Origin of the sequence: Capnocytophaga sp. oral taxon 412 str. F0487 (genome assembly GCF_000271925.1) — a bacterium.
GTDB lineage: Bacteria > Bacteroidota > Bacteroidia > Flavobacteriales > Flavobacteriaceae > Capnocytophaga > Capnocytophaga ochracea.
Window position 1 is genome coordinate 1 of record NZ_AJZR01000060.1, and the last position, 54,105, is coordinate 54,105.

Consider the following 54,105-nt stretch of genomic DNA (forward strand, 5'->3'; position numbering starts at 1 on the left):
GGAACCCTACTAACTGTACTGGTACTCAAACCTTGGTGGTAACAGTAGTGGGAACAGCAACACCTACACCTACTCCGGTAGCGGTAGACGATAGGGTTTCTACAGCGTTGAATACTCCTGTAAATATTGCTGTGTTAGCGAACGATACCCTCAACGGAGCGACTACTCCTAATGTAGTAACTCAACCTGCAAACGGTACAGTAGTTGTAAATGCCGATAATACGGTAGAATACAGACCTCACACAGGCTTTGTAGGAACCGATACTTTTGTGTATGAAATCTGTAACTCGGCAGGCTGTAGCAGTGCTACTGTAACGGTTGATATAATAAATAAGCTCATACCTTACAACGGTATGTCAGTAAATGGCGACGGTAAAAACGACCACTTCCATATTGGTGGTATAGAAAACTATCCGAACAATGTGGTACGTATCTACAACCGTTGGGGCGTGAAAGTATTTGAGGTAAGTGGCTACGACAACGTAACCCGCGTGTTTAGAGGTATCTCTGACGGTCGTGTGACAGTAGAAGCCGCCGATAAACTCCCACAAGGTACTTACTATTATGTGATTGAATACTATGATCAGAATAATAATAAACAATCTGAAGTGGGCTGGTTATATATCAAAAAATAGTACTTTTATAATAAACTAAAAAGGGCTGTCCAGAAACTCTCTGGCAGCTCTTTTTGTTTTTAAGCCTATTTCCTCATTTTCTTTACCCCTATCTCTTCAAACTTCTAACTCTTTTCTTCCTCTGTTCGTATGGTACGCACCGTCTTACCGCCACCACAATTCCCCTTTAAAGAAAGTCCATATTCGTCATTCGTCACTGGTCATTCGTCATTTCTTCTCTTTTCCGTCATATTCCCCCCTAGTGCCTATGGCCTAAGGCCTAGTGCCTTTCCCCTTTCTTTCGCCTCGAAACCCCGTTTTTAACATTTTTAGCGTTATTATATTATATTATGAACCAACTATTTACATACCCTTTCTATACCAATCGTCCAAGATTCGTATAAGCTTCCTATAAGCTCTCTATAAGCTAACCCCACCCTTCTCATAGCCTTTTTTCATCAAATTCCCTCTCGAACCTCTTCCGTTCTTCTCCGTTTCCTTCCGATAGCTCAAATGTATCACTTTTGCGGTATACACTTTGCCAAAGTTAATCGCCCGTCGTGCTACGACTGCCTGTGCGGCTCGCACCTCATTTGCTAATTTTCTACCTCCGTGTGGCTCACACTTCTTATTGCTAATTAAAAAATGTTTCGTACCTTTGTCGCCATAAAAGTATATAACCGATGAAAAAAACATTATTATTAGCCATAGGTCTTACACTTATCTTTCTTTCTTGCAAAAAAGACAACAATGATGAAACTACCCCCGGTGGTGCTTTTCCTAAAACAATAGTAGAGGAAACTATTGGTAGTATAGGCACTGTTAAAACCACTGAAACCTATACGTTAAGTGGTAATAAAATTACTGCTTTTGAAAGAAAAGTAGTCGATAACGGTACCCCCACTACTGATGAAGTCTATACCATCACTTATAACGGCGAGTTGATAACTGCTATCAGTATTAAAAGTAATTCTCAAAGCAACAGAAACTATACCTATAACTTTACTTATAACGGAAATCACTTACAATCTATCATTCGTAGTGATAATGTTCAAAAAATTACTTATGAATATCTTAATAACAAAGTAGTGAGTAAAACAACGGTTGATGGAACTGAAACAAAAAAATATAGTTATACTTATGAAGCTAATAAAATAAAAATGATTGCCACCGATCCTACTCCTGGTTCTAACGACCGTTTCACCTATACTCTCAATCCCGATAGCACAGTAGCTTCCTTTGAGAAAATAGTTTATATAGGCAATATACCTAGAGAAGAAACCAAAGGCACTTGTACTTACCAATACGATAATAAACCGAATATCTATCAGCGAGACCTCTTTAAATATTTAGCTGAAATAGAGTTGATTAGTAATTACAACTACTATGGCGATTATTACAGAGACCCTCTTATAAGAACAGCCACTCACAATGTAATTTCTTATACTAAAAACCTCCATAATAACACCCAAGCTGACTATAAAGATTTAGAGAATGCCACTCGTACTTTTAGCTATCAATGGAATAGCAACAATACACCTAAGTCCGCTGAATATAAGAAAAACAACGCTCATAAAGCTACCTATACCTATACTTATTAGAAAAGCTAATCGCTGATGTTTATAGATTACCTTCTTTCGGCAGTGCTGATGCTTATCACCTTTGCGATAGGCAGTTCGTTGCGCTTCACCGATTTCGAAAACATATTCAAAAAATCAAAGCCCTTGTACTTAGGGCTTTTCCTGCAGATGGTCTTCTTGCCTATCTGTGCTTTTATCATTGCCGAATTTTCTAATTTACCCCCTGCCGAAAAAGTAGGGCTCATCATCGTATCAATATGTCCTGGGGGTACTACCTCCAATTTCATTAGTTATCTCATCAAAGCCGATACCGCTTTGGCAGTAGCCCTTACCGCTATCAATAGCTTGCTCATACTGTTTACCATTCCAGTGTTGTCTAATTGGGCAGTAGCTGTTTTTATGGGTGGTCATACCGAAGTGTCGCTCCCTATATTTAATATGGTCTGGGAAGTAGCCAAAATCATTATAATACCAGCTTTGTTAGGCTTATTCTTCAACCGGTTTTTTCCTAATGTATCCCTTAAAATCCGTTTTCCTTTAAAAGTAACCAATACCATATTGTTGGGAATTGTATTCTTTATCAAGTTTTTCGGTGATGAACAATCAGGAGGAAGTGGTATTTCAGTAGATGAAATATTCCGTCTCTTGCCTGCTACGCTCCTAATGCACCTCAGCGCGATGACACTTAGTTATTTTATAGCTCTGAAATCTTTTAAATTACCGGGCGTACAAGCAACGACTATCAGTATAGAAGTAGGTCTACAAAATACTGCTTTGGCGATATTGGTAGCAGGTACCCTTATGGGCAATACCGATATGACCAAACCCGCCCTTGTGTATGCCATATTCTCCTTTTTTACCACTTTTATCTTTGCCCTTATCACCATCAGAATTAGAAGATAACAACAATTAATAATTGACAATTAACAATTAAAAAAGCGCGATGTTTAAATAGTAAACATCACGCTTTTTTATCTTTTACCTTTTATTCACATACCCAGCTGTAAGCCCTCGCTGGCTTTCCCTTTTATCTTTTACCTTTTACCTTTTACCTTATTAAATCTTGCTTGCCAACAAATAAATCACTGCCATTCGTATGGCTACCCCATTTTCTACTTGTTGTAAAATAATCGATTGGGAGCTATCAGCTACTTCGCTGGTAATTTCTACCCCTCGGTTGATAGGTCCTGGGTGCATAATCACTATTTCTTTGTCGAGGCTATCCAATAGCTCTTTGGTGAGTCCGTATTGTTGTACATATTCACGGGTAGAAGGAAAATAACTGATGTCGAGTCGTTCGTTTTGTATACGCAACATATTAGCCACATCACACCAGTTCAAAGCCTTGCGCAAATTGGTTTCTACCTTCACGTCCAATTTATGAATGTATTTAGGAATAAGTGTTTGAGGCGCACATAGCATCACTTCAGCTCCTTGCTTGTGGAGTGCAAAGATGTTCGAAAGTGCCACGCGCGAGTGTAGTATATCCCCTACTATCACTACTTTTTTACCTGCTACATCTCCCAAGCGTTCGCGTATAGAATATGAGTCTAAAAGAGCTTGTGTAGGGTGTTCGTGAGCTCCATCGCCAGCGTTTACAATTGAGGCTTTCACGTGTTGTGAGAGGAAGACTCCCGCACCTGGGTTCGGGTGACGCATCACTACCATATCCACTTTCATCGAGAGAATATTGTTCACGGTATCTACTAAGGTTTCCCCTTTGGCTACCGATGATTGAGAAGCCGAAAAGTTAATCACATCGGCAGAAAGACGTTTTTCTGCCAATTCAAAGGAAAGACGAGTGCGCGTACTATTCTCGAAGAAGAGATTGGCAATAGTAATATCGCGCAACGAAGGCACTTTTTTAATAGGACGGTTAATAACCTCCTTGAAGTGGTCTGCTGTTTCAAATATCAACTGTATATCCTTTTCGGTAATATACTTAATGCCTAACAGGTGATTAACGCTCAATGCACTCATTTCTTTTTCTTTTTAAGTGGTTGTGCAAAAGTACAAAATAATTGCAAACTACGAGTTACGATTGAAGATTTTTTTAGCTGTTAGCCGTCAGCAGTCAAAATAGAAATTAACTAATTGCCTACTCCGATAATCCCAAATCCTCCATTGCCATTTCCTCGTCGTCGTGAGTATCTTCTGTCTTTTTAGCAACTATTTTCTCCATTCTGCGGTCATTGAGATGATATTTTGCAAATAGGGCGTCTAAATCATCTAAAAAAGATTTAGTAATCGCCACCTTTAGATTACCATTTTCCATATTTAGGTGAATATTTTCATTGTGATGGTGCACAACAAAGTAAATAGACTGTTTTCCTTTGTGCTTTTGTAGTAAATCTTTGTATTTTGCAATCAAATCTTGGTTAATCTCCTCTATATTCACGTGCAAAGTAAGTTTTTTAGAGAGGTTTTCCATCACATCTTGCAACTGCATCATCTGTAGAAACTGTATCCGAGGTTCGCCTCTTTGGTTGGTTTCTCTATTGAGAAATCCTTCCACTACCTTAAATTTGATATACAAAAACGCCCCTGGTACCATATATTTCTGATAGTTCAAATAATCATCTCCAAAGAGTTTAAACTCGTAGGAGCCGTCGTAATCCTCAAGAGTAAAAAAGCCGTAACCTTTTCCGTTCTTAGCCGTACGATGTTGCAGGTCAGCTACCATACCCGCTACAGTGAGTTCACGGTTAATAAAAGGTTGTAAGTCTTGCAATTCCGATAGACTGATATTGCAAAAGTTCTGTAACTCGTGCTTAAAATCGTCGAGCGGGTGCCCTGAGATATAGATACCTACCACCTCCTTCTCACGGCGCAACTGCTCGAGGTTACCCCACGTTTCACATTTAGGCACAGCAGGTTCAGGGATATCTACTTCACTCTCACCACCAAACAGACTCATTTGGGCGGAGTTCTTACTCTCTTGGTATTTAGTACCAAAGCGAATGGCTTTTTCGAGAAAGGGAACGCCGTCAGCTTCAGCGTGGAAGTACTGAGCACGGTGTACATTGGTGAACGAGTCAAAACCTCCTGCCAAAGCTATACTTTCAAAGGCTTTTTTGTTGATACTCTTATAATCTACGCGTTTTGCCAAATCGAAAATAGAAGTATAAGGACGCTCTTGGCGTTGTTCTACAATCGTATCGACAGCAGCTTTTCCTACCCCTTTCACAGCCCCCATACCGAAGCGTATATCACCATTTTTATTTACGGTAAATTTGTACAACGATTCATTTACATCAGGAGGTAACACCTTGATACCCATTCGGTGACACTCTTCTAGGAAGAAGGTAATCGTTTTGATGTCGTTCATATTGTTAGAGAGTACTGCTGCCATATACTCGGCAGGATAATTGGCTTTGAGGTAGGCAGTTTGGTAACCCACCCACGCATAACAGGTGGAGTGCGATTTATTGAACGCATAAGCGGCAAACTTTTCCCAATCTGTCCATATCTTTTCGAGCTTTTGGGTATCGTGCCCGCGTTCACTTGCCTGACTAATAAACTTAGGCTTCATCTTCGCTAGCACAGCTATCTGTTTCTTACCCATCGCTTTACGCAACACGTCGGCTTCACCTTTGGTAAAGCCTGCCAACTTCTGCGATAGCAACATTACCTGTTCTTGATATACAGTAATTCCATACGTTTCTTTGAGGTATTCCTCCATATCGGGGAGGTCGTACTCAATAGGCTCAATACCGTGTTTTCGCTTGATAAAACTAGGAATATACTCCAATGGACCTGGGCGGTAGAGGGCATTCATCGCTATCAGGTCGGCAAAGACGGTAGGTTTCAGCTCTCGCATATACTTTTGCATACCGGTGGACTCGTATTGGAAAATTCCGACCGTCTCACCGCGTTGGAAGAGTTCGTAAGTCTTTTTATCGTCAAGCGGGAAAGCCTCTGCATCCAGCTCTATATTATGAGTTTGTTTGATATTTTCAATAGTATCTTTGATAAGTGTGAGGGTACTGAGCCCCAAGAAGTCCATTTTCAGCAACCCTGCGCTCTCTACTACCGAGTTATCGAACTGAGTCACAAACAAGTCTGAATCTTTGGCTAAAGCTACCGGCACAAAGTTGGTGATATCATCGGGGGTGATAATTACCCCACAAGCGTGGATACCAGTGTTTCGTACTGAACCTTCAATAATATTTGCCTGCTGAATGGTTTGGGTACTGTCCTCCTCCCCTTCTCCTGCCAAAAGGCGTTTCAGCTCGTCTACTTTTGGTAATTCTTCACTGCGCACTTTTTCTTTGAGGGTTTTATCGTCCCAACCAAACATCTTGCCTAAAGACGACACCCCATTAGGTACCAAGCTCGCTAATCTATTCGACTCTTGTAAAGGCACATCTAATACACGAGCCGTATCTTTGATTGCCGATTTGGCAGCCATTTTACCATAAGTGATAATCCTCGCTACCTGACTCTCGCCATATTTATCAATCACATAATTGATTACATCTTGGCGACCCGAGTCCTCGAAGTCGATATCAATATCGGGCATTGACACACGGTCGGGGTTGAGAAAACGCTCAAAGAGGAGGTCGTACTTAATTGGATCCATATTGGTTATATCTAAACAAAACGCCACTGCCGAACCCGCTGCCGACCCACGTCCAGGTCCTACTGATACGTTCATACGTCGCGCTGCTGCGATAAAGTCTTGCACAATAAGGAAGTACCCTGGGTAACCTGTTTTTTCAATAATAGAAAGCTCAAAATCCAAACGCTCACGCACCTCATCGGTAATTTCGGGGTATTTGCGTTTAGCCCCTTCATAAGTGAGATGACGCAAATAGTTGTTTTCTCCTTTTTTGCCTGTAGGGTCGTCTTCTACCTGAAATTCTTCGGGGATATCAAACTTAGGCAAGAGGATATCACGTGCCAATCCGTAAGGTTCTACCTTGTCGATAATTTCTTGAATATTGAGAATTGCTTCAGGAATATCCTTGAAGAGCGCCTTCATTTCGGCTGAGGTTTTGAAATAATACTCGTTGTTAGGCATCCCGAAACGATAACCACGACCGCGCCCAATAGGTGTTTTCTGCTTTTCGCCATCTTTCACACACAACAAAATATCGTGCGCATTGGCATCTTTTTTATGGAGATAAAAGGTATTGTTGGTAGCAATGAGTTTCACCCCGTATTTTTTGGAAAACTCTACAAGGGTTTCGTTTACGCGGTTTTCATCTTCTTGGTTGTGGCGCATCACCTCCAGATAGAAGTCATCGCCAAACTGCTCTTTCCACCACAAGAGTGCCTCTTCAGCTTGCTTGCTACCGATATTCAGTATTTTTGAAGGCACTTCACCATTCATCCCCCCTGAGAGTACCATTAAGTCACTTTTGTACTGCTCTACAATGGCTTTGTCTATACGGGGTACATAGTAAAACCCTTTGGTAGAAGCAATAGAAGCCATTTTGGTAAGATTGTGATAGCCTTGTTTGTTTTTAGCCAAAATCACCACTTGGTAGCCGTTGTCTTGTCGGCTTTTATCTAAGTGATTTTCACAGATATTGAACTCACAACCTATAATAGGCTTGATAAGTATTTCGGTAGGTGTTTCACCCTTTTCTTCTGCCTCCTTGTTTTTAGCTTCTGCCTCTTTGTTATGAGCTTGTACAGCTTGTACAAAGTGGAAGGCAGCCATCATATTGCCACTATCGGTAAATGCCACGGCAGGCATCTTCTCTTTGGCAGTGATTTTTATAAGTTCTTTAATAGATGTAGTAGATTGCAGTATAGAGTGTTGTGTGTGATTGTGCAGGTGGGCAAACACCGCCTCTTCTAATAGTGATGCATCGGCGTGAGATTCGGTAGTTTGTGCACTGCTACTGCTTTTTCTCAAGGCATCGGACGCCTCTTTAAGATTCACGTGTTTAAGTCCGATAAGAGCAATAGGCGAGGTGTGATGTCCTTGAAATTCTTTGATATAGTCGCTACTGAAAGTACCTTCTTGAAAACCTTCACCGCGCCGTATGAGTTCAAAGAAACAACGAGTAGTTGCCTCCACATCGGCAGTGGCGTTGTGCGCCTCGGCAAAGGGAACACCAAAGAGGAAAGAGTGTAACTCGGTGAGGGTAGGCAATTTATAACGACCACCTTTTCCGCCAGCTATCTGGCAGAGGTTAGCAGTTGCTTCGGTACAAGTATCGATTACAGGCATCTCCGTAAGTGGACTCTCGACTCCATAACGGTAAAACTCAGCCCCCATAATATTGATATCAAAGCCGATGTTTTGTCCCACCACGTATTGCGCTTTGCTGAGTGCCTCGTTGAACGCTTTGAACACCTCAGCGATAGGCACTCCTTGTGCTTCTGCTAATTGGGTAGAAATACCGTGTACTTTTTCGGCATCATAAGGCACATCGAAACCATCGGGCTTTATCAAAAAGTCCTGATGCTCAATGAGCTCGCCCCACTCATCGTGCAATTGCCAAGCAATCTGCACGGCGCGAGGCCAGTTGTCACTATCGGTAAGGGGGGCATCCCAACGGCGGGGTAACCCCGTAGTTTCAGTATCAAATATTAAGTACATTTTTTTAAGTAAAGCCAGCGTTAGCTGGATATGTATGTAAGAGTTTTTTTGAGATTTAAAGTGAAAGGGCAAAGATACAAAACAATTCACAATTAGCAATTAACCATTGATAATTTTAACACGACGCCATTTCCAACATCAAGTGCAATTTTTTAAGTTACCTTTTGGTAGAATAAGTCTTTAGTTTTTTTTTTTTAAAAATCTAATACTTTTCTTGGACTTAGATTTACCTTAGCTTCACTCCTCTATAGCTCATTGCCCGTTATATCGTATAAGACTTGTATTAAGCTAACCGTAATATCCAAATCCACCAATCTACTAATAATTTATCTGTGTGACTTACAATGTTTTCTCTTCGCTCAAACCCTTTTTTACTCTACACTATTAAATCTTAATTTTTACTTTAAAAAATACTCTTTGGCACGGTTGTTGTACTATTTACAACCGTAAAAACAAACTTATATTTTTAATTTTTTATACTATGAAAAAGTTTTTAACATTTGTATTTTTAGCATTTTTTGGTGTAATGGCTTATGCCCAAGACGCTGAGATTTCTTTTAAATCTGAAGAAATTGATTACGGTAACATCAAACAAGGTGCAGACGGTGTGCGTGTGTTCGAGTTTACTAACACTGGTAAAGCACCCCTTGTAATTACTAACGTAGCTTCTTCTTGCGGTTGTACCGTTCCTTCTTGGACAAACCAACCCGTAGCACCAGGAGCTAAAGGAAAAATTGAAGTAAAATACGATACTAATCGTGTTGGACCTATCAGCAAAACTATTACTGTTACCTCCAATGCCAAATCAAGCCCTGTAAAAGGCTTACGTATCAGAGGAAATGTTCAATAATCCATAACTATTTATATTTTAATTTACTCCTTAGTCGCCTGCGATTCTTTCCTTTGCAGGCGACTTTTTTGGTGTTAAACTTTTGTAAAAATGCAAATAGTAAGCATATTTTTCTTACCTTTGCACCCTATAAGAAAACTAAATAATTTAACAGATATGAAATTACACACACTCACTTTGTTCGCTGGGCTATTTGTAGCTCAAGTGTCATTCGCTCAAGTAGACGAAATGGGAACTATGACCGATACCACTACTCCGGTAGTTGCTCCCGCTCCTGTTGAAGCTACTCAAGCTCAGTCTCAAGCAGAACTTAAAGCTCAAAAAGAGCAGTTAAAGGCTCAACAAAAATTACAAAAAGAGCAGGAAAAGGCTGTGAAAGCTGAACAAAAAGCTGCTAAGGAGCAAGAAAAAGCCGCTAAAGAACAACAAAAAGCTGCTGCTCGTGCTAAAAAGAACCAAGAGCGCTTGTCCAAAGCTAACTCTGAGGTTTCTAAAATAGAGGCTAAAATTACCAAAGCTAAAACTGATTTAGCTAAGGAACAAAACAAGTATAATTTAAAGAAAGCCAAAGGAGCTCTGTCTCCTCAAGACGATGCTAAGTTCAAAGGAAGAATCCTCAACAAAGAGCAAAAGATTAACAGCTTGAATCTAGATCTTATCAAGGCTAAAGAAAAAGTAAACAAATACCAAATGGCAACTTAGTCATTGTTTTATTTTTTAAATTTACACAAGAAAACCGAGTTACTTTCGTAACTCGGTTTTTATATTTCCTGATGTAACTTACATTAAAACTCTGCGCTCTGTGGCGTGCGTGGGTAAGGTATCACATCACGGATATTAGCCATTCCAGTAGCAAAGAGTACCAAGCGCTCAAAACCTAAACCAAAGCCACTGTGTACTGCTGTACCGAACTTACGGAGGTCTAAGTACCACCAAAGAGTTGCCTCGTCCATATGAAGGTCGGCTATTTTTTGTTTGAGCACATCGTAACGTTCTTCACGTTGCGAGCCTCCTACAATTTCACCTATTCCTGGGAAGAGAATATCCATTGCGCGCACCGTTTTACCGTCTTCATTTAAGCGCATATAGAACGCTTTGATATTTGCTGGATAGTCGTATAGAATTACAGGGCACTCAAAGTGTTTTTCCACCAAATAGCGCTCGTGTTCGCTTTGTAAATCTACACCCCATTCGTTTACGGGGTATTGAAATTTCTTCTTTTTATTGTGATTGCTATTCTTTAAAATATCTATTGCCTCGGTGTAACTCACCCTCTTAAACTGATTGTGAATTACAAATTCAAGTTTTTCGATGAGTGACATTGTGCTACGCTCGTTCTGTGGTTTAGTCTTCTCTTCTTCTAAAAATCTTTTGTTCAAGAACTCAAGGTCGTCACGACGTACTTCCAAGGTGTATTGCAATACGTATTTAATAAAATCTTCCGCCAAATTCATATTGTCGATAAGGTCATAGAACGCCATTTCGGGCTCTATCATCCAGAACTCAGCTAAGTGGCGTGAGGTATTGGAGTTTTCAGCACGGAAGGTAGGTCCAAAGGTGTAAATCTTACCAAGCGCCATCGCAAAAGTCTCACCTTCTAACTGACCTGATACGGTAAGGTTTGTCTCCCTGCCGAAGAAGTCTTTCTTGTAGTCTACTTCGCCGTTTTCATTAAGCGGTGGATTTTTGACATCTAAGGTTGTTACACGAAACATCTCTCCAGCCCCTTCGGCATCACTACCCGTGATAATAGGCGTATTCACGTAGAAAAAGCCATTGTCTTGAAAGTATTTGTGAATAGCAAAAGCTAAAGTAGAACGCACGCGCATCACCGCACTAAAAGTACTAGAGCGCACGCGTAAGTGAGCGTTTTCTCTCAAGAATTCAAGTGAGTGTTTTTTAGGTTGGATAGGGTATTCTTCAGGGTTGCTATCACCTAATATACTGATGTTACTTGCTTGTAACTCTACGTTTTGCCCTTTACCTTGACTCTCCACAAGTCGTCCTTTTACTTCAATAGCTGCTCCCGTGGTAATGCGTTTAAGCAATTCAGGGTCGGTATTTTCAAAATCTACTACTACTTGTAAATTGTCGATTGTAGAACCATCGTTCAGGGCAATAAAGCGGTTGCTGCGGAAGGTGCGCACCCAACCTTTAAGGGTGATTTCTCCTTGTATGTTTTTTCCGTCTTGTAATAATTGTTTGATAGAATACATAACGCTTCTTATTTCTTATCTAATTCTGACGGCAAAAGTAATAACTTTTCAATAAATAACAAAGGAGTTTGGCTAAATCTCTAATTGTTTTTCACTTCTTACACTGTTCTGTTATAAACTTTTCATAGGTTTCCATCGTCTTACTTTCGCCTTAGTTTCGCTCTTCTTTCAAACAGCTCTTAATTATTAAACTCTTCTATTTCCTATAAAAACTTTTCAAGATTCACTTCTCATTTGCTAATTCTCAAATCTGCTAATTACATCTACTCGCGTGGCTTGTGTCTTTTACCTATAAAAAAGTTTTTTTAACTTGCAGTATAAATTCTTTATTGTATATTTGTGGCATTAAAATTGAGTATTTATTGTTTAATAAAGATGGAAGAATTCAAGCAAAATACCCCAAACGACTGGTCGTTTATTCACAATAGGCAATATAACGATAACAACCTAAATAACAATCCCATAGGTCTGGTGGGGTTCATAACGTCTGTAGTGGCAATATTCCTCGTATTGCTCCCTATTGTGAACATTATCATATGGCTCACCGGATTGATATTATCTATTATCGGAATGAGCAAGAAGCCTAAAACATTAGCCGTCGCAGGGCTTATTATTTCAGTAGTAACTTCATTGGTGCTCATAGTCATTATTGCTTGTATCGTGTTCATAGCCACTAATTCCCAATAGGGTTTCTCCCCCTTTTATCTTTTACCCCTACCTTTTACCTAACTAAAATTGGAAGTAAATAAACGGCTGAATATCGGTAGAATAAGCCTGATAGCAAATGAGCACTACTACTAAGGCTATCGCTATTTTCACAGCGTAATGGCTCTCGGCAAACACGTGTTCCACATAGTCTTTCCAATGCTGTGGTAGCCAATGGGTAATATAACCAATCAAGATAACGCCTAATGGAATATTGTTATGCCTAATCACTTCTGTAGCAGTATCCCAACTCATATTGTTCGCCACTTGTGCGAACCATAAGTTTATGCTCTCCATATCATTACCTCGGAAGAATATGCGTGTAAAAGTAATAAAAGCAAAGGTAAAGGCTATTTTCCAAGCGCGAGTAATCCACAGCTTACTTTGCTCGTACGGACTCACCTTGCGCCAATACTTATAAGCTACTACACCCAAACCGTTCAATCCACCCCATATAACAAACTTCCACGAAGCTCCGTGCCACAATCCTCCAATAAGCATCGTGAGCATAATGTTGATATTGGTAGTCAAATAACGCTCAAAAGGTTTGTAATAAAAAGCTACTACCGCACCTGTTATCATCAATCCCCCTGTGATAAAAGTAAAGGCGAGATTGTCAATCGCTACTACCAATATCACTACAAAAAGCAAGGAAAACACAAAAGTTCCTAAGGTGCTATTGCGGTTACCTCCTAACGGAATGTACAAATAGTCCTTCAACCAAGTAGAAAGCGAGATGTGCCAGCGTTTCCAAAAGTCCCCACAGTTCAGAGCCTTATAAGGTGAATTGAAGTTTACAGGCAAATGGAAGCCCATTAATAGCGCTACCCCTATGGCTATATCGGTATAGCCAGAAAAATCACCGTATATTTGGAGCGAGTAACCTATCAGAGCTAATAAGTTAGAAAAGCCCGAGTGCATTTCAGGAGCATCAAATACCTTATCCAAAAAGTGCAACGCAATAAAATCAGCAAATATCATCTTCTTGATAAGTCCTTTAAGAATAAGGAATATCGCCTTATTAAACTCTTCTTTGCTAATCTCTGTTTTTTTGAGAATTTGAGGTACAAACTCTTCTGCACGTACAATAGGACCTGCTACTAACTGAGGGAAGAAACTCACATAAAAACCAAAGTCTAATATCGATTCCAGTGGTGCAACCTTTCTGCGGTAAATATCCACTGTATAGCTAATGGTCTGAAAAGTGTAGAAAGAAATACCTACGGGCAATATAATTTTATCAACTGAAAAGTATCCGTTATAGTCAAACCCATTTGCCCAATAGGCTAAATAGTTAAAGGTTTGGTGATGAGTGTGAAACAGCGCATTGTAAGTATCAGTAAAGAAATAAGCATACTTAAAATAACTAAGTACCAATAAGTTCACACAAACGCTAATAGTAACCCCTATTTTGCGTCTTCGCTCTTCTTGTTGATTATAGATATAATGCCCCAAATAAAAGTCAGTAACAGTACTGAATATCAATAACAATACAAAAAGCCCACTTGCCTTGTAATAGAAGTAAAAGCTGGCAAGCAACAAAAACAAGTTGCGCACGTGCTTACGCTTATAGATGAGCACAAACACCGCATATACTAAAGCAAAGAATATCCAAAAGTCTATCCGTACAAAAGTAAGTGGGTGAGCCGACTCAAAGGTAAAGAAGTTTTTAAAGAAATCTATCATAGCTATTATTGCACTGTGGCAAGGTCGTTAAGTAGGCATTGGTAAAACACTTCCGAAATTAGTTTAGTCCCTTGTGGCGTAAAGTGTACGTAATCCGAAACAGCCATTCCTTTTTTTACCCACGCTGTCATCGAGTTTTCTCCTCCCATTGCTTCAAAGATACTAAAATAAGCAATCCCATTCTTCAAAGCTTCTTCCTTCATCAGTTTGTTCATCTTTGGCACAAAAGGATAGGTGATGAGTTGTCCATTACGCGAAGTTGTCATATCTCCAGGACCTAAAAGCATAAACATTGCATTGGGGTTGGCTCGTTTTACCCATTTGATATTAAATATCAACGCGTTTACATACTCCTGAAGCTGTTGGTCTGTTTTCATATAGGGGATTGTATTTCCTCCGTACTGAAAGATAAATATATCGGGTTTACGGTCAGCACTCATCTGTCTGAAATGCTCGTAATTCATACGTGTAAATATACGTCCTGCTTCCCCTCGCATCGCTACATTATCCATTCGTACCCCTGACGACGCATCAAGAGTAATCCCATAAAAATCGGGGCTTATCTTGCCTTCCAATTCCACTTTTAGCTCCTTAGGAGTAGATGCGAAATTGAGCTTATAATTATGGTATTTACCATCTGAGATAAGAGTATCTATTCTTAAAATATTCCCGTCCTGATATACACGTATCTTCACTTTTGCCATCGCATTGCCATAATGCAACCCAAAGCGCGTGTAGTTTCTTAAACGTGCATACGATTTATCCGAAGGCTTAATCGTAAAGCTGGCTTTTGCTACGGGTAAGGCAGTGGTATCAGCAGTATTGCTCACATAATTAGTAAAACGTGAGAAGGTAGAGAACAAACCATACTTATCGTGCGCTACCGTTTTGCGCTGTTTGCGGTCGAAGAAAGCGTAGCGCGTCCAGTTAGGCGAAGCAATAATATCCACACTGTTCTGGCTGTACACTACTTTTATAGGGATAAAACCCGGTCCTCCGCCAGTATATGCCAATTGCAATCGGTTGCGCACATAGCCGGTAATGCGGTCTCCTTCTATTTGTGAATCACCATAATGCACTATTTGGCAGGTAGGCTGACACAGTTTCTCTTTAAGTCTTCTGATATAATCCGTATGATTCCCCGGGTAATATATTTTTCCTTCTATATTGGTTTCCGAAGTTTGTACCGTGTCCTTAACAATAGTATCCTTTTTTGCTAAATTTTCGGTTTTTTCGTCTACAATGGTTTTAGTATCTTTAATAAGTTCGTCTACTTTATTATTTTCCTCTTCCCCTTTAAAGAGCATTCCCAATATATCAGGGGTCGGATAGCGCAACATCGCGTCACCAAACACTATACCCTCCCGCACCATTCCTTTGGCGGTGGTGTGATAACTGCTGAAAAGGGTCATTGTAAAGAGGGCTACCAGCACCCCCACAATAAAGAGTAAGATTTTTTTAGGTTGCATAACTTAACTCATTAATAATTCCCACTCGGTCATTAAATCCTCCAACTGCTGTTTTTTCTGTTCGTATTCCTTGTAAAAAGCATCGTTCTGTACGCCTTGTCCCATCTGCTCATTCATCGCTTTAAGCGCTTCTTCAAGAGCGGTAATGTTCTTCTCTATCTTGTTGAGCTTATTCTGAATGGCTTTCTGCTGTTTCTGTTCCTCAAACGAGAGTTTTTCTTCTTTCTGCGGTTCTTTTTCTACCTGCACAGGAGTGCTTTTGCTCTGCTGTTCTATCTCTCTAAAATTAACGGCAGCACGTTGTTCGAGGAAGAAATCGATGTCCCCAAGATATTCTTTCAGATGTTTGTTCTTAAACTCGTATACCTTATCGGTAAGCCCTTGCAAGAAATCGCGGTCGTGCGACACAATAATGAGCGTCCCTTCAAATTGCTGTAAGGCTTGTTTGAGTACATTCTTCGATTTAATATCCAAGTGGTTCGTAGGCTCGTCCATCACCATTACGTTAAAGTCCGAAAGGAGCATCTTTGCCAATGCCAAACGGTTGCGCTCCCCTCCCGAAAGCACTTTCACTTTCTTGTCTACCTCATCGCCACGGAAGAGAAAAGCCCCAAGTATGTCGCGTATTTTAGTGCGATTGCTGTCGTTAGCTGCATTAAACATCGTATCAAGCACGGTGAGTTCTCCATCTAAGTAATCGGCTTGGTTCTGAGCAAAATAAGCCAACTGTACATTGTGCCCCAACCTAATAGTTCCTTCATAGGGTATTTCGCCCACTATCATCTTGGCGAGGGTCGTTTTCCCCTGTCCGTTTTGTCCCACAAAAGCTACTTTGCTGCCTCGTTCTATAAGCAAACTCACGTGGCTGAGCACCTCTTTTTCACCATAACTTTTCGATACATCGTCTATTTCCAGCACCACCTTCCCTGGCGTTACCGATACAGGGAAACGCACGTTCATCACCGCATTGTCTTCCTCGTCTACCTCTATGCGCTCTATTTTGTCCAACTTCTTGATAAGCGACTGTGCCATTGAGGCTTTGGTAGCTTTGGCGCGGAATTTTTCGATGAGTTTTTCAGTGTGTTGTATCTTCTTTTCTTGGTTCTTTTGTGAGGCGAGTTGCAGTTCGCGCATCTCTTTTCTCAGTTCCAAAAACTGAGTGTAAGGCTTCGGGTAATCGTATATTTTGCCTACCGAAATCTCAATCGTCCGATTGGTCACATTGTCTAAAAACATTCTGTCGTGCGACACAATTACCACCGCCCCGCTATAAGTAGAGAGGAACTGTTCTAGCCAAATAATCGACTCTATATCCAAGTGGTTCGTAGGCTCGTCCAATAGCAATATATCGTTGTTCTGCAACAGCAGTTTTGCCAATTCTATACGCATACGCCACCCGCCCGAAAAACTATCGGTGAGCTTGTCGAAATCACTCCGCTGAAAGCCCAACCCCAATAGCACTTTCTCGGTTTCACCTTGGTATTGGTATCCCCCTATAAGGTCGAAACGATGCGTATAGTCGCTGAGTTTATCAAGCAAATCGTGGTACGCCTCGCTCTCGTAATCAGTGCGGGTTTCTATCTGGTGATGAATATCGTCCAACTGACGTTCCAAAGCCTTAATCTCAGTAAATGCCTGATAGGCTTCTTCCAAAATGGTACGTCCTTTCACAAAATCAATATCCTGTTTCAGAAATCCGATGCGTACATCTTTATCGGTAGCAATGCCTCCAGTATCGGGTTTAAGTTCGCGTGAAAGCAATTTAAGCATCGTCGATTTCCCCGCTCCGTTCTTGCCAATAAGCCCCACACGGTCGCCCGCATTGAGCATAAAAGCAACGTCCTCAAAGAGGTACTCGCCCTGAAAAGAAACAGATAGGTTGTGAACGTTCAGCATATGATATTCGTTATTTCGGGCGCAAAAGTACAAAACTATAAGTAATTAGCAATAAATAATGCCTAATTATTAGGTAAAATCAGTACAACCCTTCGCAAAAAATCCCCAATCACTAAAATCAAATCTCAAAATTCACAGCATTTTTCACTGCCTTACCTTCACCCATCGCTCATTATCTCTTCATTCATCACTCTGTCTTTCTTCACCTTTCCGTCACCACATTCCCTCTTTCCCCTCGCTACACTTCCCCTTTTCCGTCACCACATTCTCCCTCTCCTTGGGAGAGGGACGGGGTGAGGATTCCCTTTCTTTCGCCTCGAAACCCCGTTTTTAACATTTTTAGCCTTGTTGTATTATACTATGAATCAACTTTTTACATACCCTTTCTATACCAATCGTCCAAGATTCGTATAAGCTTCCTATAAGCTCTCTATAAGCTACCCCCACCCTCCTCATAGCATTTTTTCATCAAAATTCCTCTCAGCTCTCTTCCGAATTCCTCCGTTTCCTTCCGATAGCTCAGAAGTGTTCCTTTTAGAGGTACACACTTTGCCAAAGTTTTTGCCTGTGCGGCTCGCTCCTTTGGCAAAGTTGAATAAACTGACAATCTTTTCGCTGTCATTCCTTGTAGCCTCCATCTCATTTCCTAATTCTCTCATTTGCTAATTTTCTCATTTTCTCATTTCCAAATTTCCAAATTTGTCCATTTGCTAATTACTTCGTACCTTTGCACTTTCATTACCTGTCACCTAATTAAAATGAACACTCTTAAACAATATAACACCGTTATTGAACAATGCCGTACGCTCTTTATCAACAAGATGAAAGACTATGGCTGTGCCTGGCGTATCTTGCGCCTCCCTTCTCTTACTGACCAGATTCTCATCAAAGCACAACGCATTCGAGGGCTACAAGAGAATACCGAGCACAAAATCGATGAAGACGAGACAGCCGAGTTTATAGGCATCATCAACTATGCCCTAATGGCTCTTATTCAAATAGATAAAGGAGTAGCTACCCAGCCCGACCTTAGTCTCGAAGAGGCAACGGCACTATACGACGCCAAAGTTGCCGAAGCACGCTCCCTTATGGAAGCTAAAAACCACGATTATGGAGAGGTGTGGCGCGAAATGCGGGTGAGCTCTCTTACCGACCTTATCCTGCAAAAGCTCTTGCGTGTAAAACAAATTGAAGATAATAAAGGAAAAACATTAGTTAGTGAAGGCATTGATGCTAATTATCAAGATATGATAAACTATGCAGTGTTTGCTCTCATACATTTAAACAATCAACATAACAACTAAATAACAACTTATATGAAATATCTTATCCAGCTTTGTCGCATATTATTAGGCGTTACTTTTATCATCAGTGGAATGATAAAACTCAATGACCCTATGGGCTTTTCATTTAAATTGGAGGACTATTTTGCTCCCGATGTGCTCAATATGCCTTTTTTTGTACCATACACTTTAACTTTTGCCATTTTGGTATGTATTTTCGAAGTAGTTTTGGGGGTAACCTTATTGGTAGGCTATAAAAAGAAGCTTACTTTGTGGCTTTTGCTGGCTATGTTAGTATTCTTCGGCTTCCTTACCTTCTATTCGGCTTATTTTCACAAAGTAACTGATTGTGGTTGTTTTGGTGATGCTATCAAATTTACACCTTGGCAATCGTTTACCAAAGATATGGTACTATTAGTTTTAGCTCTCATCGTCTTTTGGGGGCAAAAATATGTACAACCCATTACCAAAGGCAATTTACCTTTATTAATTACAGTACTCTCTGTGCTTTTCTGCATAAGCTTTGTATATTACGTGTACAATCACTTACCCATAAAAGATTTTCGCCCATATAAGATAGGAACAAATATCCCCAAAGGTATGGAATTACCGCCCAATGCCGTTACTTATTATTGGACTTTCAAAGTAAACGGCAAAGAAAAAGTGATTGTAACTAAAGATGCAAGTTTCCCAAAAGTAGATGGTGAATATGTAAGCTCTACCTCTACTACCGAATTGCCTCCTATACACGATTTCTATATTCAAGATAAAGATAGAGAAACAGACTATTTGCCACAATTTATGGCAGAAGAAAAGCTCTTGATGGTAGTTTCTTATCGCCTCGACCTTGCTAACCAAGAGGCTTTTAAGGCAATCAAAACAGTAACCGATAAAGCTCTTAAAAACGGATATACCGTGATAGGTCTTACCTCGCAAATGGAGAAAGCTCCTTATATTGTAAAGAAATACGAGCTCAATTTCAACTTTTATTATAACGATGCTACTACCCTCAAAACAATGATACGTTCTAATCCTGGACTTATAGTGCTTTCCAAGGGTACTATCATCGATAAAAAGCATTATAACGACAGCGAAAAATTATCAATTGATAAATAACACACCTTTTACTCACATTTCCAGCTATCGCTGGTTTTACCTTTTATCTCTTATCTTTTACCTAAAAACGTGTGGCGTAAAGTAAATACCGATTATCAGAATTATTTGCGATTACAACGTGGTTTATCGCAGAATACTGTTGTGTCTTATGGCTTAGATATTGAGAAACTCATAGGGTATTTGGAAAAATACAATATCACTGAACCCCCCGATACTATTCAAGTAGATACCTTGCGCCAGTTCGTATACGAAGTCTCCAAAGAACTCAACGCACGTTCACAAGCCCGACTCATATCGGCTTTAAAGAGTTTTTTTAAGTTTATGATTTCTGAGAAAGGACGTGAAGACTTCCCTATGAGCCTTATCGACAGCCCTAAAATAGGCGTAAAACTCCCCGATACACTTTCCTTAAAAGAAATAGATGCTATGCTCGCCTCCATAGACCTCAGCACCGATGAGGGGCATCGTAATAAAGCTATTATAGAAACACTTTACGGTTGTGGGTTGCGAGTGTCGGAATTGGTCTCTCTCCGTCTATCCGACTTGTTTTTCGAAGAAGATTTCATTAGAGTAATGGGGAAAGGTAGCAAACAGCGCTTAGTGCCTATTGAAAGCTATACGCAGAAACAAATTAACAATTATATCAATAACCAGCGCAAACAATTAAAGATAGCAAAAGGTCACGAAGATTACGTCTTCCTAAACAGAAGGGGGAAACAACTTACTCGCGCAATGATATTTACTATTGTAAGACAAGTAGCTGAAAACATAGGATTACAGAAGACCATTAGCCCACATACTTTCAGACATTCTTTTGCGACACACCTATTGGAGAACGGTGCGAATCTGCGTGCCATACAGATGATGTTAGGTCACGAGAATATTACTACCACAGAAATATACGTACACGTAGAGAAGTCATATTTGAGGGAAGCTTTGGTGAAATACCACCCACGCCATAAAATGAGCTTTACCCAATAGCCTATTACGTCATCACTCTATTACAAACAGATGAGTGAAGTTTTACCTTATTAGTTTTTTAGCTATAGATCTTCAAAATCAAGGTCTTTGTAAACACCATTACTATTGCTTACGCTTTCTAAGCGTTCATTGTAATAGTTCTTTTTAAAGTCTTTTTGATGACGTTCAGAAATTACTTCCTCTCCTTTTTCATCAAAAACATAGTTAGTCATTTCGTTTAAAATATCTTTAAACATTTCAAAATCCTCTTTATACAGATAGATTTTGTGCTTTTTGTAGTGAAATGAGCCATCATCGTGAGTAAACTTCTTACTTTCGGTAATAGTCAAATAATAATCATTAGCACGCGTTGCTCTCACATCAAAAAAATAGGTGCGTCTGCCTGCTCTTAAAACTTTTGAGAATATCTCCTCATTGTCTAATATTTCTTTTTCTTCCATCGTTATGTACGTATTTTTAAATTATTCTGTCGGCAAAAGTCTTCATTTTTTATAGCAAGTGCAAATATTTATAGTATGAATTTTACTTTATTTCCTTATTTTAGTATAATTTTAAGGTTTCACACTTGAAAAAGACTACTAACCATAATTTTATCAAAAGAATATCGCTTAAAATTTACCAATTAACTTCGCCAACTCCTTCTCCTTCATCTTAGCTTCGCTTTACCTTCGTCTTAGGTTCAAATAAGCCCTTTCTTTCAGCCTAATTAGGCACTACTTCCTTATCCTATTACGACTTCTCTCCCTTCAACTACTATTTCAAAATCTCCCTCTGGACGCTCTTTTACGTATTGTATTTTGCGAATTTTGGTGAGGTAACTATGCTGTGCAATGGCGCGCTTCTCGTCATCGGTGATAACGGATACTATTTCACGCTCAGGATAAGTGAGCAATAATAAGAAATCTAACTGACCATAATCATCAGCAATATGCAAAATACGGGCTTTTTCGGGCAGTGAATGCACGAGCTCGTGATAGTGTTCGCGATGCTGCCTATAATCTTCTTTCACAGCGCGCACTACGTAATTTTCCTTGTATAAATAGTTTAAAAACAGTTTCTTCTTTAGGTAATCCACTCCTTCCAATTGTTTGCGCAAGGCGAGGAATTGCTGGCGGTAGAAAGCACCTATCTGTTTGGCTCGTTCGCGTGGAGTGTTGCCAAAACGCTCATCGTTAGGAGCTATGGGTTCGCCTACTACTACCGTAATAGCACCATCGTAGATAATCACATCACCTTTAGGTTGCACTTCCGAACAACCGTGAATATACACAGGTACAAGAGGCGTTTGGAAATGTTCGGCTATCAGGAAAGCACCTTTGTGAAAACGGTGTATTTGGTTGGTATCGGAGCGTTTGCCCTCTGGAAAAATCATTACTGAAATACCGTTTTTTAAGTTCTTCTCGAATAAGGGCATTCCTTTTTCTATACCTTCAGAAACAGGAAAAAAGCCCATTGACTGTATGTAACGCCCAAATACTACCGAATTATACACCCAATCGTTTACCATATAACTAACGCGATGTGTGAAAAGCCCTATTGCCAAAGTATCAAGCCACGAGGTATGATTGGCAATCACAACTGAAGGAGTTGTAAGCTGTATATGGTGTGGATTCTCTACCTTTTTGCGCACAAAAGGATTGGCATAGAGTACCGAAGAGGTAAGCCAAGTAGCTAAATGCTTGAGCCACATAGTACGTTTAGGAGTAATTTTGGCAAGTAGCCAACCTATATTGGAGAGAATAATAGACGATAATCCGTAATAGGTAATTAGCAGTATGGATTGCACTAAAAGACGCAAACTCACCGGAGAACGCCCTCTATCTGGACGACGGAAGATAAAAAACTTAAATATAGTAGGGTAAAACACAAAAGTCATTGCCAAAGCAGTAAAAATACCTATCACTGATACCGATGCAATTGACTTTAAGGCGGGGTGTTTGGCAAAAATAAGCGTACCGATAGCCAAAAAGGTAGTAATAGACGCCAAAAGTACTGACACTTTGTATACGGGAAGTTCATTTTTACCATCAGTATAGTCTTTTTGTAGCGCACAAGTCATAAAAATACTAAAATCTACCGAATGCCCTAATACTAAAGTGCAGACAATCATACTAAATACATTGAACTCTATGCCAAAAAAGTTCATTAAAGCGGAAGTAACTACCCCTGTAACTCCAATAGGGATAAGAGTGAGTAACACCAATTCTACACGCCTAAAAAACAAGAGCAGTATGAGGAAAATAGCAATAGACGAATAGTTTACTAACAGCAATATATCATCTTTGAGTTTGCCTAAGAACGTTTCACTTAGGTTCTTGCGGTCGATAACAACGGTAGGCGTGTGTTTTTCTACTGAATGAATAAAAGGGTCACGCTCAGCAACAGTGAGTTTTACGAGATTGGCAATAGTATAAAAACCCTCTTTTTCGGTAATAAAATCTTCTAACGGAATGGCTGAAAGAGTTTTATAAGCATCAAGGTCTTTTATAACTTCAAAATCACCTGCTATACTTTGGTAGAAAGGAGCGTAAGTTTCTTCTTTAAAACCAACCTCATTTCCTTTTCCTATCAGTTGTTGTTTTAGAAATTGCTGTCTTTCGGCATTCCAAAAATCTTTCCATCGTTGTAAACGCGCTTCTTGTTCTTTTTTAGGCAATACAATCCCCCCGATAGAACTGAATTGCTTGATACTATCGTGTGCTTTATAACTTTGCAACTGCTGATATAGTGTATAATTGCGTTCTAAGGCTTCCTCTAACGAGTTGCCATAAGCAGCAGCGTAAAGTGATTTGTATTCACTATCGGTGATGTTCTCTAATTGATGTTCAGCTGCCTTATAACGTTCGTTGATATAGTTGATATTGGCAATATCGCCATTGAAACGGACATTATGAAAAGTAAAACAACTCACCGCTATCAGCAGTAAGCAAGCCCCTACTACCCACTTGTTGTGATGAAATGGATAAGCACCTATGCGGTCTAAAAAGGTTTTGCGCACCTCGATAGTGCGATTGCCACGGTAGAAATGAGGCACGAGCACCAACGACAATATGGCTGATACCATTATACCCACAAAAGCAAATATTCCTAAATCTTGCATCACCTCCGAATGCACAAAGAGCAAGCAGAGGAATGAAATAGCGGTAGTGATACTACTGAGCAATATAGGCACAGTTACAGCACGGTACAACTCGGCGGTGTTTTTAGCTACCTTGTAATGAGTGAGGATATGTAGCGAATAATCAATTGTAACTCCTAAGAGTACCGCTCCTAAACTGATAGAAATTGCCGAAATACTGCCTTTGAGTACATAAAGTGTTGCCAAAGCTGAGAGCACCCCAAAAGCAGAAGGGATAAAGGCGATAAATGGGATATACACACTGCGGTAGAAGAAGACTAACAGCAAATAAAGCAATGATAGAGAAATGAGTACCGTGGTGAGAATATCGGTTTTGATTTGAGAAGCGTTGCTCACCGAAATAAAAGGAGCTCCAAAGAAATCTACGCGCGCTTTTCCTTTATACTGGGTATTGAGATGGTCTTGCAACTCATCTAAGTCTGCAACAAAAGCAGCATTGTGCTCGCTGTCGTTGCCATCGTACTTAGGGTTGATAAAGAAGAGGATATGTTGCTCGTCGTTAGTAGTGAGGAAACCATTGGCAATCTTAAAATCATTGCCGGTATTGAGTTCTTGGAGTTTGCGTAAACCGCGAAAAGTGAGACCAAAGGGGTCTTTACGGATAAACTGTTGTGCCACCATACCCGCAGGTGTGAGTATCGTTTTGTACTGACTCTCCACCATTGATTTGAGACTATCGGGGGCTAAACGGCGTTCTAAATAAGCGTAATCTTCATCGTTTAGAAAAAGAGGTAAGTGATCGTTTACAAACTGCCAAGTCTCATCGATTTCTTCTTCGTTTATAATCCCCTGAATACTGGTGATATACTTCGTCATAGAAGCATTGAGTGTATCGTGTAAAGTTTCGGCAACTGCCTGCATATCGGTGAGTGTTCCGCCTTGCTCAGCCGTTACTATTACCGAGATTTTATCGGCGAAGTTGAGTTGCTTAAGCACCTTGGAAGTGAGGTTCGTTTTGTCGTTTTGAGGGAGTACTTTGGTAATATCCTCTTCAAACCGCAACTGACTCAAGCCATAAATGGCAATGAGCGCCCAAGCGGTGAAGAATGAGAAGGTAGCGAGTTTATGAGTTCTGATATATTGGTAAATTCTGTTTAACATCTGCGTTTATTTATCGCACAAAAGTATAGAATAATTAGCAAATGGACAAATTTGGAAATTTGGAAATGAGGTGCGAGCCGCACTGGCAGGGGGAATTAGCAAATTTGGAAATGAGAAAATTTGGAAATTAGCAAATGAGATGGAGGCTACAAGAAACGCGCCAGCGAAAAGGATTAACTTTGCCAAAGGTGCGAGCCGCACAGGCAAAAACTTTGGCAAAGTGTATACCTCTAAAAGGAACACTTCTGAGCTATCGGAAGGAAACGGAGAAGAACGGAAGAGGGCTGAGAGGAATTTTGATGAAAAAATGCTATGAGGAGGGTGGGAGTAGCTTATAGAGAGCTTATAGGAAGCTTATACGAATCTTGGACGATTGGTATAGAAAGGGTATATAAATAGTTGATTCATAATATGATACAATAGGACTAAAAATGTTAAAAACGAGGTTTCGAGTCGAAAGAAAAAGAATCCTCTCCCCTGCCCTCTCCCAAGGAGAGGGGGAATGTAGCGACGGAAAAAATGATGAAAACTTCTTTCTATTCAGAAGCTCCATTCTCGCGGGGCACATACCCAGCTGTCGCTGGCTACCTTTAAAGGGGGAATGTGGTGACGGAAAGGCGAAGAAATGAGGAATGACAGGGGACGAATGAAGAGTGATAAATGACAAATGGCAGATTTTTAAATGAACAATGCATAAAGATATAAGGAAGATAACTTGTGAGAGTTATTGGAGGGAGGAGATGTACGGGCAGTTATTGGACGAGGCAGACGGGGCGGAGAAGAAGGACGGGATAGACAGGGTAGACTGGATGGAGTGAGCGGACAAAGTGAATAAGGCAGAGCGATTGGACGTTTCTGACGACTAAAATTAACACCTTATAACTAAAAATTAACTGCTAAATATTGCCTTTTCGTCGATAAAATAAGGCTTTTCGTCGATTATTTTTGCGGACTCCGGCTATATTGCACTACCTTTGTCGCAACTAAATGACAAAAAGTTGCTTAAAAACTAAAAACAATGAAAAGAACTTTGTACATATCTTTTTTGTGTCTCTGTCCTTTGTTAGCAGGGGCTCAAGCAAAACAATGGTCGCTGGCTGACTGTATCAACTATGCGGTACAGAACAATATTTCTGTAAAGAAGACGGAACTGAACCAGCAGACGGCTGAAATCAATTACAGTCAGGCGAAGAGCAACCGCTTGCCTACGGTAAGTGGCTCGGCTTCGGCAAACCAGAATTACGGTTCGGCAATCAATCAGATTTCTAACGAGCGGGTGTCGCGCCGTACGTTCTCCAACAACTTTGGGGTATCGGCATCTATGCCACTCTATCAGGGCAATAAACTGAACCTACAAGTAGACCGCAGTAAGTTATTGCTCGAACAGAATGAACTGTACGTGCAAGAGGCGAAAAATAACATCACTTTGAGTGTGCTTGAAGCCTATCTGCAAGCCCTTTACAGCTATGAGGGCATAGAGGTAGCTAAGAATACGGCACGCTCTTCGGGTGAGGAATTAAAACAAGCACAGGGCAAGTTTGCCAATGGGTCTATTGCTAAACTGAGTTTAGCTGAGATAGAAACGCGTCACGCCAACAACGAGTATGCTATTATCAAAGCAGAAAATGAATACGAAAGTAGGGTACTGACCCTCAAACAACTGTTGGAGCTTCCTCCTAATAGTGATTTCGCCATTGCGCTCGATCTTCCCGCAGATGATGAAACGGCGATTATCCCTAATAAAGATGTGGTATTTGCGGAAGCCAAACAAAAACTTCCCAATCTAAAAATCTATCAATCACAACAAAAGATAGCTGAAAAAGATATCAAGATAGCCAGAGCGGGCTATGCCCCTACTCTATCGCTACAAGCAGGAGTAAATACAGGATATTCAAACCTCAACGATTTGAGCTATCGCACCCAGTTGGATAGCAATTTCGGTCAGACCATAGGAGCATCGCTCAATATTCCTATCTTTTCGCAGTTCAGAAATAAGAACAATGTGAAACTGGCTAAGGTTACCCAACAGCAAGCGGTGCTCGACGAACAACAAGCGGAAAAAGACCTCTATACCAAAATAGAAACCGCTTGGCAGAATGCTACCACTCACCAAGCGCAACAAGTAGCCTCGCGCACGGCTCGTGACAATGCTAAATTAGCATATGATTTGGCAGTAAAAAAGCACGAATTCGGTGGGCTTACCAATACCGAGCTTCTGGTAAGCGAAAACGCTTACCTCAACGCGGAACAAACCTATTTGCAAAATAAGTATATGCAGGCGCTGTATGTACAGTTGCTGAAGTTTTATATGGGAATCCTCCCCCTAACCCCCTCCCAAGGAGGGGGAATGTAGCGATGGTCATCTTTCTGAAAAAATAACTTATAGAATATTATCTAATAACTAACGACTAAATACAATGAAAAAGCACATTAAGAAAATCATCATTATCGTACTATTAGCCGTAGTGGCTTTTGGGGTGTATCACTTCTTTATGAAGGAAAAACCTACTTTTATCGTCCTGCAAACCGATAAGGTAACCGAAGGTGACGTTACTACCGAAGTAACTGCTACTGGTAGCGTACAGCCAGTGGACGAGGTGGAAGTAGGTACCCAAGTATCGGGATTGGTAAGCAAGATTTACGTAGATTACAACAGCCAAGTGAAGAAAGGACAGCTACTGGCGGAACTCGACAAGACGAACCTACAAGAAATGGTTGTAAATGCTACTGCCAATTACCAATCGGCACTCAACGAACTGAATTACTACCGTCAGAATTACGAACGACAACAGAAAATGTACAATGCCCAAGTGATTAGCAAATCGGACTACGAGCAGGCATTGTATCAGTTCAACAACGCAAAAACAAATGTAGCACAACGCCTTACGACCCTCAATCAAGCAAAAACCAATTTGGGGTATGCCAATATCTATTCGCCTATCGATGGGATTATCCTCAGCAAAGAGGTAGAAGAAGGGCAAACGGTAGCCGCCTCGATGAGTGCGCCTACACTTTTCAAGATAGCCAAAGACATCAAGCGTATGCAGGTGGAAGCCGATGTAGACGAAGCCGATATAGGACAAGTGAAAGTAGGGCAACGTGTGAGCTTTACCGTAGATGCTTATCCCCAAGAGGAGTTTTCGGGGAAAGTAACCCAAGTGCGTCTATCACCTACTACCTCATCTAACGTAGTAACCTATACAGTGATAGTAGAGGCAGAAAATCCCGATGAGAAGCTCAAACCAGGGCTTACTGCTACCATCGCTATCTATACCAATGAGCTGAAAGGCGTAACCATAGTGCCTGCGAAAGCGATGAATTTCACCCCAGACATCGACCTACTGATGCAATACTACGCTCAGAAAGGCATTAACGCTCCAATGCCCAAAGTACAGCACGGCAAGGGTAAAAATAAATACGTATGGGTGGTAAACACCGATGGTAGTCTTGCCCAAAAAGCGATAACCATAGGCAGTAATGATGGTATCAACGTGCAAGTGGTAAGCGGACTCAGTGTTGGAGAAAAAGTAGCTACCAACCTGCAAAGCAATCGCCCTCAAGTAGCAGAAGGTGAGAAAAATAACGACGATAGCAGTAGTCCGTTTATGCCTAAACGCCCTCGTCGTGATAACTCAAAAGCCAAATAAATGAAAAAAGCAATCATCGACATACGCGATATGAAACGCGAGTTTAAGATGGGCAACGAAATCGTTCACGCCCTCAAAGGCATTAACCTCACCATTCACGAGGGTGAGTTCGTAACCATTATGGGACCGAGTGGCTCGGGTAAATCAACCTTATTGAACATATTAGGTTGTTTAGACCGTCCGTCGTCAGGCGATTACATTTTGGACGGCATCTCGGTGAAAGATATGAGCAAGAACGAACTCGCAACGGTACGCAACACCAAGATAGGCTTTATCTTTCAGTCGTACAATCTTTTGGCGCGTACCTCAGCTATCGAGAATGTAGAGCTCCCTTTGATGTACAACTCTAAAATCTCGGCTAAAGAACGTCGCGAGCGCGCTATTGAAGCTCTCATCAGCGTAGGTTTGGAAAGCCGATTGAACCACTTGCCCAGTGAACTATCGGGTGGACAACAACAGCGAGTAGCCATTGCGCGTTCCCTTGTAAATCACCCTGTGATACTTCTTGCCGATGAGGCTACAGGTAACCTTGATACTAAAACTTCCTACGAAGTAATGGAGCTTTTCCAACGCCTTAACGACCAAGGTAGCACCATAGGCTTTGTAACCCACGAGAACGATATCGCCCTTTTCAGCAAGCGCACGGTTGTACTCAAAGACGGACATATCATTAGTGATAAGGAAGTAACCAATAGGCTGAATGCAAAGGAAGAATTAGCACAATTACGAAATACGAATGACGCAGACTGAATCTTTTTTAATTAAAAATTTGCAGGTTAAAAAAAATGTACTACTTTTGCAAAAATAACAGATGTTATATTACATATGTTATAACAAAGTTTTATGCCGAAATCAACAATAATAACGCAAGAAGTAATTATAGGAACCGCTTTTGAAATGGTGCGAAAAGAAGGCTTTGCAGTGCTTTCAGCCCGAAATATTGCCAAGCAAATTGGTTGCTCCACTCAGCCCATCTATTGGTGCTATAAAAATATGGATGACCTTAAAGCTGAAATCTGCAAAAAAGCACTGCCCTTCCTGCAAAGTGTAGTGCTCAGTTACTCAAAAACAGGTAATACTCTTTTGGATTTAGGACTGGGGTATGTGCGAATGGCACACACCGAACCCGCCCTATTCAAGGCTTTTTATATGGATAATGTTACCAATGTAAAACTTACTGATATTTTCCCCGAAAGTGAGCGAGTGGTAGAAATAATGAAAAATAGCGAGGAATGCCAAAACCTACCTGATGAAGAGCTGAAGAATGACATTGCTAAAGGTTGGATGTTGGCACACGGTATCGCCTCTTTGGTTGCAGTTGGTATGATTGTTTACGACGAAGATAAAATTTTAGAAATATTAAAATAAACCTGCCTTAATATGAAAACCAATAAAAAAACACTTCGGAATGTAATCTTATTTAGCTCGGTAGCCATCTCTTGCGGATGGATAGGCGTTGGGGTAAACCAGATACTTGGTGAGCCTTCTAATTTAGAGTCACTAGGGTCGTTGATTTTTATTGCTACACCTATTGTGTGTATGATTTTGCTTCGCCTTTTCGGTGGCGATGGTTGGAAAGATTTCCCTTTAAAACCTGGTTTCAAGCAAAACACTCGCTGGTATATCTTTGCTATTGCAGTCTATCCGGTGGTTATTGGTATAACACTGTTTGTTGGCAAGCTATTAGGTTGGGTAGATGTGAGTAAGTTTAGTGTTGCCGCCTATCTCCCTGTTTTTGCAGCTGCTTTCTTACCCGCTTTTATCAAAAATATCTTAGAAGAGACGGCTTTTCGGGGGTATCTCACCGTAAAAATGGAACAACTCGTCAAAAACGAATGGGTGATTTATTTAGTGGTGGCATTCGTCTGTCATATATGGCACCTGCCATACAACCTCATATTCTTAGACGATGCTTACCAGACAACCTTTTTCCCTTATAGCAAAGAATTATTTGTTTTGGTGAGTTTTGTGGTTATTGCTGTTTGGACAATAATGTACACCGAAATTTTATTTCTCTCGCGCTCACTCTTATTGGTAGTTTTGATGCACTCAATGAAAGATGCTCTTAATCCTCTCATTTCAGAAGGATTTACTGTTATTTCACCCGATAAAACACTTTTAGTATCTCCTCTTTTTGGCATCATCCCAACATTTATATACTTGACTATAGGCTTGTATTTAAGAAGAATACGCAAAAGCAAAGAGCACCTTCATTCATAATGAATAGATTGTATAAACCAAAAAAATATTATCAATATGAACAAAAACACTGAAAACCCTGTAAATGCTGCTTCTTGGGATAAGATTTTCCCCAAAAGCGATAAAGTTGAACACAAAAAAGTATCGTTCAAAAACCGCTATGGTATCACCCTTATTGGTGATTTGTATTTCCCGAAAAACAGCGAAGATAAAAAACTTGCTGCCCTTGCTGTTTGCGGTGGATTTGGATCTGTAAAAGAACAAGCTTCAGGATTTTACGCCCAAACAATGGCTGAAAGAGGCTTTGTAACCTTAGCTTTTGACCCCTCCTATACCGGAGAGAGCGGTGGAGAACCTCGTAATGTAGCATCGCCCGACATCAATACCGAGGATTTTTCGGCAGCGGTAGATTGCTTAGGCATTCAACCTTTTGTTGATAGAGAAAAAATAGGAATTATAGGTATTTGTGGTTGGGGTGGCTTTGCACTGAATGCTACGGCTATTGATACGCGTATTAAGGCAGTGGCAACGATGGTAATGTACGATATGTCGCGTGTTTTTAGCAAAGGTTATTTTGATGCCAATACACCCGAAATGCGTTTGGAAATGAAGCGTTCACTCAATGCTATCCGTTGGAAGGATGCCGAGACAGGAACCCCTACACCAGGCTACCCTATGCCCGATGCCCCATCGGATAAAGTGCCTGAATTCTTAAATGATTATATTGAGTTTTACAAAACGCCACGAGGTTTCCACGAGCGTTCAGTTTCTAATCACGTTTGGACAGCCACTACGTTACTTTCATTTATGAATTTTCCGCTACTGTCGTATGCTAATGAAATTGATGTGCCAACTCTTATGATTGCAGGAGAAAATGCCCATTCGCGATATATGAGCGAAGATGCCTATAAATTGATAGGAAGTGAGAAAAAAGAACTATTAATTGTTCCTAATGCACGCCATACCGATTTTTATGACAATCAGGCTGGAGTAATTCCGTTTGATAAGTTGGAGGTGTTTTTTAGTGACCATCTTCAATAAAATAAAACTATTTTTAATATGAAACAGTTACTTATTTTACTCTTTCTCCTTACGACCAATGCCTTTGCGCAAGGTCCTTTTGGAGATTATGCCGTGGTGAAGGACAAAGACGGCTATGTAAACATTCGTGCTAAAGAAAGCGTAAAAAGCAAAATTGTAGGTACTTTGCCTAATAATACACTCATATACAATTTTTTAAATAATGAAGATATTCCTAATCCTTCTAATTGGGTATATGAAAAGAATGGTTACATACATAAAAGTCGTCTTAAAAAAGTAGAAGAATTTCCTTCTATTGGCAAAGGTAAAGAGCAAGGTAATAGTATCACCATTGCTGGTAAAGGCATTAGCGTAACCCTTACTAGACAGCCATTTGATAAAACTAAACACAAGATTACCAAGAAAAAACATAAAGAGTATAGTGAGTATATCATTGACGGGAAACGGGTACAAGGACTAGATAATGATGAGTTCCTACCTAAAGACCATTACAAGAGTATTACTGTAACTATCAACGGCAAAAACGTACCTATCCCTAAAAGTGCTTATGATGATTTGTATGAGATTGGCATTTGGGACACTAACAATTTTGCGTATTACGATGAGGAAGACGATGTACTTTATATCATTGCACACAATGGTGATGGGTATCTTGCTTACGAAGTGTGCTGGCAAATAGTAAAAGGCGAGTACAAAACCCGTATCATAGGAGATCCATTCTAGTCTTACAGAATTTGCTAATCTGCTAATTTTCTAATTCACTAATTAATATTATGAATATACAAAACCTTTTTAAAATAGCGTGGCGTGCCCTTTTGCTCAACAAAACAAGGGCGATGCTTACAATGTTGGGTATCATCATTGGGGTGGGCTCAGTGATAACAATGCTTGCCATTGGCGAGGGTTCTAAAAAGAGTATCAAAGAGAATATCTCTAAAATGGGCACCAATATGCTCAATATCCGTCCGGGTGCGGGTATGATGGGCGGAGTGCGTATGAGTATGAGCGATATGCAATCACTCAAAATGACGGATTACGAAGCCCTCAAAAAAGAAGGTACCCTACTGAAATATGTATCGCCGGTAGTAAGTGGCAATGGACAAAGTATAGCAGGAGGCAACAACTGGCCTACCTCTATCTACGGAGTGAATACCGAATATTTGCCCATACGCGAATGGAGTGTGGCTGAGGGGAGTATGTTTGGTGAAGATGAGATTACTAATTTTGCCAAAGTAGCCGTGATAGGGCAAACGGTGGCTAAGAACCTCTTCACTAATGGCGAGAACCCTATTGGGCAAACCATACGCTTTAAGAATATCCCTTTTAAAGTAATTGGCGTACTTACCAAAAAAGGTGAGAGCAACTTTGGTCAAGACCAAGACGATGTGATTATCGCCCCTTATACTACGGTACAAAAGCGTATTTTGGCGCAAACTTTCTTGCAGAGTATTGTGGCTTCGGTGCTCAATGAAAGTCAGTCGGAGAATGCAGTAAACCAAGTAAAGAAGATTTTGGAGCGCACGCATAACCTTTCGGCTACACAAGAAAATGATTTCAACGTGTTTTCGCAACAGGAGCTCATCAGTACGTTTAGCTCTACCAGTGAGATGCTTACTGTGTTATTGGTAGCTATTGCCAGCATTTCGCTCATCGTGGGGGGAATAGGCATTATGAATATTATGTACGTATCAGTAAAAGAGCGCACTAAGGAAATAGGCTTGCGTATGGCTATTGGGGCTAAGGGGAAGGATATTTTGGCGCAGTTTCTCATTGAGTCGGTGCTTATTAGCATCACTGGGGGGGTATTAGGGGTAATTATTGGCTTATTAGCTACCGTAGGCGTATCGCTGTTCATAGGCTGGCCAGTGAGTATCACCTTGTATTCTATTGTAATATCCTTCTTAGTATGTACCATTACAGGGGTATTCTTCGGTTGGTATCCTGCCCGCAAAGCAGCCGAGTTAGAACCTATTAGCGCCCTCAGATACGAATAGTGCGAGCCACACAGGCAATTAGAAATAATAAAAGCTGATGAATATAACTTTACCTCCTTATGCTACAACAGAAGACCTACAAAAATGTATGGTTATTGTTAGAGAAATATTAGATAGTAAAGCCATTACTATTAATGATGAGCAGTGCCAAGCTATAGCTTTAGAAGTTATGGGTATCTCTTATGCCAAAGGAGGAGACTATTCCTCTGAAATCATCAAGAGTTTTACAGAAAGTTATTTAAAAACATCAAAGTATAAAGAATGAAACTTTTAACACACATAGCTGCTTGGGCAGTGGTTTGTATTTTGCCTGCCCTTATCTTTATCTCCGAAGGCAATCACCGCTTTGAGGAGGCACTTTATCGTTCGCTCATATCATTGCCTTTTTTGATGTTTTTGTTCTACATCAGTTTCTATTGGCTTATTGATAAACTGTGGTTTAAAAAACGATATATACTTTTTATATGGGTGGCAGTGGCACTCATTTTATGTATTTCATACAGCAAATATGAGCTTTTTTCGTACTTTGCCCTTCACAAGAATAAACACAAAATGCCTCCTTTTCACGCTTTCGTATATTTTGATTTCCTCTCGAACCTCTTGCCGGTAATCTTTGCAATGGCAATACGTTATGCACAACGCAACTTTTCTTTGGAAATTGCTCAGAAAGAAGCCCAAGCTCAGAAGCTACAAGCCGACCTCACCCAACTAAAATACCAACTCCAACCGCATTTCTTTTTCAATGCACTCAATAATATCTATTCGCTTATAGCCTTTGACCCCAAAAAAGCACAAGAGAGCGTGCATAGCCTTAGCAAACTGATGCGTCACTTTATGCAAAACAGTGACCAAAAGCAAATTAGCCTTGCAGAGGAAGTTGATTTTTTGCAACAGTACATCAGCTTAATGCAATTGCGCCTCACTGATAAAACTACTGTACGGGTAGATTTCCCGAAGCAACTACCCCCACTCACCATAGCACCTTTGCTGTTTATCAGCTTGGTGGAAAATGCTTTTAAGCACGGCGTATCGGCGACTGAGGCAACAGAATTGTCGTTTAGCTTGAGAGTGGAAGAGAATAAAGTAATATTTAGAAGTGAGAACACTATAATTCCTAAACAAGAAAGTTTGTATAACTCAGGTATTGGCATTGAAAATCTAAAGAAACGCCTAACACTTCTTTATCCTAAAAAACATCAATACAACATCGAAGAAAAAAACGGAGAATACATTGCTCAATTGATAATTGAGAATTGATAATTGACAAATGTGAGGTTTTTAGACCAAAGACAAGAAATTTTCTTAAAAAAGAAGTACTTTCGATGTGAGGAGAGTGTAGCTTACGCTACAGAAATCTTACAAATCAAACAAATAGGTAACAAGCTACCTGAAAGTCTCGAACTGACCTATATTTCATAATTTTGCGCAGTTGCTCTGTGAGACGTATGACGAACTTTTAATAAACCTTAAAGGGAACTACAGTGGTTTTATAGTGGGTCTACAGTGGCTCTACAGTGGGTCTACAGTGGGTCTACAGTGGGTCTACAATAAAGGTTAATCGAATTATAATAGAACATTGATTGAACTTATGGTGCTACTATCTCCTCACATCACTCGTTCTAGTGTTTAGACTTGTTGGACATAAAATTAGTAACAACTTAAATCAAAGGCTCGAAATTTTCTTTAAAAAAAGAAATACACCTGGCGGTACAGAAATTGGAACAGATTTAATTGATTTTCACATAATTTATATAGCATAAGCTATATTTCCTCTTTTGGTATGTTTGGTCTGTGGTTTTAGTAGGCACTTTTTGGTAATACAGCATTATTTTCGTACCTTTGCCCCAAAATAATAATAGCTAAGAATTGTGGAAACCAAAATATCAGTTATCGGGGGAGGAAGTTGGGCAACGGCTCTGATTAAGATTTTTACCGCCAATATCGACCAAGTGTGTTGGTATATGCGCAATGAACAGGCTATTGAGCACATCAAAGCGACCAAACACAATCCTAACTACCTTAGCGATGTACATTTAAACATCAGCAAGCTACACCTCACCAACGACATCAACGAGGCGGTAGCTTTCAGCGATTATGTCGTCTTTTCTATCCCTTCAGCTTTCTTGAGTGACGAATTAGAAAAACTCACCGAACCGCTATCTAATAAAAATATATTTTCTGCTATCAAAGGTATTGAACCTAAAAGCGGACTTATAGTAGGTGAGTATTTCAACAAAATACATCACGTACCTTATGCACAGATAGGCGTTATAGCAGGTCCTTGCCACGCCGAAGAGGTAGCTCTCGAACGTCTGTCGTACCTCACTATTGCCTGTCTCGATGAGGAAAAAGCGCGCTTTATGGCTGAAGCAATGAAACGCCATTATGTAAAGACCAAAATATCCGACGATGTGGTAGGTATTGAATACGCTGCTATGCTGAAGAACATTTATGCCCTTGCTGCGGGTATTGCCCACGGATTGGGCTATGGCGATAACTTCCAAAGTGTGTTGATGAGCAACGCCATTCGAGAGATGCGACGCTACATCAAGCATATTTACAAAATCAAACGAAATATCAACAACTCCGCTTATTTAGGTGATTTACTCGTAACCGCCTACTCGCTTTTTAGTCGCAATCGTATGTTCGGCACAATGATAGGTAAAGGCTATACTGTAAAGAGTACAATGGCTGAAATGAATATGGTAGCCGAAGGTTATTACGCCACCAAAAGCGCTTACCTCATTAACAAAAATCAAGAAAAACCAAGTCGCACACCCATACTCGATGCCGTCTACAAAGTGTTATACGAAGGCAAAAGAGCCAATGTAGCGTTTGCAGAATTGACAGGAGAACTGGATTAGAAAATGAGGAAATGAGAAAATGAGAAAATGAGGAAATGAGGAAATTAGAGAATGAGGAAATGAGAAAATTTGCTAATTAACTTTATGTTCACAGGAATTATAGAAGAAATAGGTAAAATCGTACAGATAGAACGCGAAGAGGCGAATCTGCATTTATACGTAAAAAGTTCGTTTACAAATGAACTAAAAATAGACCAAAGTGTTGCCCATAATGGGGTATGTCTCACGGTAGTGGCTATCGATGGCGATGTATACCGAGTAACCGCTATTGCCGAAACTCTTGCCAAAACCCACTTGGGCAGTTTGCAAGTGGGTGATGCGGTAAACTTAGAGCGCGGTATGCTTCTCAACACACGCTTAGACGGACATATCGTGCAAGGTCACATCGACCAAACGGGTACTTGTAGTGCTATCCAAGAAGAAGCAGGTAGCACCCGTTTTACTTTTGAGTACGACCCCTCTACTGGCAATGTGGTAATTGAAAAAGGCTCTATTACTGTGAATGGTGTAAGCCTAACGGTAATAGATGCGACTTCCCATAGTTTCAGTGTAGCAGTAATCCCCTATACTTTAGCACATACCAATCTGCAACATTTACAAATAGGTAGTGTTGTAAATTTAGAATTTGATGTGATTGGTAAATATGTCGCCCGACTTACGCAACGGTAAGGCGTTGTAAAATAAGAGAACGTACTTCTTCGCGTAAAGCGTCTTTATCGTCAAGGGTTTTGCCTTGGGTAGGAATAGAGCGCAATATATCTACTCGCATTGTGCCCATACTGCCGGCAAAGAAGCGGAAGGGAAAGCGTCTTTTAGTATCGTAGAATACCATTGGCACTATGGGAATTTGGCATTCTATCGCAATGCGAAAAGCCCCGTCCTTAAAACTATCGAGTACTATACTCTCATCATCGGGGACACCTCCTTCGGGAAAAATACAAATACTCAGCCCTGCCTTTATTCTCTCCATCGTTTGGGCATAAACCTCCTTTCTACTCTTCGGACTCTTTCTTTCTACCATTATGGCAACACGTTTGTAGAAATAACCAAACAATAGCGTCTTGCTCAGTTCCTTCTTCCCTACAAATACAAACGGATTTTTACTACAGTAGAACATCAGCATTATGTCCATCATACTGTAATGATTGGCGACCAGCATATAGCTATGGCGGTCGTTAGGCACGGTATATTCCCTATGTATTTTCGGTAAAAAGCCCATACCATACAATATAGGCGTTGCCCATAAGTTTCGGGCTACCCAATAAAATGAGCGATACCATTCTGCCCGTGCTGTAAGAATAAACAACAAGGGCAACCACAGGAGAATAAGAATGAGTACAAGCAAGTAAAACCAGCTCTTCCACAAGAGCCAAAAGGTGTATTTCAGGAGTTTCATTTAATACAATCTTACTATTATCCGGTAGGAGCAAATATATTACTGATTTCTAAATATATAAACCTCAACATCACCGCTTAACGCTCTCTTTTTGCAGTGTAAAAGTATCGTTAAAACAGTAATAAAGTTTTGTTAAAATCGGTTTTTTCTTTGGTAATTCAAAAATTTGCCGTACCTTTGTCAGCGCAATGAGGGTGGTAGCTCATTGTAAAACTTCAAATAATAGTTTTCATAATTTAAAGTTTTGGTTGGTTAATGGAAAAGTCCGATATTATTATCGGACTTTTTTTCTTATACAGACCACCATAGCTTCCAAGGAATCATCGAGAGCAAGCACACCAGTGCAATACCGTAAAACAAGGCTATTTTGCCATACATCTTACGCACTTCTGTCTGTTTTTTAAGTTTTACCCAGCCCACAGTAATCAGCGTTACTGCTATGATATTTATCATAGGGTGCTCCACCAATAATTGGCGCAATAAGCTGTCTTTCATCACCACTCTAGCTCCCTCACTCCACATCTGCAAACGAGGGGTAGTTACATAGACTAATAAGCCCAATAATAATTGAATATGAGAGAATACCAGAGCAAACAAACTCAAGCGGAGGTCTTTTATTCCAAAGTATTTTCTTTTGCCAAAAAATCCGATAATCGCATTGATAACTGCTATGATAAGCACTGCCAATACTAAATAAGCACATAGTGAATGTGTCTGTTTAATTAGTTGATACATAATATTCTTTATAAATTTGCGGGCAAAAATACAAATCTTTTTGAAATTCTTTTCTTTCTTCAAAGTATTTTTTGTACCTTTGCCTTTGGATGATAGTTATGAATTATTGACGAATGAGGAAATGAGAAAATTTGGAAATTAGAAAATTAGAGAATTAGAAAATGAGGAGGAGCTTAAAAGAAAGGCGCTAGCGGAGGGATTGTCAGTTTATTCAACTTTGCCAAAGTTTCAAACTTTGGCAAAGTGCGTACCGCAAAAGCGATGTGTTAGGACTGTTAGGAGCGCTCGGAAGGAAACGGAGGTTTTCGGAACGGGACTGAAGGTTTTTTTGGTGAGAAAAGGCTGTAAGGAGGGTATGGTCAGCTTATAGAGAGCTTATAGGAACCTTATATGAATCTTGGACGATTGGTATAGAAAGGGTATATAAATAATTGACTTATAACACGATACAACAGTGCTAAAAATGTTAAAAACAGGGTTTCGAGGCGAAAGAAAAGGAATCCTCACCCCGTCCCTCTCCCAGGGAGAGGGGGAATGTGGTGACGGAAAAGGGAAGGAATGACGAATGCTAACTTCCTTCGAAGGGGGAATGTGGTGACGGGAAAAGTGATAAAACCTACTCTCTAATTCACTTAGTTGGCAATTGCTGATAACCCTCGAAAGGAGGAATTGACGATAATCATTATAGACGAGTTATATAATTTACAGTGAAACAATACATTAATTCTCCTACTCTCGATTGACACTAATGATAATAACTAATGACAAAAAACTAACAACTATATGACAGAACAAGTATTTGCCTTACACGTGGCAACCCGCAACAATCTTTTAACTTATTTGGAGAATGTAAGTCCCGAACAGTTAGCGCAAATCCCTACTGGATTTCACAATAACATCTGGTGGAACATCGCTCACTGCGTGGCGCAACAACAAATACTCTGCTACAAACTATCAGGACTCAATTTTGTTGTACCCGAAACTTTTGTAGATACTTATAAAAAAGGTACTTATCCCGATGGACACATTCCTACCGCTGAGGAAATTCAAGAATTGCGCAGTCTGCTCATCAGCAGCCAAAAACAACTGCAAGCCGACTACGAGCGTGGGGTATTCACTAATTTTACTCCTTACACTACCAGCTATGGCTATGCGCTTACCTGCATTGAAGATGCGATACATTTCAACAATACTCACGAGGGAATGCACCTTGGGGTGGTAATTGCTTTAAACTATTTTGCTAAATGATAGAAGATAAAACGCCTCACCGTACCTCATTAGCCGATTTGGGTGAATTTGGACTCATCGACCGCCTAACGGAGGGATTTGAAATTCACAATCCTTCCACTCTTAAAGGCGTAGGCGACGATGCGGCGGTAATGGATTTTAAAAATAAAAAAACTGTCGTCTCTACCGACCTGCTTATTGAAGGTGTACATTTCGACCTTAGCTATGTACCGCTGAAGCATTTAGGATACAAGTCGGTAGTAGTGAACGTATCGGATATCTATGCGATGAACGCTACGGCTACCCAAATAACGGTATCGATAGCTGTATCTAATCGCTTTCCGTTAGAAGCCTTAGAAGAGTTCTATGCAGGCATTCGCCTAGCCTGCGAGCATTATAAGGTAGACTTAGTAGGAGGCGACACGACCTCGTCTACACGTGGACTCATCATCTCGGTAACGGCGATAGGTGAAGCGAAAGCATCGGACTTAGTATATCGCAACGGAGCACAACCTAACGACCTTGTGGTACTCACGGGCGATATAGGGGGTGCCTATATGGGTTTGCAGATATTGGAACGCGAAAAGGCGGTCTTTCAGGTAAACCCTAACTCTCAACCGGATATAGAGATGTATTCTTACATTTTGGAACGCCAGCTCAAACCTGAAGCCCGCAAGGACATTCCGCCACTGCTAAAACAATTAGGTGTAAAACCTACTGCTATGATGGATGTAAGCGACGGATTGTCGTCAGAGCTCTTGCACATTTGCAAACAATCGGGGGTAGGTTGTAGGTTATATGAAGACAAAATACCGCTTGACCCACAAGTGATTAGTACTTGTGAGGAGTTCAATTTAGATAGCACTACCATAGCCTTGAGCGGAGGCGAAGATTACGAACTGCTGTTTACTATTGCCCAAGCAGATTACGATAAGATAAAAGGCAATCCCAATTTCACGGTCATAGGTTACATCACCGATAAAAGTGAAGGGGTAAACCTCATCACTCGTGCGGGACAGTTTATACCGATTATAGCGAAAGGGTGGAATGCTTTAACAATTAACAATTGATAATTAACAATTAACAAGATATGAAAAGAAGAGCATTTTTTAAACGTGGGGCTTTAGCAGCTTTAGGAGGCTTAGTACTTCCTTCATTCGATTTACAAGCGCAAACCCTTGGGGAAGCCCATAAAAACAAACTCACTAAAAACATCATCTTTATGGTGAGTGACGGTATGAGTTTCGGCACTTTGGTAATGGCTGACCTGTACCTAAAACGCAAATTCGGTCGCCCTTCCAGCTGGATAGGATTGTATGAAAATAACCTCGCACAGCGCGCTGTAATGGATATGGCTTCGGCAAGTTCGGTAGTCACCGACTCCTCAGCAGCGAGTTCGTCTTGGGGCGGTGGAGTACGTGTAAAGAACGGTAGCCTAAATATCAGTCCGGATGGCAAAGAGAATATGCCTATCTTACAAAAGTTCAAAAAAGCAGGCAAGAAAGTGGGGTGTATCACTACCGTAATGGTAAATCACGCCACTCCGGCAGGCTTCTGTACGTGGAGTAAGAGCCGTAATGCTATGGACGAGATAGCTCTCAACTACACCGAATTAGGCTTCGATGTGATGTTAGGCGGCGGTAGCAAATACTTTGACCCTGCCCATCGCAAGGACAAAAAAGACCTCTTTGCTGTTCTCAAAAAGAAAGGTTATACGGTAGCTCGCACTCGCGGTGAAATGCTGAAAGCACCTACTAATAAACCTCTCTATGGGCTCTTTGCTGAAGATGCCCTCCCCTACTCTATCGACCGCGCTCAAAGCAGTGAAGAACAAGCTAAATCGCCTACTCTTGCCGAGATGACTGCTAAGGCTATCGACCAACTTAAAAGTCACCCTAATGGCTTTGTAATACAAGTAGAAGGGGGTAAAGTAGACTGGGCGGCACACGGCAATGATATAGGGGCTTTGCTGTACGACCAAGTAGCTTTTGACGAGGCTATAAAAGTAGCCCTTGATTTTGCAAAAGCCGATGGCAACACTCTTGTAGTGCTTACTTCCGACCACGGCAATGCCAACCCTGGACTCATCTACGGCAAAGATTGTAACGACAACTTCGACAGATTGCAAAACTTCACCCATTCTAACGACTGGATATTACAACAAATCAACTCTAACGACTCGGTAGCCAAAGTGCGTGAGCACGTAGCTCAATACTGTGGTGGAATGAACATCAGTGAGGAACAAGCTAAAGAACTCTTAGGCTATTACGCTAAAACCGAAAGAAAAGAAGACGGCTTGTACAACTACAAACATCTGCCTTACCGATTGTTTGCCGAAATACAAAAAGCACATACTTCGGTAGGCTGGATAAGTATGGATCACTCATCGGATTACACCGAATTGGCAATGTATGGACCAGGTAGCGAGCGACTTAAACCTTTTATACGCAATACCGATATGCACAATTTCTTGCTGGAGGCAGCGGAGGTTAGAGTTTAGAAGTTAGGAAGTAGAAATCAGAAATTAGAGGGTGAAAAGTTTTCAGTTTCAGAAGCTCGTTACTTTTATAGGAATATTGCTCTTCATCGTGAAGTTGATAGCGTGGTACATTACCAATTCTAACGCTATTTTTTCGGACACGATGGAGAGCATTGTGAATATTATTGCCGCCTTTATGGGGCTCTATTCGCTATACCTCTGCAACAAACCTCGCGATACCGACCACCCTTATGGACACGGCAAGGTAGAGTTTGTTACCGCTGGTATTGAGGGGATGCTCATCGCCATCGCTGGGGTACTTATTCTCATCGAAGCCTTTTCGTCACTCATAAAGGGAATACATCTCGATAAATTAGGCTGGGGAATTGCCCTTTTCGGGTCTACCGCCATAGTGAATTACGCTATGGGGTATATTTCTTATCAAAAGGGAAAGAAAGAAAACTCATTAGTGCTGATGAGTGCAGGTAAGCATCTGCAATCGGATACTTTTGCGACTTCGGCAATTGTATTGAGCTTACTATTGGTGCATTTCACCGGTTGGTTATGGCTCGACCCTCTAATCGCTATTGGTTTTGGTAGTTATATCATTGTGATAGGCTGGAAGATAGTGCGCAAAGCCCTCAGCGGTATTATGGATGAACGCGATGAAGCGCTCTTTGCTGAATTGATAGCTATCTTACAAGCAAATCGCAAAACCGAATGGATAGACATTCACAATATGCGCATTCAGCAGTTTGGGGCACACCTGCACATTGATGCACATATCACTCTGCCTTACTATTATTCTTTAAAAGAAGCGCATCAAGAAATGGAAAAGGTGATTCATCTATTAGCAGAAAAAGTAGATAGAACTATAGAATTCAACTTTCACTTAGACTATTGCAAACCTTTTTCTTGCGAAATATGTGCTATCGACTGCCAATTTAGGCAAAAGCCTTTTGTACAGACCATACAGTGGGACGTGAAGAACATCGGTGGTGTAGCGAAGCATAGATGTGAACCACTAAAACAATAATGCTAATTAGATACTATAAACATTAGTTCTTTGAGGTTTAATTTTGATGTACTTGACTATAAATAACTGACGATATTCTTGCTCATTCAAAGTATATTTATTATTTTTGCACCAAAATCTTGCCTTTATAATATGATAACTACTTTCTTTTCAGAAAATTTAGGATTTACAACCATATGCGTTTTTCTACTCTCTTTGGGAGTAGCATACTTTTCTTTGCCAAGTATTATATACGTGTCAAAGTACAAAAACCTAATGGATAAACCTAATGCACGTAGTTCACATAAAGAAAAAACACCTACCTTAGGAGGTATTTCTTTCTTCGTAAGTTTAGTTTTTAGTCTCTTTTTACTCCGTTTTTTTGATAATGACAATGTAGGGATTAACATCTTATCTGGTGTAGGTGTACTCTTTTTCGTTGGCTTAAAAGATGACCTCGTAGGTGTAAATCCTAGTACTAAAATTATAGGTCAAATTATAGCTACCCTGATGCTTTTCTTAGGAACTGGGCTTAAAATCACTACTCTCGATAATTTCTTAGGCATTACTGATATTCCATATTGGCTCTCTATTTTTATGAGCTGTGGTATGATGATGATGATTGTAAACTCTTACAATCTTATCGATGGTATTAACGGCTCAGCTGCAATGGTAGGTATTGTAATTTTTGGCATTTTTGCCTACGTTTTCTACGATGCTCAACTGTACTACTACTTCCTGTTATCAATCCTATGTATAGGTTTTTTATTAGCCTTTTTACGCTATAATCTATCGGTAAGGAAACGCGTTTTTATGGGAGATACAGGCTCTATGATTGCAGGTTTTCTCATCGCAGTTCTCGCTATTAAATTCTTTGCCCTAAACACTGAAGCCTTAGAAAGTGCTATTATACACCCCACAAATAAAATATGGGTACTTCTTGCAATTATTTTCATTCCTTTTTTTGATACTACCCGCGTGTTCACCACTCGCCTATTGCGTCACGGACAACCTTTTAAAGCCGACCGCAGTCATATCCACCACGTGATGATTGACTATATGAAACTGTCGCATTCACAAGCAAGTGTACTATTAGCACTCATCAATTTAATCGTTTGTGTAGTGATTTTATATCTCAATACTTTTCTATCTTCCCTTTATTTAGGAATTGTTTTAGGTGTTATTTTTATAGGATTGGCAGGACTTCTCTTTTACGTTAACAGAAGCTATCACATCCGTAAGAAAAAACAAAAAATAAGGCATATTGTCAAGGGGATTATAAAAAAGAAATAATTTTCGTACCTTTGCGCCCTATCTCATAAGAAATGCTCAAACAGAATTTACAACTTAAACTCTCACAGAAACTCTCACCTCAGCAAATACAGCTGATGAAACTCGTGCAACTCCCCACTCTTGCCTTTGAACAGCGCGTGAAACAAGAGATGGAAGAAAACCCCGCTTTAGAATCAGGGCGCGAAGAAGATGCCCTCGATGAGTTTCACGATGAGTTCGATAACTCTGTCGATGAATATAACGATAACGATGTGATTGATATGGACGATATCAACATCGATGAATACCTCAGTGATGACGAAATACCCGACTATCGCTTGCATGCTAATAACTATAGCGACGACGATGAGGATCGCGATATTCCTTTCAGCGCAGAGGTATCGTTCCACCAATCTCTTATCAACCAATTGAACACCTTTACCCTCTCGGATGAAGATTACCTCATCGCTGAGTTCCTCGTGGGTAGCATAGACGATACAGGCTATATACGCCGTTCTATTCAAGACCTTACCGACGACTTAGCTTTCACTCAAAATATCTATACCGAAGAGGAGCACGTAGAGCAAATACGCCAACAGATTATATTTCAATTAGACCCTGCAGGAGTAGGCGCATCGGACTTGCAAGAGTGCTTGCTTATACAACTGCGCCGCAAAAAACAAACACCTGCGATAGAATTGGCAATCAAAATGCTTACCGAAGCCTTTGAAGCATTCACTAAAAAGCATTATACCAAACTGCAACAACGCTTTTTGGTAACTGAAGAACAACTGAAAGAAGCAGTGCAAGAGGTGGAACGCCTAAACCCTAAACCTGGGAGTTCCTACGTGGGTAACAATGTCCATATAGAACAAATTATCCCTGATTTTACTGTAAAAGTGGTAGATAACGAGTTGGAACTCTCTCTCAACGGACGCAATGCTCCTGAACTACACGTTTCTAAGGAATATAGTACTATGCTCGATACTTATAAGAAGAGTAAGGAAAAGAGCAATTCACAAAAAGAAGCAGTGTTCTTTATCAAACAGAAGCTGGATTCGGCTAAGTGGTTTATAGATGCCATTCGTCAGCGACAACAAACGCTCCTCATCACGATGAATGCTATTATGGAGCACCAACGCGAATACTTCCTCACAGGTGATGAGCTCAAAATTAAACCGCTTATTCTCAAAGACATTGCCGACAAGGTAGGTATGGACATCTCTACCGTATCTCGGGTAGCGAGTAGTAAATACGTAACCACCCCTTACGGTACAAAACTCATTAAAGATTTCTTTTCGGAATCTATGAAGAACGACCAAGGAGAAGATGTTTCTACCCGTGAAATCAAGCAGATATTACAACATATCATCGCTAAGGAAGACAAGAGTAAACCCCTCCCCGATGATGAATTGGCACAGCTTCTCAAAGAGAAAGGTTACCCCATTGCGCGCCGCACTATCGCCAAATACCGTGAACAAATGGATATACCCGTAGCGCGTCTCAGAAAAGAGCTGTAAGTGTGAGCGACATAACCAAAAAATATATAAACTCGGGTATAGCGAGGTGCTGTAACGGAGTTTTTTTGTTGTAGCACGGGGAATTGTTTTACGAATTAAAAGAAGCTTTTAATTCATTATACACCTGTTTGATTATGAAAAGGTGCGAAATATACATAACGGCAATCTCTTTATTTCCTACTTTGTAATAATAGAAGCCCTTGCCTTTATCGATGAGTGCGTTTTCTTTAGATTGATATTCACCTGTATTTTTAGGGTAATTTTTCAATCTTCTTTTTCAGTAAGAGAAAGTCTTCGGCAGAGTTTTCAACTCATCATTAACCATTATTTCACTATCTTCATCTCATTTAGCAAATACCCTGCTCCGGCGTATTTATCAATGATAAACAGCACATAGCGAATATCTACCATAATATTACGACATATTTTAGGGTCGTAGTGGATATCGCTCATTGTGCCTTCCCACACGCGGTCGAAATTGAGACCGATAAGGTTACCTTGTGCGTCTATCGCAGGACTGCCCGAGTTGCCTCCCGTGGTGTGATTGGTTGCTACGAAACACACAGGCATCTTGCCGTTTTTGCCGTAAATACCATAGTCTTTTTTCTCATAGAGCTCGCGCAGTTTGGCGGGCACATTAAATTCGTAGTCGTTAGGCACGTATTTCTCCATTACACCGTCTAAATAAGTCATATAATCATAGGTTATAGCATCCGAAGGTGAGTAACCCGCTACCTTGCCATAAGTAACGCGCAAAGTGCTATTGGCATCAGGGAAAATGCGGTCTTGAGGTTTCGAGAACTCCAAGATAGCCTTCATATAAGTACGCTGTAAGGCGGTAATCTCGCTGTCCAACTGTCGGTAAGTAGGCACTACAGTTCCGTAGAAATGAGCGACAATTTGCTGTACAAATTGTACGCCTATGTCATTTTTGAGGCGCCTTTCAAAAACTTCATCGGGTAGGTTGAGTACTTTTTCCATTTCGGTTTTAGAAGCCAAAAACGACTCTTTATAGAGTTTGTCAGCCAGTGTGTGTATCTCAAACTGCTGTAAGTTAGGCGAGAGTAGCGTTTTAGGCATCGCCTGAGCATAATACACTACCGCTTTTTCAAATACGGCTTTATCTACATTCACATCGTAGTTTTTAAATACCGTTTCAAAGTTGTTTAAAAGGTTCTTCTTGCGGTCGTTGAACGATTGTGTTCCTTTCTCGTGCAGCGCATTTTGCAGTTGAAGGATTTTATAGCCATTTGCCAGCAAGTCGATATTGCGCTGTACCAACTCCGAAAAGAGGTCTACTGCCAAAGCATAGTCTTGTATTTGAGCGTATTTTTCAGTAAACTGAGGTAAAATATAACCATATTCAGCAGTTTTACCTGCTTTTTCTATCTCTTTTTGAAATTTCTGTTCTTGAGCGCGTTTGATAGCTACCGCATCCGATTTTTTCAAACCTTGTGTTTCACCTATCCACTTTTTCCAATAGTTGGCAACGCTGGCGTATTTAGAGGCGTATTTTATTTTTATTTCGTTGCTGTTGCGCATAAAGCCGTCTTGCACTTTGAGCACCACATCGCGAATGCCTATCTTAGCAGGATTCAATACATTCACAATTTGTTCCACTGCTACGGCAGGTAAATATTCTTCAGTACGACCTGGATAACCGAAGACCATTGTAAAATCGCCTGCTTTCACGCCTTTTAACGAGATAGGAAAGAAGTGTTTGGGGCGATAGGGCACGTTGTCTTTGGAGTAGGTTGCGGGGCGGTTGTTTTTATCGGCGTATACACGGAAAAGCGAGAAGTCCCCCGTATGGCGAGGCCATACCCAATTATCGGTATCCGAACCGAATTTGCCTATAGCCGAAGGCGGTGCACCTACTAAACGCACATCTTTAAAAGTTTCTACTACAAAAAGGATATACTGATTGCCCTCGTAGAAAGCACGAACCCGATTCTCTTGCCACGCTTCTTTAGGCGAGTTTTTCACCAAAGAGGCAATATTGCGTTCTATCTGAGAGGCGCGAACGCTCTCACTACTTAGGTTTTGAGTATCGGCGAGTACTTTTTGGGTAACATCTTCAATACGTACAATAAAAGTAACTTCTAAATTCTTGTTAGGCAACTCTTCCGATAGATTTTTAGCCCAAAAACCATCGGTAAGGTAATCGTTTTGCACTGAGGAATGCGCTTGTATCTGTCCGTAACCACAATGGTGATTAGTGAGCAGTAGCCCTTTATCCGAAATCATTTCGGCAGTACAGCCTCCATTGAAATGAGGCACGGCGTCTTTCAAGCTCGACTTATTGACGCTATAAATATCACTCACCGACATTTTCATACCTAAGGACTTCATTTCTCTGGCATTCATACCCTCCAAAAGCGAAGGAATCCACATACCGCCTTGCTGTGCCGTTAAGGTAACAGGTAACAAGTAAAAGCTAAAAAGTAATAAAGAGATAAACTTCTTCATAGTCACTGTTTTTAAAGTGCAAATATAGGGAATATTTTCTAAAAATTTGGTTTTAACTGTTGTTTGTTGTTGTAGAAATCTTCAATGACTTTAATCACTTCGTCTTCAGTATCTACTAAGTGAAACAAATCCAAATCCTCAGCGCTAATATTATTAAATTTCTCTAATAATATCTTCTTTATCCAGTCTACAAGTCCGCTCCAATAATCTGTACCGACTAAAATAATAGGAATTTTGTCTATCTTATAAGTTTGCACGAGAGTGAGGGTCTCAAAGAGTTCGTCGAGGGTACCAAAACCTCCAGGCATTGCTACAAATGCCTTAGAATACTTTACAAACATCACCTTGCGCGCAAAGAAGTAGTTGAATTTAATATTCTTGTCGTGGTCGATATAAGAGTTATTAGTCTGCTCGAAAGGTAAATCAATATTCAGTCCTGCCGATACACCTTTATTCAGGTGTGCACCTTTGTTGCCCGCCTCCATAATACCAGGTCCACCGCCGGTGATAATACCAAAGCCCTCATCTACTATCTTTTGGGCAATACGCACAGTGAGTTCGTAATAAGGTGTTTCAGGCTTAATACGTGCCGAACCAAAAATACATACACAAGGCCCTATGGAGCTCATCTGCTCATAGCCGTGTACAAATTCTCCCATTATTTTAAATATCGACCAAGCGTCGTGTGTTTTAGTTTCGTTCCAAACTTTTGAATGTTTTTTCATTGAGTTAAATGTTAAAAGTGAATAGTAAAAAGTTGTATTTATTTCAGTTTTATCCCTCTGTATTTCTTTATCTTCTCCTATTTTTATAATCAATCTTTTATTTCCAATCTGTAGGGGCGAATTGCAATTCGCCCTTAATAAGTCAATCTCAATTTTGATTTGTGTTAAGTCTAAGGAGTATAGTTTTTCCAACCATATTCGTAATATTTTTCAGTAGGCATAAACTCGGCAGCTCCACCGTCGGAATCGTCACCTATATAGTCATACAAAAATCGGTTTTTGTTATCTACATACCATTTAACGAATAGCTCTCCTTTAAAAACACCCGTAGCACTCTGTTTAGGGTCTTCTTTCAGTTCATAGGTAGCACAAAAGTGCTATTACACTTCCTTATCTGTGCGACTTGTTCTCTCAAATTTCTTTAGGTCATTCCCTTTGAGGGCGTTCTCTACGAGTTCGGGAAGGCGGTCAGGAGTACAGGCAAAGCAGGCGATGCCGAGTTTGCTGATTTCTTTACCGAGTTTCTCATCGTAATCAGGACGACCGCCGTCAGAAAGGGCTAAGAGCACCAATACCTTTACGCCTTCTTGGTGCATCTCGTTCAGGCGACGCAAGAGTCCGGCGCGTACACCTCCTTCATAAAGGTCAGAAATGAGAATAAACATCGTTTTGCGCGGATTCTCAATAAGTGTTTGGCAATACGCCACCGATTTATTAATGTCTGTCCCTCCTCCTAACTGTACCCCAAAAAGCATATCCACAGGGTCTTCACGACAGACTTCCGTAAGGTCGGTTACTTCTGTATCAAACACTACCACGTGCGTATCAAGGGCTGGCATACTCGCAAAGATAGACCCCATTACTGACGAATATATAATCGAATCACACATCGAACCACTCTGGTCGATGTCCAAAATCACTGTCCAGTTCTTTTGGCGCTGGGTGCGTTCAAAAAAATAGAACTTTTCAGGAATAAGTCGCTTGGTAGCGGTATCGTAGTTCTTGAGGTTGCGCTGAATTGTGCGCTTCCAGTCGGTCGACGAGAAGTTGGCAATAGGCGTATGCGCTTTTTTGTTGAGCGCACCGGTAACAGCGCGGCGTAGGTCTTGCTCCATACGCTTCATAATCTCATCGACTACCTCTTTCACCAATTCGCGTGCGGTATTTTTAGATTTGGCAGGTATTTGCCCTTTGAGCGCCATCAAAGTGCCCACCATAGAGATATCGGGCTTTACGTTTTTAAGGGTTTCAGGTTCAAATAGTAGTTTGGTGAGTCCTTTGCGCTCAATGGCATCACTTTGAATCACGCTTACCACATCGGGAGGAAAGAACGAGCGCACATCGGTGAGCCACTTAGCTAAGTTGGGTGACGAACTGCCTAAGCCTGCCGAGCGTTTGCCTCCATTATTACCGTTGCCTTCAGTATCGTCGTAGAGGGCAGCCAGCGTGGCGTCCATCAGCGATTGTTGCTCATTGAGCGATACCTCACCCAAAGCATTCAAATCCTGACCCAAGATGAGTCGCCAACGTGTAATTAGGTCGTCCATTATAAAATATAAAAAAGTAATCCTAATTGTAACACATTCGATTTGAGGCTCGTGCCATCAGTAGTTTTAGCGTCTTTCAGCAAAGGGGTAAGATTGTACTGCACATAGAAGTTCAAGGCGTTATACCCAAAGGCAATAAAAGGCTTTACTTGAAACGTATGAGCTATATCGGAGTTCTGAAAAGCTATCGAAACACCATCGGCAGTATATAAACTTCTACTGTTGAAGATATAGGCAAAACGCGCTCCTGTATACACGCGCCAAAACTTATGACTGTAAGGAGTAGAGGTGCGAAAGCGAAACTCTACGGGTATTTCTATCGAATGCGTCTCGAAGAAATTACGAGTGATGTTCCGGTCGCTGAAACGTTCTACTATCTCATAGCTCACGCCCGAAACCGTTTTGTTAGCCACCATATTGTTGTACACCAAATCGTAAGCATAGCCTATGCCCACCCCAAAGCCTACATTACGCGCTTTGTTCATAGGTAGGTCGCGAATGAAACCTACGTGAATCCCCCTTGAAAGGTTGTGTTGCACCACGTTATTTGCTTTACCCGCCAAATAGTCATAAGTAAGACCGAAGTAAAATTGGTCTTCGAGGTAGTGCAGGTCTGCCTCCGTATCGGTAGCAGTAGCCGTTTGTGGGGTGCTTATCATTCCATCATCGTTATTCTCTTGAGCAAAAGTAAAGAGCGAAAAGTGAAGAGCGAAAAGCAACAGTATCCTATTTAGTTTGTTCATCTTTTTTGTTGCATATTTTGGGCAAAGGTAAGAATAATTAGCAAATTAACAAATTTGCTAATTTCCAAATTTTCTAATTCTCTAATTTCCCAATCGGCCCATTCTCTTTCCGTCCCTATATTCCCCCCTCGAGGGCAGGGCTGTTACAAAGTTTTGTAAGTTATTTTAAATTACTATTTTTGCATTCCAATAAAATGTAAAAGTCTATGACACTGATAGAAATGTTATCTAGTATAGAGGATACTAGAAAAAGACGCGGTATCCGCCATAAAATGCCTAACTTCCTGATTATGTGCCTAACAGCAATAATGTCAGGTTATACTGGTTATCGAGAAATAGGCCGTTTCCTCAAAGAAAACCAATGGGAGTTTAAAAAGTATCTAACTTTCTGTAAAGTACCTACATATGGCTCTATTAGAAGGATATTTATGGAAATTGATTTTGATGATTTTGCCCAAAAATTCAATCAGTGGGCTGCCCAATTTTTACCAATATGCCAAGGTGAAACACTTGCTGTTGATGGAAAAGCTATTGCAGGAACTATTAAAGACACTCAAAATAACTATCAGAATTTTGTTTCATTGATAAGTGTTTTTGCTTCACAAAGAGGCATTGTATTAGCTTGTGATAAATTAGAGAACAAAAAAGAATCTGAAATTTATACCGTTCAAAGACTCTTACAAGCCTTAGACATTCAAGGTGAAATAATCACTTTAGATGCCTTACATTGTCAAAAAAACTCTTGAAACTATTATAAAGTCAAAAAATGACTACATAGTACAAGTAAAAGGTAATCAAAAAAAGCTTTTTGAGCAAATAAAAGCAAATGTTGCTACAAAAAAGTATTTAATGCACACTTACCAAGAGTGTTCTTTGCTAAGAGGTCGTGATGAATTGCGTATTACCAAAGTTTATAAAAATTTAGAGGGTATTTCTCCTGAATGGTTTGGTATAAAGCGAATTATAGAAACAACACGTTATGTCAAAACAAAGAAAGGTCAGACAAAAGAGATAGTTTACCATATTAGCAGTGTAGCTAAGAATAAGGCTGATTTCTTTGCTAATCACATACGTTCTCATTGGGGTATAGAAAATCGTTTGCACTGGGTGAAAGATGTACAAATGAAAGAGGACAAGAGTAAGACTAAATCAGGTAATGCTCCTGAGAATCTTTCAATAATGAGAAATATATCAATTAACCTATTTCGTCTTAATGGAAAAGACTCTATCAAGTCAGCTATGGAATGGAGTATCATTAATTTCAAAGAACTTATGAATTTAATATATTATAAATCAAACAATTGTAACTCTATGTAACAGCCCTGCCCTCGAGGGGGCTAGGGAGATGTTTGTCACCTTTTCCAGCTTGTCCCTCTTCGGGGGTTCGGGGGCTTACCAAATAAATAACTCACCACAGTTTCCCTCTTGAAGGTAGACAGCGACAGCTGGGTATGTGTAAAGGGGGAGGTTTCTTTCGCTTCCCCGTCACACTCCCTCCTAGTGCCTATGGCCTAAGGCCTAGTGCCTATTCCCTTTTCTTTCGCCTCGAAACCCCGTTTTTACCATTTTTTATGTCGCTGTATTACACTATGAGTCAATCACTTATACACCCTTCCTATACCAATCGTCCAAGATTCGTATAAGCTTCCTATAAGCTCTCTATAAGCTACCCCCACCCATCTTACACCCCTTTTTCACCAAAATTCCTTCCTCTCTTCTTTCGAGCCTTTCCGTTTTCTTTCGATAGCTCAGATATGTCTCTTTTAGGGGTATACACTTTGGCAAAGTTTGAAACCAAAACTGTAAGGAAGATTTATAAAGCACTGATTTTTAACTATGTTTTTTTGTAGGAATACTGTGTAAGTATTATCTTTGCAAAAAAAAGTTATGACCACTATAATAAAGAATAGAAAAAGAATTTCAAATATCTTTTCTAAGATAGAAGATAAAGAGTTAGAATTTCTTGTAAAAGAAACAGGAGTCGATAAATATAGCAAAAAACTTAAAGGAATAGAAATATTTAAGTTGCTAATTTTCGGT

43 protein-coding genes and 1 pseudogene are annotated in these 54,105 nt (G+C 40.4%); 28 read left to right on the top strand and 16 right to left on the bottom strand.

Going from position 1 to position 54,105, the window contains the following annotated elements; genetic code table 11:
- The 3 genes from HMPREF1321_RS10115 to HMPREF1321_RS10130 form a co-directional block, all read left to right on the top strand.
- On the top strand, positions 1-635 hold a 635-nt coding region (locus HMPREF1321_RS10115), incomplete at its 5' end, for a gliding motility-associated C-terminal domain-containing protein (protein WP_034576026.1).
- A gap of 662 nt (positions 636-1,297) precedes the next feature.
- Entirely contained in the window at positions 1,298-2,215 is a 918-nt protein-coding gene (locus HMPREF1321_RS10125) for a hypothetical protein (protein WP_009422516.1), read from the top strand.
- A 15-nt stretch (positions 2,216-2,230) separates the two neighbouring features.
- Positions 2,231-3,097, top strand: a complete 867-nt coding sequence (locus tag HMPREF1321_RS10130; protein WP_009422506.1) for a bile acid:sodium symporter family protein — start codon at positions 2,231-2,233, stop codon at positions 3,095-3,097.
- 153 nt (positions 3,098-3,250) lie between these two features.
- Here HMPREF1321_RS10130 and HMPREF1321_RS10135 read toward each other — a convergent pair whose 3' ends face one another.
- Both HMPREF1321_RS10135 and dnaE read right to left on the bottom strand, forming a co-directional pair.
- Positions 3,251-4,174: an aspartate carbamoyltransferase catalytic subunit gene (locus tag HMPREF1321_RS10135; RefSeq protein ID WP_009422521.1), complete on the bottom strand. Its 924-nt coding sequence runs from the start codon at positions 4,172-4,174 to the stop codon at positions 3,251-3,253.
- 118 nt (positions 4,175-4,292) lie between these two features.
- A complete protein-coding gene (gene dnaE, locus HMPREF1321_RS10140; RefSeq protein ID WP_009422524.1) occupies positions 4,293-8,750 on the bottom strand; it encodes a DNA polymerase III subunit alpha in 4,458 nt (1,485 codons plus the stop codon).
- Positions 8,751-9,231: 481 nt separating this feature from the next.
- Between dnaE and HMPREF1321_RS10145 the strand changes: the two genes are divergently transcribed.
- Both HMPREF1321_RS10145 and HMPREF1321_RS10150 read left to right on the top strand, forming a co-directional pair.
- Positions 9,232-9,600, top strand: coding sequence for a DUF1573 domain-containing protein (locus HMPREF1321_RS10145; protein WP_002673576.1), 369 nt, complete (start codon positions 9,232-9,234; stop codon positions 9,598-9,600).
- A 90-nt stretch (positions 9,601-9,690) separates the two neighbouring features.
- Complete coding sequence (locus HMPREF1321_RS10150) at positions 9,691-10,302, top strand: hypothetical protein (protein ID WP_009422530.1); 612 nt, start codon at positions 9,691-9,693, stop codon at positions 10,300-10,302.
- A gap of 83 nt (positions 10,303-10,385) precedes the next feature.
- On the opposite strand, the gene asnS is transcribed toward HMPREF1321_RS10150, so the two are convergent.
- A complete protein-coding gene (asnS, locus tag HMPREF1321_RS10155) occupies positions 10,386-11,816 on the bottom strand; it encodes an asparagine--tRNA ligase (protein WP_009422513.1) in 1,431 nt (476 codons plus the stop codon).
- A 375-nt stretch (positions 11,817-12,191) separates the two neighbouring features.
- Between asnS and HMPREF1321_RS10160 the strand changes: the two genes are divergently transcribed.
- Entirely contained in the window at positions 12,192-12,503 is a 312-nt protein-coding gene (locus HMPREF1321_RS10160; RefSeq protein WP_009422501.1) for a hypothetical protein, read from the top strand.
- 42 nt (positions 12,504-12,545) lie between these two features.
- Here HMPREF1321_RS10160 and HMPREF1321_RS10165 read toward each other — a convergent pair whose 3' ends face one another.
- The 4 genes from HMPREF1321_RS10165 to HMPREF1321_RS10180 form a co-directional block, all read right to left on the bottom strand.
- Positions 12,546-14,207 carry an MBOAT family O-acyltransferase gene (locus tag HMPREF1321_RS10165; RefSeq protein WP_009422518.1) on the bottom strand — a complete coding sequence of 554 codons (1,662 nt, stop codon included), beginning with the start codon at positions 14,205-14,207 and terminating at the stop codon, positions 12,546-12,548.
- Positions 14,208-14,212: 5 nt separating this feature from the next.
- Positions 14,213-15,676 carry a lipase gene (locus HMPREF1321_RS10170; protein ID WP_009422526.1) on the bottom strand — a complete coding sequence of 488 codons (1,464 nt, stop codon included), beginning with the start codon at positions 15,674-15,676 and terminating at the stop codon, positions 14,213-14,215.
- A gap of 3 nt (positions 15,677-15,679) precedes the next feature.
- Positions 15,680-17,572 (bottom strand): ABC-F family ATP-binding cassette domain-containing protein, encoded by a 1,893-nt coding sequence (locus HMPREF1321_RS10175; protein WP_009422525.1) that lies wholly within the window; start codon positions 17,570-17,572, stop codon positions 15,680-15,682.
- A gap of 452 nt (positions 17,573-18,024) precedes the next feature.
- A complete protein-coding gene (locus HMPREF1321_RS10180) occupies positions 18,025-18,231 on the bottom strand; it encodes a hypothetical protein (RefSeq protein ID WP_009422514.1) in 207 nt (68 codons plus the stop codon).
- 99 nt (positions 18,232-18,330) lie between these two features.
- Between HMPREF1321_RS10180 and HMPREF1321_RS10185 the strand changes: the two genes are divergently transcribed.
- The 3 genes from HMPREF1321_RS10185 to xerD all read left to right on the top strand — a co-directional run bounded on the left by HMPREF1321_RS10185 (position 18,331) and on the right by xerD (position 20,952).
- Entirely contained in the window at positions 18,331-18,876 is a 546-nt protein-coding gene (locus tag HMPREF1321_RS10185; protein WP_009419216.1) for a DUF1599 domain-containing protein, read from the top strand.
- A 12-nt stretch (positions 18,877-18,888) separates the two neighbouring features.
- Positions 18,889-19,971 carry a BT_3928 family protein gene (locus HMPREF1321_RS10190; protein ID WP_009422520.1) on the top strand — a complete coding sequence of 361 codons (1,083 nt, stop codon included), beginning with the start codon at positions 18,889-18,891 and terminating at the stop codon, positions 19,969-19,971.
- Between the two features lie 69 nt (positions 19,972-20,040).
- Positions 20,041-20,952 carry a site-specific tyrosine recombinase XerD gene (gene xerD / locus HMPREF1321_RS10195; RefSeq protein ID WP_002673589.1) on the top strand — a complete coding sequence of 304 codons (912 nt, stop codon included), beginning with the start codon at positions 20,041-20,043 and terminating at the stop codon, positions 20,950-20,952.
- 62 nt (positions 20,953-21,014) lie between these two features.
- On the opposite strand, the gene HMPREF1321_RS10200 is transcribed toward xerD, so the two are convergent.
- Together HMPREF1321_RS10200 and HMPREF1321_RS10205 are read right to left on the bottom strand one after the other, a co-directional pair.
- On the bottom strand, positions 21,015-21,392 hold the full coding sequence (locus HMPREF1321_RS10200; RefSeq protein WP_009422515.1) for a PUR family DNA/RNA-binding protein: 378 nt from the start codon (positions 21,390-21,392) through the stop codon (positions 21,015-21,017).
- Positions 21,393-21,673: 281 nt separating this feature from the next.
- Positions 21,674-25,192, bottom strand: a complete 3,519-nt coding sequence (locus tag HMPREF1321_RS10205; protein WP_009422500.1) for an efflux RND transporter permease subunit — start codon at positions 25,190-25,192, stop codon at positions 21,674-21,676.
- A 1,018-nt stretch (positions 25,193-26,210) separates the two neighbouring features.
- Here HMPREF1321_RS10205 and HMPREF1321_RS10215 point away from each other — a divergent pair.
- The 12 genes from HMPREF1321_RS10215 to HMPREF1321_RS10270 all read left to right on the top strand — a co-directional run bounded on the left by HMPREF1321_RS10215 (position 26,211) and on the right by HMPREF1321_RS10270 (position 37,606).
- On the top strand, positions 26,211-27,545 hold the full coding sequence (locus HMPREF1321_RS10215) for a TolC family protein (RefSeq protein ID WP_009422528.1): 1,335 nt from the start codon (positions 26,211-26,213) through the stop codon (positions 27,543-27,545).
- A 64-nt stretch (positions 27,546-27,609) separates the two neighbouring features.
- A complete protein-coding gene (locus HMPREF1321_RS10220) occupies positions 27,610-28,839 on the top strand; it encodes an efflux RND transporter periplasmic adaptor subunit (RefSeq protein WP_009422523.1) in 1,230 nt (409 codons plus the stop codon).
- Positions 28,840-29,589, top strand: a complete 750-nt coding sequence (locus HMPREF1321_RS10225) for an ABC transporter ATP-binding protein (RefSeq protein ID WP_009422535.1) — start codon at positions 28,840-28,842, stop codon at positions 29,587-29,589.
- A 93-nt stretch (positions 29,590-29,682) separates the two neighbouring features.
- Positions 29,683-30,207, top strand: a complete 525-nt coding sequence (locus HMPREF1321_RS10230; protein ID WP_009422540.1) for a TetR/AcrR family transcriptional regulator — start codon at positions 29,683-29,685, stop codon at positions 30,205-30,207.
- 12 nt (positions 30,208-30,219) lie between these two features.
- Complete coding sequence (locus tag HMPREF1321_RS10235) at positions 30,220-31,059, top strand: type II CAAX prenyl endopeptidase Rce1 family protein (RefSeq protein ID WP_009422509.1); 840 nt, start codon at positions 30,220-30,222, stop codon at positions 31,057-31,059.
- Between the two features lie 36 nt (positions 31,060-31,095).
- Positions 31,096-32,079 carry an alpha/beta hydrolase gene (locus tag HMPREF1321_RS10240; RefSeq protein ID WP_009422517.1) on the top strand — a complete coding sequence of 328 codons (984 nt, stop codon included), beginning with the start codon at positions 31,096-31,098 and terminating at the stop codon, positions 32,077-32,079.
- Between the two features lie 18 nt (positions 32,080-32,097).
- Positions 32,098-32,802: a hypothetical protein gene (locus tag HMPREF1321_RS10245; RefSeq protein ID WP_009422541.1), complete on the top strand. Its 705-nt coding sequence runs from the start codon at positions 32,098-32,100 to the stop codon at positions 32,800-32,802.
- 50 nt (positions 32,803-32,852) lie between these two features.
- Positions 32,853-34,073, top strand: coding sequence for an ABC transporter permease (locus HMPREF1321_RS10250; protein ID WP_009422538.1), 1,221 nt, complete (start codon positions 32,853-32,855; stop codon positions 34,071-34,073).
- Positions 34,074-34,110: 37 nt separating this feature from the next.
- On the top strand, positions 34,111-34,338 hold the full coding sequence (locus HMPREF1321_RS10255) for a hypothetical protein (RefSeq protein ID WP_009410383.1): 228 nt from the start codon (positions 34,111-34,113) through the stop codon (positions 34,336-34,338).
- Positions 34,335-35,330, top strand: coding sequence for a sensor histidine kinase (locus HMPREF1321_RS10260; protein ID WP_009422533.1), 996 nt, complete (start codon positions 34,335-34,337; stop codon positions 35,328-35,330). Before HMPREF1321_RS10255 ends, HMPREF1321_RS10260 begins: the two co-directional genes overlap by 4 nt.
- Before the next feature lie 611 nt (positions 35,331-35,941).
- Positions 35,942-36,937, top strand: coding sequence for an NAD(P)H-dependent glycerol-3-phosphate dehydrogenase (locus HMPREF1321_RS10265; protein ID WP_009419227.1), 996 nt, complete (start codon positions 35,942-35,944; stop codon positions 36,935-36,937).
- A gap of 84 nt (positions 36,938-37,021) precedes the next feature.
- Positions 37,022-37,606: a riboflavin synthase gene (locus tag HMPREF1321_RS10270; RefSeq protein WP_009422503.1), complete on the top strand. Its 585-nt coding sequence runs from the start codon at positions 37,022-37,024 to the stop codon at positions 37,604-37,606.
- On the opposite strand, the gene HMPREF1321_RS10275 is transcribed toward HMPREF1321_RS10270, so the two are convergent.
- Together HMPREF1321_RS10275 and HMPREF1321_RS10280 are read right to left on the bottom strand one after the other, a co-directional pair.
- Positions 37,593-38,333, bottom strand: coding sequence for a lysophospholipid acyltransferase family protein (locus HMPREF1321_RS10275; RefSeq protein WP_009422510.1), 741 nt, complete (start codon positions 38,331-38,333; stop codon positions 37,593-37,595). The genes HMPREF1321_RS10270 and HMPREF1321_RS10275 overlap by 14 nt on opposite strands.
- 291 nt (positions 38,334-38,624) lie before the next feature.
- Positions 38,625-39,068 (bottom strand): hypothetical protein, encoded by a 444-nt coding sequence (locus HMPREF1321_RS10280; RefSeq protein WP_034576031.1) that lies wholly within the window; start codon positions 39,066-39,068, stop codon positions 38,625-38,627.
- A 783-nt stretch (positions 39,069-39,851) separates the two neighbouring features.
- On the opposite strand from HMPREF1321_RS10280, the gene HMPREF1321_RS10285 reads away from it, so the two are divergent.
- From HMPREF1321_RS10285 to rpoN, 6 genes are all read left to right on the top strand, one after another.
- On the top strand, positions 39,852-40,316 hold the full coding sequence (locus tag HMPREF1321_RS10285) for a DinB family protein (protein WP_009422536.1): 465 nt from the start codon (positions 39,852-39,854) through the stop codon (positions 40,314-40,316).
- Positions 40,313-41,365, top strand: a complete 1,053-nt coding sequence (thiL, locus tag HMPREF1321_RS10290) for a thiamine-phosphate kinase (protein WP_009422542.1) — start codon at positions 40,313-40,315, stop codon at positions 41,363-41,365. The genes HMPREF1321_RS10285 and thiL overlap by 4 nt, the downstream gene beginning before the upstream one ends.
- A 20-nt stretch (positions 41,366-41,385) precedes the next feature.
- Entirely contained in the window at positions 41,386-42,795 is a 1,410-nt protein-coding gene (locus HMPREF1321_RS10295) for an alkaline phosphatase (protein ID WP_009422508.1), read from the top strand.
- A gap of 31 nt (positions 42,796-42,826) precedes the next feature.
- Complete coding sequence (locus HMPREF1321_RS10300) at positions 42,827-43,810, top strand: cation diffusion facilitator family transporter (RefSeq protein WP_009422505.1); 984 nt, start codon at positions 42,827-42,829, stop codon at positions 43,808-43,810.
- A gap of 132 nt (positions 43,811-43,942) precedes the next feature.
- Complete coding sequence (locus HMPREF1321_RS10305; protein ID WP_198003467.1) at positions 43,943-45,082, top strand: glycosyltransferase family 4 protein; 1,140 nt, start codon at positions 43,943-43,945, stop codon at positions 45,080-45,082.
- Positions 45,083-45,114: 32 nt separating this feature from the next.
- Complete coding sequence (gene rpoN, locus HMPREF1321_RS10310; RefSeq protein WP_009422527.1) at positions 45,115-46,581, top strand: RNA polymerase factor sigma-54; 1,467 nt, start codon at positions 45,115-45,117, stop codon at positions 46,579-46,581.
- Positions 46,582-46,669: 88 nt separating this feature from the next.
- Here the strand turns inward: rpoN and HMPREF1321_RS10315 are convergent, their stop codons facing one another.
- From HMPREF1321_RS10315 to HMPREF1321_RS10335, 5 genes are all read right to left on the bottom strand, one after another.
- Positions 46,670-46,849 carry a hypothetical protein gene (locus HMPREF1321_RS10315; RefSeq protein WP_009422507.1) on the bottom strand — a complete coding sequence of 60 codons (180 nt, stop codon included), beginning with the start codon at positions 46,847-46,849 and terminating at the stop codon, positions 46,670-46,672.
- 56 nt (positions 46,850-46,905) lie between these two features.
- Entirely contained in the window at positions 46,906-49,050 is a 2,145-nt protein-coding gene (locus tag HMPREF1321_RS10320) for a S46 family peptidase (protein WP_009422511.1), read from the bottom strand.
- Between the two features lie 38 nt (positions 49,051-49,088).
- The gene (locus HMPREF1321_RS10325) at positions 49,089-49,775 is read right to left on the bottom strand and encodes a TIGR00730 family Rossman fold protein (protein ID WP_009410398.1); all 687 of its coding nucleotides are present in this window, start codon (positions 49,773-49,775) and stop codon (positions 49,089-49,091) included.
- Between the two features lie 380 nt (positions 49,776-50,155).
- Positions 50,156-51,322, bottom strand: coding sequence for a VWA domain-containing protein (locus HMPREF1321_RS10330; RefSeq protein ID WP_009422539.1), 1,167 nt, complete (start codon positions 51,320-51,322; stop codon positions 50,156-50,158).
- The gene (locus HMPREF1321_RS10335; protein ID WP_009422519.1) at positions 51,322-52,065 is read right to left on the bottom strand and encodes a porin family protein; all 744 of its coding nucleotides are present in this window, start codon (positions 52,063-52,065) and stop codon (positions 51,322-51,324) included. Before HMPREF1321_RS10335 ends, HMPREF1321_RS10330 begins: the two co-directional genes overlap by 1 nt.
- Positions 52,066-52,286: 221 nt before the next feature.
- On the opposite strand from HMPREF1321_RS10335, the pseudogene HMPREF1321_RS12455 reads away from it, so the two are divergent.
- Positions 52,287-53,382, top strand: a pseudogene (locus HMPREF1321_RS12455) (ISAs1 family transposase).
- The last annotated feature ends 723 nt before the right edge of the window (positions 53,383-54,105 follow it).

Coding starts and splice junctions, on each gene's coding strand:
- HMPREF1321_RS10245 (WP_009422541.1), top strand. CDS start 32,098: ATGAAACAGTTACTTATTTTACTCTTTCTCCTTACGACCAATGCCTTT.
- HMPREF1321_RS10165 (WP_009422518.1), bottom strand. CDS start 14,207: ATGATAGATTTCTTTAAAAACTTCTTTACCTTTGAGTCGGCTCACCCA.
- HMPREF1321_RS10225 (WP_009422535.1), top strand. CDS start 28,840: ATGAAAAAAGCAATCATCGACATACGCGATATGAAACGCGAGTTTAAG.
- rpoN (WP_009422527.1), top strand. CDS start 45,115: ATGCTCAAACAGAATTTACAACTTAAACTCTCACAGAAACTCTCACCT.
- HMPREF1321_RS10330 (WP_009422539.1), bottom strand. CDS start 51,322: ATGGACGACCTAATTACACGTTGGCGACTCATCTTGGGTCAGGATTTG.
- HMPREF1321_RS10295 (WP_009422508.1), top strand. CDS start 41,386: ATGAAAAGAAGAGCATTTTTTAAACGTGGGGCTTTAGCAGCTTTAGGA.
- HMPREF1321_RS10175 (WP_009422525.1), bottom strand. CDS start 17,572: ATGCTGAACGTTCACAACCTATCTGTTTCTTTTCAGGGCGAGTACCTC.
- HMPREF1321_RS10280 (WP_034576031.1), bottom strand. CDS start 39,068: ATGTATCAACTAATTAAACAGACACATTCACTATGTGCTTATTTAGTA.
- HMPREF1321_RS10170 (WP_009422526.1), bottom strand. CDS start 15,676: ATGCAACCTAAAAAAATCTTACTCTTTATTGTGGGGGTGCTGGTAGCC.
- HMPREF1321_RS10220 (WP_009422523.1), top strand. CDS start 27,610: ATGAAAAAGCACATTAAGAAAATCATCATTATCGTACTATTAGCCGTA.
- HMPREF1321_RS10145 (WP_002673576.1), top strand. CDS start 9,232: ATGAAAAAGTTTTTAACATTTGTATTTTTAGCATTTTTTGGTGTAATG.
- HMPREF1321_RS10275 (WP_009422510.1), bottom strand. CDS start 38,333: ATGAAACTCCTGAAATACACCTTTTGGCTCTTGTGGAAGAGCTGGTTT.
- HMPREF1321_RS10130 (WP_009422506.1), top strand. CDS start 2,231: ATGTTTATAGATTACCTTCTTTCGGCAGTGCTGATGCTTATCACCTTT.
- HMPREF1321_RS10325 (WP_009410398.1), bottom strand. CDS start 49,775: ATGAAAAAACATTCAAAAGTTTGGAACGAAACTAAAACACACGACGCT.
- dnaE (WP_009422524.1), bottom strand. CDS start 8,750: ATGTACTTAATATTTGATACTGAAACTACGGGGTTACCCCGCCGTTGG.
- HMPREF1321_RS10125 (WP_009422516.1), top strand. CDS start 1,298: ATGAAAAAAACATTATTATTAGCCATAGGTCTTACACTTATCTTTCTT.
- HMPREF1321_RS10250 (WP_009422538.1), top strand. CDS start 32,853: ATGAATATACAAAACCTTTTTAAAATAGCGTGGCGTGCCCTTTTGCTC.
- HMPREF1321_RS10270 (WP_009422503.1), top strand. CDS start 37,022: ATGTTCACAGGAATTATAGAAGAAATAGGTAAAATCGTACAGATAGAA.
- HMPREF1321_RS10260 (WP_009422533.1), top strand. CDS start 34,335: ATGAAACTTTTAACACACATAGCTGCTTGGGCAGTGGTTTGTATTTTG.
- HMPREF1321_RS10215 (WP_009422528.1), top strand. CDS start 26,211: ATGAAAAGAACTTTGTACATATCTTTTTTGTGTCTCTGTCCTTTGTTA.
- HMPREF1321_RS10185 (WP_009419216.1), top strand. CDS start 18,331: ATGAACACTCTTAAACAATATAACACCGTTATTGAACAATGCCGTACG.
- HMPREF1321_RS10160 (WP_009422501.1), top strand. CDS start 12,192: ATGGAAGAATTCAAGCAAAATACCCCAAACGACTGGTCGTTTATTCAC.
- HMPREF1321_RS10230 (WP_009422540.1), top strand. CDS start 29,683: ATGCCGAAATCAACAATAATAACGCAAGAAGTAATTATAGGAACCGCT.
- HMPREF1321_RS10235 (WP_009422509.1), top strand. CDS start 30,220: ATGAAAACCAATAAAAAAACACTTCGGAATGTAATCTTATTTAGCTCG.
- HMPREF1321_RS10240 (WP_009422517.1), top strand. CDS start 31,096: ATGAACAAAAACACTGAAAACCCTGTAAATGCTGCTTCTTGGGATAAG.
- HMPREF1321_RS10180 (WP_009422514.1), bottom strand. CDS start 18,231: ATGAGAGAATTAGGAAATGAGATGGAGGCTACAAGGAATGACAGCGAA.
- HMPREF1321_RS10200 (WP_009422515.1), bottom strand. CDS start 21,392: ATGGAAGAAAAAGAAATATTAGACAATGAGGAGATATTCTCAAAAGTT.
- HMPREF1321_RS10190 (WP_009422520.1), top strand. CDS start 18,889: ATGAAATATCTTATCCAGCTTTGTCGCATATTATTAGGCGTTACTTTT.
- HMPREF1321_RS10320 (WP_009422511.1), bottom strand. CDS start 49,050: ATGAAGAAGTTTATCTCTTTATTACTTTTTAGCTTTTACTTGTTACCT.
- HMPREF1321_RS10150 (WP_009422530.1), top strand. CDS start 9,691: ATGCAAATAGTAAGCATATTTTTCTTACCTTTGCACCCTATAAGAAAA.
- HMPREF1321_RS10135 (WP_009422521.1), bottom strand. CDS start 4,174: ATGAGTGCATTGAGCGTTAATCACCTGTTAGGCATTAAGTATATTACC.
- asnS (WP_009422513.1), bottom strand. CDS start 11,816: ATGTATTCTATCAAACAATTATTACAAGACGGAAAAAACATACAAGGA.
- HMPREF1321_RS10255 (WP_009410383.1), top strand. CDS start 34,111: ATGAATATAACTTTACCTCCTTATGCTACAACAGAAGACCTACAAAAA.
- HMPREF1321_RS10285 (WP_009422536.1), top strand. CDS start 39,852: ATGACAGAACAAGTATTTGCCTTACACGTGGCAACCCGCAACAATCTT.
- HMPREF1321_RS10205 (WP_009422500.1), bottom strand. CDS start 25,192: ATGTTAAACAGAATTTACCAATATATCAGAACTCATAAACTCGCTACC.
- HMPREF1321_RS10335 (WP_009422519.1), bottom strand. CDS start 52,065: ATGAACAAACTAAATAGGATACTGTTGCTTTTCGCTCTTCACTTTTCG.
- thiL (WP_009422542.1), top strand. CDS start 40,313: ATGATAGAAGATAAAACGCCTCACCGTACCTCATTAGCCGATTTGGGT.
- HMPREF1321_RS10305 (WP_198003467.1), top strand. CDS start 43,943: ATGATAACTACTTTCTTTTCAGAAAATTTAGGATTTACAACCATATGC.